Source organism: Virgibacillus salarius (assembly GCF_039521925.1).
Taxonomy (GTDB): Bacteria; Bacillota; Bacilli; order Bacillales; family Amphibacillaceae; genus Virgibacillus; species Virgibacillus salarius.
In genome coordinates this window covers 1-57,671 of sequence record NZ_BAAACY010000020.1, presented here as the reverse complement: position 1 = coordinate 57,671, position 57,671 = coordinate 1, and the positions used below count along the sequence as shown (strand labels likewise).

General features: G+C 37.6%; 44 protein-coding genes and 2 pseudogenes (1 of these 46 running past the window's edge). 13 read left to right on the top strand and 33 right to left on the bottom strand.

All coding sequences use genetic code 11. The annotated features are described in order from the left end of the window. Positions 1–954, bottom strand: partial view of a carbohydrate ABC transporter substrate-binding protein gene (locus ABDZ84_RS03865; RefSeq protein WP_026679851.1) — the 5' portion only. Its footprint begins 396 nt before the window's first position; only the first 954 of its 1,350 coding nucleotides appear in the window; it begins with the start codon at positions 952–954; its stop codon lies beyond the left edge, outside the window. A gap of 168 nt (positions 955–1,122) precedes the next feature. Between ABDZ84_RS03865 and ABDZ84_RS03860 the strand changes: the two genes are divergently transcribed. The 3 genes from ABDZ84_RS03860 to ABDZ84_RS03850 all read left to right on the top strand — a co-directional run bounded on the left by ABDZ84_RS03860 (position 1,123) and on the right by ABDZ84_RS03850 (position 4,051). Continuing rightward, entirely contained in the window at positions 1,123–1,968 is an 846-nt protein-coding gene (locus tag ABDZ84_RS03860; protein WP_026679850.1) for an AraC family transcriptional regulator, read from the top strand. A gap of 137 nt (positions 1,969–2,105) precedes the next feature. Next, the gene (locus ABDZ84_RS03855) at positions 2,106–2,564 is read left to right on the top strand and encodes an SRPBCC family protein (RefSeq protein ID WP_026679849.1); all 459 of its coding nucleotides are present in this window, start codon (positions 2,106–2,108) and stop codon (positions 2,562–2,564) included. Positions 2,565–3,178: 614 nt separating this feature from the next. Beyond that, positions 3,179–4,051: a YitT family protein gene (locus tag ABDZ84_RS03850; protein ID WP_026679848.1), complete on the top strand. Its 873-nt coding sequence runs from the start codon at positions 3,179–3,181 to the stop codon at positions 4,049–4,051. 823 nt (positions 4,052–4,874) lie between these two features. Here the strand turns inward: ABDZ84_RS03850 and ilvA are convergent. From ilvA to ABDZ84_RS03790, 12 genes are all read right to left on the bottom strand, one after another. After that, positions 4,875–5,834: a threonine ammonia-lyase gene (gene ilvA / locus ABDZ84_RS03845; protein WP_121605766.1), complete on the bottom strand. Its 960-nt coding sequence runs from the start codon at positions 5,832–5,834 to the stop codon at positions 4,875–4,877. 75 nt (positions 5,835–5,909) lie between these two features. Continuing rightward, the gene (gene leuD, locus ABDZ84_RS03840) at positions 5,910–6,491 is read right to left on the bottom strand and encodes a 3-isopropylmalate dehydratase small subunit (protein WP_026679846.1); all 582 of its coding nucleotides are present in this window, start codon (positions 6,489–6,491) and stop codon (positions 5,910–5,912) included. A 12-nt stretch (positions 6,492–6,503) separates the two neighbouring features. Next, positions 6,504–7,910 carry a 3-isopropylmalate dehydratase large subunit gene (gene leuC, locus ABDZ84_RS03835; RefSeq protein WP_343780183.1) on the bottom strand — a complete coding sequence of 469 codons (1,407 nt, stop codon included), beginning with the start codon at positions 7,908–7,910 and terminating at the stop codon, positions 6,504–6,506. 17 nt (positions 7,911–7,927) lie between these two features. Further along, positions 7,928–9,034 carry a 3-isopropylmalate dehydrogenase gene (gene leuB / locus ABDZ84_RS03830; protein ID WP_026679844.1) on the bottom strand — a complete coding sequence of 369 codons (1,107 nt, stop codon included), beginning with the start codon at positions 9,032–9,034 and terminating at the stop codon, positions 7,928–7,930. A gap of 27 nt (positions 9,035–9,061) precedes the next feature. Continuing rightward, positions 9,062–10,606, bottom strand: a complete 1,545-nt coding sequence (locus ABDZ84_RS03825) for a 2-isopropylmalate synthase (protein ID WP_026679843.1) — start codon at positions 10,604–10,606, stop codon at positions 9,062–9,064. Beyond that, positions 10,593–11,636: a ketol-acid reductoisomerase gene (gene ilvC, locus ABDZ84_RS03820; RefSeq protein ID WP_026679842.1), complete on the bottom strand. Its 1,044-nt coding sequence runs from the start codon at positions 11,634–11,636 to the stop codon at positions 10,593–10,595. The genes ABDZ84_RS03825 and ilvC overlap by 14 nt, the downstream gene beginning before the upstream one ends. A gap of 18 nt (positions 11,637–11,654) precedes the next feature. Next, entirely contained in the window at positions 11,655–12,173 is a 519-nt protein-coding gene (ilvN, locus tag ABDZ84_RS03815) for an acetolactate synthase small subunit (RefSeq protein ID WP_026679841.1), read from the bottom strand. After that, a complete protein-coding gene (gene ilvB, locus ABDZ84_RS03810) occupies positions 12,170–13,891 on the bottom strand; it encodes an acetolactate synthase large subunit (protein ID WP_026679840.1) in 1,722 nt (573 codons plus the stop codon). Before ilvB ends, ilvN begins: the two co-directional genes overlap by 4 nt. Positions 13,892–15,172: 1,281 nt before the next feature. Then, entirely contained in the window at positions 15,173–16,858 is a 1,686-nt protein-coding gene (ilvD, locus tag ABDZ84_RS03805) for a dihydroxy-acid dehydratase (RefSeq protein ID WP_026679839.1), read from the bottom strand. Positions 16,859–17,324: 466 nt separating this feature from the next. Beyond that, on the bottom strand, positions 17,325–18,155 hold the full coding sequence (locus ABDZ84_RS03800) for an aldo/keto reductase (RefSeq protein WP_026679838.1): 831 nt from the start codon (positions 18,153–18,155) through the stop codon (positions 17,325–17,327). Positions 18,156–18,417: 262 nt separating this feature from the next. Continuing rightward, positions 18,418–18,972, bottom strand: a complete 555-nt coding sequence (locus ABDZ84_RS03795; RefSeq protein WP_281950091.1) for an AAA family ATPase — start codon at positions 18,970–18,972, stop codon at positions 18,418–18,420. 589 nt (positions 18,973–19,561) lie between these two features. Further along, positions 19,562–19,873, bottom strand: a complete 312-nt coding sequence (locus ABDZ84_RS03790) for a hypothetical protein (protein WP_051388436.1) — start codon at positions 19,871–19,873, stop codon at positions 19,562–19,564. Positions 19,874–20,023: 150 nt separating this feature from the next. Here ABDZ84_RS03790 and ABDZ84_RS03785 point away from each other — a divergent pair, with 150 nt between their 5' ends. Together ABDZ84_RS03785 and ABDZ84_RS03780 are read left to right on the top strand one after the other, a co-directional pair. Continuing rightward, positions 20,024–20,173: a hypothetical protein gene (locus ABDZ84_RS03785; protein WP_343780143.1), complete on the top strand. Its 150-nt coding sequence runs from the start codon at positions 20,024–20,026 to the stop codon at positions 20,171–20,173. 15 nt (positions 20,174–20,188) lie between these two features. Next, positions 20,189–20,482: pseudogene (locus ABDZ84_RS03780) on the top strand (ROK family protein); the annotation flags it as partial. On the opposite strand, the gene ABDZ84_RS03775 reads toward ABDZ84_RS03780, so the two are convergent. The 9 genes from ABDZ84_RS03775 to ABDZ84_RS03735 form a co-directional block, all read right to left on the bottom strand. Beyond that, complete coding sequence (locus tag ABDZ84_RS03775; protein ID WP_343780140.1) at positions 20,459–21,319, bottom strand: ROK family protein; 861 nt, start codon at positions 21,317–21,319, stop codon at positions 20,459–20,461. The pseudogene ABDZ84_RS03780 and the gene ABDZ84_RS03775 sit on opposite strands and share 24 nt — an antisense overlap. Positions 21,320–21,351: 32 nt before the next feature. Continuing rightward, complete coding sequence (gene manA / locus ABDZ84_RS03770; RefSeq protein ID WP_034679528.1) at positions 21,352–22,311, bottom strand: mannose-6-phosphate isomerase, class I; 960 nt, start codon at positions 22,309–22,311, stop codon at positions 21,352–21,354. A gap of 376 nt (positions 22,312–22,687) precedes the next feature. Beyond that, entirely contained in the window at positions 22,688–24,637 is a 1,950-nt protein-coding gene (locus ABDZ84_RS03765) for a PTS fructose transporter subunit IIABC (RefSeq protein WP_166530226.1), read from the bottom strand. 225 nt (positions 24,638–24,862) lie between these two features. After that, the gene (locus ABDZ84_RS03760; RefSeq protein ID WP_343780136.1) at positions 24,863–26,782 is read right to left on the bottom strand and encodes a BglG family transcription antiterminator; all 1,920 of its coding nucleotides are present in this window, start codon (positions 26,780–26,782) and stop codon (positions 24,863–24,865) included. 178 nt (positions 26,783–26,960) lie between these two features. After that, entirely contained in the window at positions 26,961–28,889 is a 1,929-nt protein-coding gene (locus ABDZ84_RS03755) for a BglG family transcription antiterminator (protein ID WP_166530224.1), read from the bottom strand. 300 nt (positions 28,890–29,189) lie between these two features. Continuing rightward, on the bottom strand, positions 29,190–30,572 hold the full coding sequence (locus ABDZ84_RS03750) for a glycoside hydrolase family 1 protein (protein WP_166530223.1): 1,383 nt from the start codon (positions 30,570–30,572) through the stop codon (positions 29,190–29,192). A gap of 23 nt (positions 30,573–30,595) precedes the next feature. Then, positions 30,596–30,901, bottom strand: coding sequence for a PTS sugar transporter subunit IIA (locus tag ABDZ84_RS03745; RefSeq protein WP_026682575.1), 306 nt, complete (start codon positions 30,899–30,901; stop codon positions 30,596–30,598). 42 nt (positions 30,902–30,943) lie between these two features. Next, positions 30,944–32,233 (bottom strand): PTS cellobiose transporter subunit IIC, encoded by a 1,290-nt coding sequence (celB, locus tag ABDZ84_RS03740; RefSeq protein ID WP_166530222.1) that lies wholly within the window; start codon positions 32,231–32,233, stop codon positions 30,944–30,946. A 14-nt stretch (positions 32,234–32,247) separates the two neighbouring features. Beyond that, positions 32,248–32,562, bottom strand: coding sequence for a PTS sugar transporter subunit IIB (locus ABDZ84_RS03735; RefSeq protein WP_026682577.1), 315 nt, complete (start codon positions 32,560–32,562; stop codon positions 32,248–32,250). Between the two features lie 309 nt (positions 32,563–32,871). On the opposite strand from ABDZ84_RS03735, the gene ABDZ84_RS21440 reads away from it, so the two are divergent. From ABDZ84_RS21440 to ABDZ84_RS03720, 3 genes are all read left to right on the top strand, one after another. Beyond that, the gene (locus tag ABDZ84_RS21440) at positions 32,872–33,057 is read left to right on the top strand and encodes a DUF6262 family protein (RefSeq protein WP_425542078.1); all 186 of its coding nucleotides are present in this window, start codon (positions 32,872–32,874) and stop codon (positions 33,055–33,057) included. 543 nt (positions 33,058–33,600) lie between these two features. Continuing rightward, positions 33,601–34,614, top strand: coding sequence for an AraC family transcriptional regulator (locus ABDZ84_RS03725; protein ID WP_166530221.1), 1,014 nt, complete (start codon positions 33,601–33,603; stop codon positions 34,612–34,614). 128 nt (positions 34,615–34,742) lie between these two features. Continuing rightward, positions 34,743–35,537 (top strand): SDR family NAD(P)-dependent oxidoreductase, encoded by a 795-nt coding sequence (locus ABDZ84_RS03720; protein WP_121603724.1) that lies wholly within the window; start codon positions 34,743–34,745, stop codon positions 35,535–35,537. 355 nt (positions 35,538–35,892) lie between these two features. Here ABDZ84_RS03720 and ABDZ84_RS03715 read toward each other — a convergent pair. Then, positions 35,893–37,419: pseudogene (locus ABDZ84_RS03715) on the bottom strand (S8 family serine peptidase); the annotation flags it as partial. A gap of 553 nt (positions 37,420–37,972) precedes the next feature. On the opposite strand from ABDZ84_RS03715, the gene ABDZ84_RS03710 reads away from it, so the two are divergent. The 3 genes from ABDZ84_RS03710 (at position 37,973) to ABDZ84_RS03700 (ending at position 41,129) form a co-directional block, all read left to right on the top strand. Then, entirely contained in the window at positions 37,973–39,367 is a 1,395-nt protein-coding gene (locus ABDZ84_RS03710) for an NAD-dependent succinate-semialdehyde dehydrogenase (RefSeq protein WP_343780130.1), read from the top strand. A gap of 425 nt (positions 39,368–39,792) precedes the next feature. After that, entirely contained in the window at positions 39,793–40,872 is a 1,080-nt protein-coding gene (locus tag ABDZ84_RS03705; RefSeq protein ID WP_121603727.1) for an MBL fold metallo-hydrolase, read from the top strand. Beyond that, complete coding sequence (locus ABDZ84_RS03700) at positions 40,869–41,129, top strand: DUF3006 domain-containing protein (RefSeq protein ID WP_026679747.1); 261 nt, start codon at positions 40,869–40,871, stop codon at positions 41,127–41,129. Before ABDZ84_RS03705 ends, ABDZ84_RS03700 begins: the two co-directional genes overlap by 4 nt. Positions 41,130–41,424: 295 nt before the next feature. Here the strand turns inward: ABDZ84_RS03700 and ABDZ84_RS03695 are convergent, their stop codons facing one another. The 10 genes from ABDZ84_RS03695 to ABDZ84_RS03650 all read right to left on the bottom strand — a co-directional run bounded on the left by ABDZ84_RS03695 (position 41,425) and on the right by ABDZ84_RS03650 (position 55,296). After that, complete coding sequence (locus tag ABDZ84_RS03695; protein WP_080668606.1) at positions 41,425–43,278, bottom strand: exo-beta-N-acetylmuramidase NamZ family protein; 1,854 nt, start codon at positions 43,276–43,278, stop codon at positions 41,425–41,427. A gap of 53 nt (positions 43,279–43,331) precedes the next feature. Further along, positions 43,332–44,597: a PTS cellobiose transporter subunit IIC gene (celB, locus tag ABDZ84_RS03690; protein WP_121603728.1), complete on the bottom strand. Its 1,266-nt coding sequence runs from the start codon at positions 44,595–44,597 to the stop codon at positions 43,332–43,334. Between the two features lie 17 nt (positions 44,598–44,614). Continuing rightward, positions 44,615–44,917 carry a PTS sugar transporter subunit IIB gene (locus tag ABDZ84_RS03685; RefSeq protein WP_026679749.1) on the bottom strand — a complete coding sequence of 101 codons (303 nt, stop codon included), beginning with the start codon at positions 44,915–44,917 and terminating at the stop codon, positions 44,615–44,617. Then, positions 44,914–46,233 (bottom strand): 6-phospho-beta-glucosidase, encoded by a 1,320-nt coding sequence (locus tag ABDZ84_RS03680; protein ID WP_026679750.1) that lies wholly within the window; start codon positions 46,231–46,233, stop codon positions 44,914–44,916. Before ABDZ84_RS03680 ends, ABDZ84_RS03685 begins: the two co-directional genes overlap by 4 nt. A 290-nt stretch (positions 46,234–46,523) precedes the next feature. After that, complete coding sequence (ptsG, locus tag ABDZ84_RS03675; RefSeq protein WP_343780124.1) at positions 46,524–48,572, bottom strand: glucose-specific PTS transporter subunit IIBC; 2,049 nt, start codon at positions 48,570–48,572, stop codon at positions 46,524–46,526. A 340-nt stretch (positions 48,573–48,912) separates the two neighbouring features. Further along, positions 48,913–49,755, bottom strand: coding sequence for a glucose PTS transporter transcription antiterminator GlcT (glcT, locus tag ABDZ84_RS03670; RefSeq protein ID WP_026679752.1), 843 nt, complete (start codon positions 49,753–49,755; stop codon positions 48,913–48,915). A gap of 226 nt (positions 49,756–49,981) precedes the next feature. Beyond that, on the bottom strand, positions 49,982–51,076 hold the full coding sequence (locus ABDZ84_RS03665; RefSeq protein WP_026679753.1) for a nitric oxide synthase oxygenase: 1,095 nt from the start codon (positions 51,074–51,076) through the stop codon (positions 49,982–49,984). Between the two features lie 252 nt (positions 51,077–51,328). Further along, the gene (locus ABDZ84_RS03660; protein WP_343780118.1) at positions 51,329–51,544 is read right to left on the bottom strand and encodes a hypothetical protein; all 216 of its coding nucleotides are present in this window, start codon (positions 51,542–51,544) and stop codon (positions 51,329–51,331) included. Positions 51,545–52,753: 1,209 nt separating this feature from the next. Continuing rightward, a complete protein-coding gene (gene menC / locus ABDZ84_RS03655; protein ID WP_026679577.1) occupies positions 52,754–53,860 on the bottom strand; it encodes an o-succinylbenzoate synthase in 1,107 nt (368 codons plus the stop codon). A gap of 17 nt (positions 53,861–53,877) precedes the next feature. Continuing rightward, the gene (locus tag ABDZ84_RS03650; protein WP_026679578.1) at positions 53,878–55,296 is read right to left on the bottom strand and encodes a YfcC family protein; all 1,419 of its coding nucleotides are present in this window, start codon (positions 55,294–55,296) and stop codon (positions 53,878–53,880) included. 118 nt (positions 55,297–55,414) lie between these two features. On the opposite strand from ABDZ84_RS03650, the gene ABDZ84_RS03645 reads away from it, so the two are divergent. Further along, complete coding sequence (locus tag ABDZ84_RS03645) at positions 55,415–56,233, top strand: MurR/RpiR family transcriptional regulator (protein WP_343780114.1); 819 nt, start codon at positions 55,415–55,417, stop codon at positions 56,231–56,233. Between the two features lies 1 nt (position 56,234). Beyond that, the gene (locus ABDZ84_RS03640; RefSeq protein ID WP_152525388.1) at positions 56,235–57,356 is read left to right on the top strand and encodes a M20 peptidase aminoacylase family protein; all 1,122 of its coding nucleotides are present in this window, start codon (positions 56,235–56,237) and stop codon (positions 57,354–57,356) included. Positions 57,357–57,671: the final 315 nt, after the last annotated feature.

Here is a 57,671-nt window from a genome sequence, read left to right as displayed (position 1 = left end):
TGCGGGTATAGATGTCATCCCCCATTGGAAATTTTTTGAACGTGGAGCTTCTTTCATTTCATCTACAACCCAATTACCGTTCGGCATAAATAATGCTTTGTTATCTAGGATGAATTGCTGGTTTTTTGTGAAATCATTCGGATTTGCATTTGCAACAGTGTCCGAATGCGTATACTCTGCTAATTTTTCTATCGTTTGTAATACTTGAGATGCCTCTTCTGTTTCCCAAATTCCGTCCTCATAAGTCATTGCAGCATTGTAAAACTCCGGACCACCTGCAGCATAAAGCATGGAGCCAACTAAAGTATCAAAATACCCTGTTGTAGGATACGTAAACAAAGAGATACCTTCTTTTTTCGCTTTTTCACCTAGCTCCCACATTTCATCCCATGTTTCAGGAACTTTCCAGCCTTTTTCTTCAAATAGTCCAGCATTAAAGAATAATCCAGTTGGACTATAGAACATTGGAGCTAGATAGGTCTCACCATTAGCATATGGATTAGTTGCAAGCGTATCGGTAAATCCATCTAAAAGTTTTTTATTAACTGTCACTTTTTCGGTTGGTATGTTCATATTCAATACATCGCTTATATTTTCTAGACCATTTTCTTTAATTAATGTTTCCGTCAATGCCTCTGGTCTATTGGTAGCCAGTAATAATACGTCTGGATACTCACCTGCCTGCATATTAGGTCGAATTACTTCCTCTAGATTCTTTTCAATTGTTAATTCAATATTAATATTTTTATTAGCTGCCTCATACGATTCAGCAATCTGGTCCCACATTTCAGTTCCATAAGCTGACTCTAAGGCAGCAACATGTAAGGTTGTTTCTTTGCCACCTCCACTCTCCTCTGATTCCTTTGAATTAACATCCTCTCCTCCTGAGCAAGCCGCTAAGATAAGTCCTACAAATAGAAAAGAGATTAATATTATCGATTTCTTGTTTTTCACGATACGTAAACCCCCTTATTTAATAATAATATATCTTTATCGTACCTATATTAAAACGCTTACACAATCAACATCTTGTTGACTTTTTTATAAATATTGCTTTTTAAGCTTTACTCCTATAAAATTAATAATTAATAGAAATTTCAAATAATAGTAAGGGGTGGAGCAATGTCCTACGAAGTTTATAAAGTGAAGGAATTTGCTACAAGAAATGTGCCATTTAAATTACTTTATATCACACATTCAGAATACGACCGAGGCTGGCATAGTACAAAGCACACCCATCACTTTACAGAATTATTTTATATCGTTAAAGGTAAAGGATCATTTCTGCTTTCCAATCATGAAATTCCAGTTAAAGAAAATGATTTAGTAATAATAAATCCAAATGTTGAACATACCGAAAAATCCAATCTGTACGACTCACTTGAATATATTGCTCTAGGAATTGAAGGACTAACCTTTGCTCATGTTAAAGAAAATAGTTCGCAAATGGGCTTATATACTTATCAGGGCGATCGTGAGAATATTCTCTTCTACCTGCATAGTTTACTGAACGAAGTGCAGCAAGGGAATGAAGAGTATGAAGTTATCTGCCAAAATATCATTGAAATCTTGATGGTAAAGCTTCGAAGAGGCAAAATGTTAGAAATTCAAAAAACAGAACCCAAAAATATCAACAAAGCCGCCGCATTTATTATGTACTATATAAATCAGAATTACAGAGAACCAATCACCCTTGATACATTGGCAGAAATCGGGCATATCAATAAATATTATTTGGCACATACATTTAAAAAAGATATGGGAATATCACCAATTGAATATCTAAATCAAGTACGAATACGAGAAGCAAAAATACTATTAGATACAACAGACTATCACATTGGTAATATTGCTGAATTCACCGGCTTCTCTTCTCAATCGTTTTTCACACAAGCATTTAAACGGGCTACAAATCAAACACCATCCGCTTATCGTAGACAGAGGAAAGAAACGTTGGTCGTTAAATAGCAAGCAAAATATCAGGTGATCTGTAATACGAATATTTGGATTCACTAAAATGGAAGCTTTTATTCTAATTAAGGAGTTATTGCATATACTTGAAAGGGTGTATCATCACTTTAGGTTTATGGGGAGGTAATGTTGCTTTGCCAAGCAGTATTTGTGAACGAAAGGTAGATATTCCTATTGAAGAAATATGGGACTTTGTTAACGATATCAATAATTGGGCTAGTCTCGTTCCAGGATATCAGCAACATACGATGATAAATGCTAAACAATCGATTTGGATATGCAAAGGAGATATTGGCTTTATGGAAAAAAGTGTTCGATTATCATTATCCGTCACGGAATGGCAAAGTCCGAATAAAATAGCATTCACTTTAGCTAGTACGAACAACCATGTCAAAGGAAGCGGCTATTTTCAAGCCCATAAACTAGCAGAAAATCAAACGAAAATGACAGGTTCACTCTCTATAACAGCTAAGGGCATTGCTGGTTCAATGATTAACTCTTGCTTAAGACCATTTTTATCCAAAGTAACGGCTGATTTCACAGATAATGTCATCGAACATATTCAGACAAGAAGGTCCGCGGTTATGCAATAATAGTTATTATTCCACTGCTTTTTATCGTGAGCTTGCAGGAGTTTAGATTTACGAACAGGCGATGAAAAAGTATACCCTAATTCTGTCAAAGACTGGGAATCGCTAAAGAACAGTAGAGAAGCAGGAAGCCTTCTCAAAAATGATCTAGACATTTTCTTCGTGCCATGTCTAGCAGAGCGGCCTTCCTCGCCCTGCTGGAAAAGCAATAGGCGAAACTCCCGTAAGAAGCCACGTTTGTTTTAAACGCGTATATCCACTTTTACCAGGGTTGAAAATAATTAAAACTTTGTTAAATATGTAAAGAAATTTCCAACGTGAGAGTACTCCTATAAAGTGAAAGCTTCAATAAGTTTGGGGGTTTTGTTTATCCCCACGGATGGTTAGTACCACAAGGGTATGACCTAAAGGCCTTTGAACCAATTGGACTTTACTGGCAGTTAATCTCCCACTTACCAATAGTACTTTCACTTTCTTGCTTGAATTGGGTGGTATTACCGCCAATTAAAGGTGTGATAAATACTTAACAGACTATTTTCTATGTCAAAGTTCGACAGTATAGATCCTTCATGATAGAATAAATCCGTTACTAGGCTATCAGGAAAGGATCTTTTGTTATGTCAGGAATTACAAAACACATAAATAAAACCGTATTATCTTATGCGCAAATTATTTTTGGAGCTACACTTGTTGCTCTATCCTATAATTTATTTTTGCTACCCTCAAAGTTAGCTGCAGGTGGTATTTCTGGGATTAGCACAATTCTCTTTGAAATGTATTCCTTAAGCCCAGCTTATACGCAGCTTCTAATAAATATCCCTATCTTTATTATCGGCTGGCTAACACTTGGAAAAGATTTCAGTTGGAAGACATTAGTAGGAACATTTTGGGTACCGTTTATAATATGGGCAAGTGCAAATATTCCGTATACGATAACAAACCCAATTCTAGGAGCTATCTATGGAGGAATTATTCTCGGAATAGGTCTAGGCATTGTTTATAAAGGTAATGGTTCTACTGGGGGTACAGCAGCAATTGCTCAAATTGTAAAGAAATTCACAGGCCTATCAAGCGGTTATTCACAACTCATTGTTGACGGTTTTGTTGTTATCTCATCCATTATTGTATTTAACCTAGAATTAACCCTATTTGCGCTCATGTGTATTTACATTACAAGCAAAACGATCGATATTGTGCAGCTACAAACTTCAGCTACCAAACTAATATTAATTATTACGGAAAAAGAGCAACATATTCAGTCACTAATCCGTGACGAAATTGATCGTGGGTTGACAAAGGTTCGTTCAGTTGGAGGGTATTCACATAGCGATAAAACAATGATACTTTGTGTAGCTGAACAACAAGAAGCCTTTCATTTAAAGAAAATTTTACAAAGAGACGAACCGGATTCCTTTGTCATCTTTATTAATGCATCGGAGATTTTAGGTAGAGGCTTTTCTTTGGATAAGTATTATGGTCAAAAGCTTTAACGATACCTTCAATAAAGGAATCATGATAAATCTTCAGGTTGTCAAAACGTCTCGATGGCCAGCTTCTATTTAAATTACAGGGATTACATGTTTCTATCAAAAAAGACATCGTATAAAATGTAACATGTAACGATAAAGTGAAACTTCAATCGGTTGAGGGTTTTGATTATCTCCACGGATGGTTAATACCACAAGAGGATGACCTAAAGGCCTTTGAACCAATCGAACATATACTGGCAGCTATCCTCCTACTACCAACATTCGTTTCACTTTACTGCTTGAAATGGAGGTCTTACTGCCATTTATAGGTGGGATAAAAGAAATTACAGCAAAAGAAACACTTACTTATTGAGCTTAACCACTACATCAATTTTTCGTATAACCCTGAAAAAGCTTGAGGCTAGGACAAAAGAATCTTTAGGAACAAAAGTGCAAGCGCCCGATTTGAAACGTGTGACTGGAGCGAGTCAACGAACATAAAGGAATCATGGTGAGCTTGCGAGCCGATGATGACTTAGATTAGAGCGATTTATGAAGTCGCCTCGTTTCTGGGTGCTTGTGCTGGACGACGCGGCTCAACACGCGTCTATTTATTCACATGGGCAAATTTTATCATTTCCTAGACTAAGATAAAAAACCCAAACCTTATCTGAAATCATTTAGATAAAGTTTGGGTTTTTGTTTTAGAGATAGATAGTTCATTCATCGCTTAGTCAAAATGCTTCGCTTTCCTGCGGGATCTTCAGCTCGTACTTTTGCCGCGGATTTTTTTCGAACAAGGAAAAAATCCCAGAATATATCTACCTCACCCAACGATTTATAATTAAGAATTTACTAATACCGGATGGTGTAAACGATTGGCCAGCTGCTGAATGTTGGCCATTGCACCAATATCCATATTCCCACCACTAACAATTAGCCCACAGTGTCGTGATTTGATTTGATTATTATGGGCAAACAATGCTGCTAATGTTGCTGCTCCCGCTCCTTCCATTAACGTCTTGTTACGCTCAAGCATATAGACAATTGCTGCAGCAATTTCTTCGTCCGAAACAGTCACAAGATCATCAACATACTTCTTAATAAGTGGCAAGGTTCGTTTACCAGGCTTTTTCACAGCAATTCCCTCTGCAATGGTATCCACCGATTTTAAATTTTGTATTCGATCTGAATGAAAACTATCATATATGGCAGCTGCCCCGCTAGCTTGCACCCCAATAATTTTGATATTGCGATTCACATACTTAGCAGCGATTGCTATTCCACTTATTAAGCCTCCACCGCCGACTGGTACAAGAATGGTATCCATTCGATCTTCTTGCCTGAGCATTTCCATGGCGATAGTTCCTTGACCTGCCATTACATCATAATCATCAAAAGGATGAATATAAACCGACCCAGTCTGCATTTGTTTTTTTAATGAAGCTTCATATGCCTCCTGAAAGGTTTCTCCCGTTAGAACCACTTGAGCACCATAGTTGCGTGTTGCATTAACTTTGGCTAAAGGTGTTTTCTCCGCCATGTAAATGGTAGCCTTCGTTCCAAGTTTAGCCGCTGCATACGCAACGCCTTGCGCGTGATTCCCTGCTGACGCAGTAATAACTCCTCTTTTTAATTGTTCCTTTGTCAGTTGCATCAACTTAAACGTAGCTCCTCTAAACTTAAAGGCGCCCGTTTTCTGTTGATTCTCCATCTTGAAATAGACATGTTTACCAACGAAATTATTTGTTGTTTGCGAAGTTAATAGTGGTGTCCGATGCACGATTGGAGTCAGTCGCTGCATGGCGGTGTGAACCTTTTCACCTGTTAAGCAATTCCCAATTCCTTCACTCTCCTTGTATGTTTGCTCGTTGTATGATCAATTATTGCTATTCTCATAGATTTCAATCTTTTCTTCATGCAGAAGCGTTAAGGCGATATCATCCCAACCATTTAATAGTTTCTCCTTATGATATGCGGGTATCTGGAAATGATATTCCTTATTTCCCTCAAATATTTTTTGATCTTCCAAATCTATTGATAACGATAGATTCCCAATGTCTGCTTCTTCAAGCCATTGCTTTACCTGCTCTTCTTCTATCTTAATTAAGATAATTCCGTTCTTTAAAGCATTATTATAAAATATATCTGCAAAGCTTGGAGCGATAATTACTCGAAAACCATAGTCTAGCAATGCCCATGGAGCGTGCTCTCTAGAAGATCCACAACCAAAATTTTCTCCTGCCACTAAAATCGATGCATGTTGATAACGCTCCTTATTAAGACTAAAGTCTTGGCGTTTATTTCCTTCGTCATCAAATCGCCAATGATAGAATAAAAACTGACCGAATCCTGTGCGCTCAATTCGTTTTAAAAACTGCTTTGGAATAATTTGATCAGTATCAATATTTGTTCGATTCAATGGATACACAAGTCCTGTATGGTTTTTGATCGCTTTCAACTTTTTCCCTCCTTACAACGCCACACCTGCATAATTGCGAACGTCTACAAAATGTCCTTCAATAGCTGCTGCCGCTGCCATTTCTGGACTTACAAGATGTGTACGTGCACCATTTCCCTGTCTTCCTTCAAAATTACGATTTGATGTAGAGGCACATCTCCCCTCCGGAGGAACGATATCATCATTCATCGCAAGGCACATGCTACATCCAGCTTCTCGCCATTCAAATCCAGCATCCTGAAAGATTTTATCTAATCCTTCCTGTTCTGCCTGCCTCTTTATGCTAAATGAACCTGGCACAACAATAGCTCTAACATTAGCGTGAATATGTTTTCCTTTAACAATTTCCGCAGCCCTTCGCAAATCACTTAAGCGCGAATTTGTACAAGAACCGATAAATACATGATCAATATGAATAGAGGAAATTGGTTGATTTTCGTTTAATCCCATGTAATGTAGGGCACGTTCAACATCTTGCTTATATTCCACGTCATTCAAATTTGGAGTTGTTCCACTAACCGGTACACACATTCCTGGATTCGTTCCCCAAGTTACCTGCGGCTCCACTTCGTCACCGCGGATTGTTACTGTCTTGTCATAAACCGCTCCATCATCTGTTGCTAAAGCTAACCAGTCCTGAGCTATAGTTGTGAAGGCTTCATCCTTTGGTACATGAACCCTTCCTCGTAAAAATTCAACTGTAGTTTCATCAGGACTGATCAAGCCAGCCCTTGCACCTGCTTCAATTGACATATTACATACTGTCATTCTTCCTTCCATAGAAAGGTTACGAATTGCTTCGCCTGTATACTCCATCACGTATCCAGTACCAAAACGAACACCAAATTTCGCAATAATTGCAAGAATTAAATCCTTTGCTGTTACTCCTGCACCAAGATCACCTTCTACATGCACATTTAACGTTTTTGGACGTTCTTGCCAAATCGTTTGTGTTGCTAAAACATGCTCTACTTCACTTGTTCCAATTCCAAAAGCTAACGCCCCAAAAGCACCGTGTGTAGAAGTATGACTATCACCACAGACAATGGTTTTACCAGGCTGCGTTAGACCTAGTTCAGGTCCAATAACATGGACTATACCTTGATCTGGATGAAACATATCTGCTAATGGAATATTATTTTCCTGACAATTTTCCTTTAATGTTTCCATCTGTTTACGGGATATCTCATCTTTTATTACATCTCGATTTCTCGTCGGTACATTATGATCCATCGTTGCAAAAGTCAAGTCAGGTCTTCGTACCTTTCGTTTGTTTATCCGCAGACCTTCAAAAGCCTGTGGAGAAGTCACTTCATGAATTAAATGCAAGTCGATATAAAGAAGATCTGGTTTTTCTTGCTCTTGATAAACCACATGTTTTTCCCAAATTTTTTCAATAATTGTTTTTGACCGGCCCATCATTTTACACCTCCATCTCAGGCATAGGAATTACAAATACAATTAGAAACACTATTCGTAGACAGGTTTCCAATCACGATATCAGTCATTTCCTTTGTGCTAACTACTATCCCATCCTCAATGGCCAAATCAGCTGTATAATACCCTTGATCTAGACTAGTCTGTACAGCTCTTTCAATTTCATCTGGCTCTTCGTGCATGTCAAACGAATGGCGTAGCATAAGGGCCGCAGATAAAATCATTCCTAATGGGTTGGCAATTCCTTTACCAGCAATGTCTGGCGCTGATCCATGAACTGGCTCATAAAGTCCAATACCATCCGTACGAATACTCGCTGATGGTAGCATCCCTAAAGAACCAGTTAGCACAGAAGCTTCGTCACTAAGAATATCACCAAATAGGTTTTCTGTGACTATCACATCAAATTGATTCGGTTGGGTGATTAATTTCATTGCTGCTGCATCAACTAATAAATGCTCAACCGCGACATCTGGATATTCTTTACGTTTTGCTTCAACGATTTCTCGCCAAAAACGACTTGACTCTAGAACATTGGCTTTATCGACAGATGTCAATTTTTTGTTCCTATGCTGTGCACTTTGAAAAGCTTTATCAATAATCCGTTCCATCTCAGTTCGGTGATAATATAACGTATCTACCACAGCATTCCCTTTTTCGATTCGTCCCTTTGGCTCACCAAAATAAAGTCCACCCGTTAATTCTCGAATGATTAGAATATCACTACCCTTTATTACCTCCTCCTTTAATGGAGAAGCATGAAGTAATGGTAAAAACCCCTTTATAGGTCTTAGATTGGCAAATAAGCCTAGTGCTTTACGTATTCCTAATAGTCCTTTTTCAGGTCGTTGATCTCCAGGTAATGAATCCCACTTTTCACCACCAACAGCTCCTAATAAAATGGCATCCGCTTCCTCACAAGCTTTTACCGTTGTGTCTGGTAATGGTGTCTGAAATTGGTCAATTGCACTACCGCCAATGGCATGCTCTGCAAAAGTAAACTGATGACCGAACTCTGTTGCAATGGTTTGCAAGACGATTTTTGCAGATCCCATTATTTCTTTACCAATTCCATCACCAGGTAACATAACAATATGTCTCTTCATCATTACGCCTCCTTCCTGTTTAAAAATTTATTTTACTACCTCTGCTTTATTGGAATTTTGATGCTGGATGATAAATCGATTGACCGCATTCAAGTATGCTTGCACCGATGCTTCCATTACATCCTGTGCAGAACCTCTGCCGTTAACCGTTTCTCCATTCACAAGTAACTGTACCCGTGATTCTGCTAATGCATCCTTTCCTCCACCTACAGAATTTAGTTGATAATCAATTAATCTCGTATTTTCTTCTGTTAACGTGTCTAATGTTTTATATAAAGCTTCCACACTCCCCTGACCAGTACATGCTGTTTTAACCGTTTTGCCTGTAGGGGTTATTAACTCAACAGCAGCTGTTGGGATATTATTGGAGCCATATTGTAATTGAAATAATTTTAGCTGGTATTTATCGACTGATGCTGTGTCTGTTTGCACTTCTGTGACAATGGTAAAAATATCATCATCCGTGACTTCTTTTTTGTGATCAGTAAGCTGTTTAAATAAATCAAACGCCTTTTTAATATTTTCTTCAGATACATTTATTCCAAGCTCTTTGATTTTATCCTTAAAAGCATGGCGACCAGAATGTTTCCCTAAAAATAGCGTGTTAGCATTAACACCTACGAGCTCAGGTGTAATAATTTCATAGGTGGATGCGTGTTTTAAAACACCATCTTGATGAATACCTGATTCATGTGCGAACGCATTCCTTCCTACAACCGCTTTATTCGCTTGAATATACATTCCCGTTAGCTTAGCAACCATATCACTAGTACGCTTAATCTCTTGTAAATTTAGATTCGTAGCATACGGATAATAGTCTGAGCGAATCTTCAATGCTACAGCAATTTCTTCCAGAGACGCATTTCCTGCTCGCTCACCGATCCCATTAATCGTGCCTTCCACCTGTGTTGCACCATTTTCGACAGCAGCAATTGAGTTAGCAACTGCCATACCGAGGTCATTATGACAGTGACAGGATAATGTTACTCGATCGATATTAGGCACAGAAGAACGGATAAATTGAAACATGCTGCCATATTCTTTCGGTGTCGTATAACCAACTGTATCTGGTAAGTTAATTACGGTTGCTCCCGCATCAATCACCCTTTCGATTATCTGAGCCAAAAAGCTCCAATCTGATCGGGATGCATCCTCAGCTGACCATTCTACTTGTGGAAACTTCTTCCTTGCATAGGAGACCATATTTACCGCTGTTTCAATTACATCATCTGGCGTTTTCTTTAATTTGTATGTCATATGAATTGGTGAAGTAGCAAGAAAGATATGCAGACATGGTTCATCCGCACCTTTTAATGCCTCCCAAGCGATATCAATATCCGACTGCACAGTTCTAGCTAAGCCTGTTACGGACGTATGCTTGATGGTATCGGCAATTGCCTTAACAGCTTGAAAATCTCCTTTGGAAGAGGCGGGAAAACCAGCCTCCATTCGATCTACACCAAATCGTTCTAACTGCTTTGCAATTTCCAGCTTTTCAAGTTGATTTAGATTGACACCCGGTGATTGTTCTCCATCTCTCAATGTCGTATCGAAAATTTTAATTTGTGACATGAACCTTCACATCCTTTTGTTTCTTTTGGTCGGTTTGCAATGGCTGTTTAACAAAAGGCATTAACTCTCGTAACTCCTTCCCTACTTTTTCTATTGGATGCTGATTTTCTTTAGCGTTTATTGCTGTAAATTGTGGACGATTTGCTTGATTCTCCGAGATCCAGCCTTTGGCAAACGCTCCAGATTGTACTTCTGATAAAATTTCTTTCATACGTTGCTTTGTCTCATCATTAATAATTCTTGGTCCAGAAACGAAGTCACCCCATTGTGCAGTATCTGAAATAGAATAACGCATATTTTCTAATCCACCTTCATAAAGAAGATCAACGATAAGCTTCATTTCATGTAAGCATTCAAAATAAGCTACTTCTGGCTGATAACCAGCTTCCGTTAATGTTTCAAACCCTGCTTTTACAAGACTTGTCAGTCCACCACATAACACAGCCTGCTCACCGAAAAGATCTGTTTCTGTTTCTTCTTGGAACGATGTTTCCAAAATCCCTGCTCTCGCTGCTCCAATCCCCTGTGCATAAGCAAGTGCTAATTCAGTGGCTTCCCCTGATACATCTTGAAAAACACCGTATAATGCAGGTACTCCTGCTCCTTCCTCATACGTACGACGTACCAAATGCCCTGGACCCTTTGGTGCTACTAGAAATACATCCACATTAGACGGAGGAACGATTTGATTAAAATGAATATTAAAACCATGCGCGAATGCTATTGCATTACCAGCCTCTAAGTTTTCTTCTATGCTTTCTTTATATACAGCGGTTTGCAACTCATCAGGAAGTAAAATCATGACAACATCAGATTGTTTAACAGCTTCTGCAACAGAAAGTACAGTAAACCCATCTTTTTCAGCCTTAACCTGTGAGTTCCCAGGACGCAAGCCAACGACTACTTCATATCCACTCTCTCGTAGATTAAGAGCGTGAGCATGACCTTGTGACCCATACCCAATTATGGCAATTTTTTTCTCCTTCAAAACCTCTGTTTTTACATCTTTTTCATAAAGCACTTTTGACATTTTCATTTCCTCCTCAAATTAAATAGTAAATGAATTTATTTCAGCAACTTGCGAGGGCTGTTGCCCTCTTAAGAAGGCAGTTACACCAGTTTTTGTTAGTTCCTTAATTCCATATGGTCGAAGCAGTGCGATTAATGCTTCTACCTTATCCGGTCTTCCGGTAACTTGAATTGTTAGACTATCTTTACTTACGTCAATGACGGAAGCACGGAATGGTGTAATAATACCTTGGACCTCCGCGCGGAGTTGACCACTTCCACCAACCTTTATCAGGGCTAATTCTCTAGCAACGATGGCCCTCTCCGTTATATCGGAAACTTTTAATACATCGATTTGTTTATTCAATTGTTTCGTTAGCTGTTCAAGCTTTTGATGGTCTTTTACGTCAACAACAAAGGTCATTTTTGAAATTCCTTCTGTTTCTGAGCTGCCTACAGAAATACTTTCGATATTGAATTGTCGCTTATGAAGCATACCTGTTATTCGATTCAGTACGCCACCTCGATTTTGTACTGTTGCAATGATAATACGCCTCATTTGCTCACCCCAATCATTTCATGAATTCCTTTTCCTGGTGCGATCATAGGATATACACACTCCTGCTGCACTACTCGACAATCTACTAGTACTGGGCCATTAAAAGAGAAAGCCTTTTTTAATACGTCTATGACTTCTGTTTCTTTATCAACACTCATCCCATGAATTCCATAACTCTCAGCAAGCTTTATAAAATCGGGATTCTCCATAAACAATGATTCAGAATACCTTTCCTCATAAAAGCTTTCTTGCCATTGTCTTACCATTCCTAGTGCTTGATTATTTACAATTATTATTTTGATTGGTAATTTCCGCTCTTTTACAACTGCTAATTCCTGAGCAGTCATTTGAAAGCCACCATCACCTACAATAGAAACCACTAATTGATTTGGTTCCCCCAGCTGTGCACCAATCGCGGCAGGGAACCCGAATCCCATCGTGCCAAGTCCTCCAGATGTTACCCAACGATTCGGTTTTTCAAACGAATAATATTGAGCCGCCCACATTTGATGCTGCCCTACATCTGTGGTTACGATGGCTTCTCCTTGAGTTAAACGATGAACCGTTTCTAGCAGCCATTGTGGTGATATTTCTTTATCCGACCGCTCATACCAAAGCGGATAGTCCTGTTTATAACGTGTTAGTTTTACTTTCCAATCTTGATGATCAGGAAAAGTAATTGAACGAAGCAACAATGCCTGCAACGCTTCTTTTGCATCAGCTACCACCGGTATTTCTGTCTGCACATTCTTCCCAATTTCGGCTGGATCGATATCAATATGAGCTATTCTAGCTTTTGGAGCAAAGTGCTCTAAGTTTCCTGTTAAGCGGTCATCGAACCGAGCACCAATATTTATTAATAAGTCACATTCGTACATTCCCATATTTGCTGCATAGGTCCCATGCATCCCACCCATTCCTAAGAACAGTTCATGTGAACCTGGAAACCCTCCTAGCCCAAGTAACGTATTAATAACTGGAAGCTGATACCTTTCCACTAATTCCTTTAATTCCTCTGTAGCTTCAGCAAAGAGGATACCAGCACCGGCTAAAACAAGTGGCCGCTTAGCACGACTCAATGCATCGGCAAGTTTAATAATCTGCAATGGATTTGGCGTTTTATTTGGTTGGTAACCTGGTAGTTCAAATGTTGCCTCATGTACAGCCGATGAAAGCTCTGCCGAAACATCTTTTGGTATGTCGACAACAACAGGGCCAGGCCTACCTGTAGATGCTATATGAAATGCTTCCTTCACAACCTTTGGCAGCTCTGATAGTTCTTTAACTTGATAATTGTACTTCGTAATAGGAGTAGTAATTCCCATTACGTCTGCTTCTTGAAATGCATCTGTACCAATAACATTACTTGCCACTTGACCAGTGAAAATAACAATTGGCAAAGAATCCATCATTGCATCCGTAATTCCAGTTATTAAATTCGTTGCGCCTGGTCCCGATGTAGCTATTACTACCCCTGGCTTACCCGTAACTCGTGCATACCCTTCGGCTGCATGAATCGATCCTTGCTCATGCCGGGAAAGTACATGTTCGAAACTTGCTTCGCTCCGATAGATAGCATCGTAGATAGGTAACACAGCTCCACCAGGATAACCAAAAATCGTATCTACTCCAGCATCGACTAATGCATGAATTAACACATCAGCACCCGTTAATGTTTTTTTTGTACTTCCCACATCATGCTTTGCCTGAACTTTCACTGCTGCATGCCTCCTTTTAATAACTAATTTATAAAGAAATCCTGCCCATCCATACTGGCCAAGGTATTCTTATTGCCTTTTAACCTACTTAAACAAATCTAATAAAGTGAAACTTCAATCAGTAGGGGGTTTGTTTATCATCCACTGATTGTTAGTACACAAGGGTATGACCTGAAGGCCCTTGAACCAATCGGATATTTACTGGCAGTTATTCCCCCTCTTATCCATATTGTCTTCACTTTATTGCTTGAATTGGGGGCTTATTGCCAATTATATGCGGGATAAAAAAAAGACGCCTTGAATCCCCATAACTGCATACATGTTTACAGATTATATGGGGAGAAAAGCGTCTTCTTTTCACGGTACCACCCAGATTCTTAGTACTCTTGCGAATACCAACTCATGGGGACCAATATATTGGCCCCCTTAGATAACAGGTACAGATATTGCACCTGGCCGGCCTATTAAGTAACCCCGTTCAGTCCGGCACTCAGAGATGATGTCAGAATATAGTGTACTTCCAGGCTCGCAGCAACCCTGGATCTCTGTGAATACACAGGTTATATTCCTTTTTTCCCGTCATAGTGTTAACAATATTTTATTTTTGGCTGACCCTTTATTTATCGTGTTTGTTAGGTTTGAATTTTTTATAAGTTAATATTGCCGTTAATAATATACCGTTTTAAACAAAGAGTCAACAGATATTTTAAAGTTTTTTGATATTTTTGATTAGTGAATTTTCTTGTATACGCTTACAAACCTTTCACTTCTGTTTTCTCTGAAATGTTACAAAATGATTACATTCTAATATATTGCATAATATGCCTAAAAATTAACTTTTTATTTTCATAAATCTAAATTAATATATCAGAATGTATTAATTTGCCTTAAATTGCTCTTTTTCCAAATCTATATTAACTAATATATTGATTGGTTATTCACATTTTTACAGAACATCGAATGATTCATATTTGTAGAAGTGTTTTCCATGAGGAAGTCTCGAGGAAAGTGTGTAATATCGTATTCAGGCTGATAGATCAAAAAGCTTGTAGAAAACTAAAGAGCATCTCGATACGCTGGGTTATGACAGAATTTTTAGTTAAAATGAAGAGGGGGGAACGAACAATAATTGTTCCTATCATTGTTCGCTTTTTGCCTCTTAATTACGTTTGTCGAAGCCTCTTTCTGCTGTAAACTTTGTTAGATTTCAAAAAATCTATTGTTTGTCTATACAGGCAAGTGTTTACGCTAAGTCCTATCCACTTTATGCTTCATGTCTTGCTACTCCGTTAAATAGTCCGTTACGGCACCAAGCGAGGAGCAAGAGACATTATGTGCATATTTACCTAACACACCCTTTTTATACAATGGGGGTGCTAACCACTCTTTCTTTCTTGCCTCCAATTCGCTCTCTGTAACCTTAAATGAAATCTCCTTTTTCTCAGAATCTATTGTTACCATATCGCCCTCTGCTAAGAAGGCAATTGGCCCCCCATCTTGCGCTTCTGGTGCGATATGTCCTACCACTAGCCCATGTGTTCCTCCAGAAAATCTCCCATCTGTTAGTAAAGCTACCTTTTCGCCCAAACCTTTTCCTACTAAAATTGCAGAGATTGATAGCATTTCTGGCATGCCGGGGCCACCCTTTGGACCAACGTAACGAATAACAAGTACATCCCCTTCATTAATTTGATTACTCATTACCGCTGCTGTTGCTTCTTTTTCAGTATTAAATACTCTTGCAGGACCACTATGCCGCTTTACTTTCACACCAGATACCTTCGCAACACCACCGCGTGGAGCTAGATTACCTTTTAATACAATTAATGGACCATCTTCACGTTTTGGCTTATTAATAGGCATAATAACATCCTGCCCTTCTGTTAATGAAGGTGTGTCAGCTAAATTCTCAGCAATCGTTTTTCCAGTTACTGTTAAGCAGTCTCCATGGAGATAACCAGCTTCATAAAGTAGCTTCATCACAGCCTGTACACCTCCTACCCGATGAAGATCCTGCATAACATATTTACCACTAGGCTTTAGATCTGCCAAATGAGGAGTTTTTTCTTGAATACGATTAAAATCATCAATTGTTAAATCTACTTCGATAGCATGTGCAATAGCTAATAGATGTAATATCGCATTTGTAGAACCTCCCAAAGCCATCACAACCGTTATAGCATTTTCAAATGCTTTTTTCGTCATAATATCCTTTGGAAATATTTCTTTTTCAAGCAAATGATAGACAGCTTTACCAGCTTCTTTGCAGTCTTTTGCTTTTTCGGCGGATTCGGCAGGATTAGACGAACTACCGGGCAAGCTCATACCAATAGCTTCCATTGCTGAAGCCATTGTATTTGCTGTATACATCCCTCCACACGCACCAGCTCCTGGGCAGGCATGACATTCAATGGAACGCAATTCCGTATCATCAATATCACCATTGTTATGCCTGCCAACACCTTCAAATACTGAAACGATATCAATATCTTTACCATTCACAGAACCGGGAGCAATGGTTCCACCATACACAAAAACTGCTGGTACTCCTGCATTTGCTATGGCAATCATACAACCCGGAATGTTCTTATCACAAGCTCCAATAGCAACCAATCCATCTAAATTCTCTGCGCCAACTACTGTTTCTATTGAATCACCAATCAAATCACGACTTGGCAATGAATATCTCATCCCTTGTGTCCCCATGGAGATTCCATCTGAAACCGTAATTGTATTAAAAATTAAAGGAACACCGCCTGCTTCACGTGCTCCTTTCTTGGCCTGTACAGCCAGATCATCTATATGTATGTTACACGGGGTGACCTCACTCCATGTACTGGCTACACCGATCATTGGCTTTTGAAAATCTTCATCTGATAATCCCACAGCCCTTAGCATAGCACGATTTGGAGCCTTCATTGCTCCCTCACTAAACACGTGGCTTTTAATGCGTAAATCTTTTTCCAATGGATTCCCCACCTTTCTTTCGAATTATTATATGACTAATTATCAAATAGTTCAATGAATTTTTTTAATTATGATGATTCAATGTCGTCATTCAAGTCGTTTTGTGAAAATCCGAAAAACCTGTATGCGAGTGATTATCACAACAGACGGATGCACATCAGTAACAGATTCTTTTTTCTTTTTGCGTACATGGGGATTTATTTTCGATCAGACATATTCTAGATAGGGGAGATAAGATTCTATTGCTTATGGTTGATTAAGTTGGTTGCAAATCTTTTATGTATGAAGCTCCTTTTATTTATAGTGGTTGGAGGACTTTTCTGGATATTATAAATAAATGGTACTGCGCGTTGGAACGGACTATTTCTTTAATTGATCTAACAAGATCGGATTGAGATAGCTTTAATCTATCTAGGAATAATTAAAAAACCTCTTGAAACGATGAATCAAGAGGTTGTTCCTATTATTATGCATCATAGCTATCAGGATTAGAGCCGCTTCGTTCGTTTTTATTTAAACTACTTATTTGCTTCATTTCACCTTCCGTTAACGAAAAATCGAATATTGCCGCATTCTCAATAATTCGCTCTTCTTTTGTAGATTTAGGGATAGTTATAACATCGTTTTGAAGATCCCACCGTAAAATAATCTGAGCCGCACTCTTTCCATATTTTTTACCAATTTCTGTCAATGTCGCATCCTCTATTAGTCCACCTCTTTTTAATGGTGACCATGCTTCAAGTTGAATACTCTTGCTCTTACAGTAATGATGTAATTCTTGTTGTGTTAAGTGTGGATGATATTCCACCTGATCAATTACTGGCTTTACGGTACTTCCTCTCATCAAATCTTCCAAATGATGCTGATGAAAATTACTTACACCAATTGCACGAACCCTACCATCTTTGTAGAGCTTTTCCATTGCCCTCCATGTTTCTTTATATAATCCTTTCACTGGCCAATGAATGAGATACAGATCAAGGTATTCCAATCCTAATTTTTCCATACTATCTTCAAAAGCCTGCATTGTACGCTCATAACCTTGTTGGTCATTCCAAACCTTTGTCGTAATAAATAGTTCATTACGAGCTACTCCAGATTCTCTAATTGCTTCACCAACACCAGTCTCATTGTCATAAAACGAAGCTGTGTCTATACTTCTATAACCATGTTTTATTGCAATCTTAACAGCTTCTTTAACCGTTCGTCCATCTTGCACTTTATATACACCTAATCCAAACCCAGGCATTTCCACACCATTATTTAACGTTACTCTATCTTGTAAGTGCTTTATCATCATTATTCCCCCATCCTTTTACTCATCTATCATACCGTATACAATGGGATAAAGTGAAACTTCAATCCGTGGGGAGTTTGTTTATCCCACGAATTGGTAGTACCACAAAGGTATAACCTAAAGGCCCTAGAACCAATCGGATATTTACTGGCAGTTGATCCCCACTCCCCAATAATAAGTTCTCTTTATTGCTTGAAGTGGGATCTTACTGCCAGTTATATACGGGATAAATAATTGGTAAAAAACGGAATTACATTTATCATTACAATCCATTTTCATCTAATAAAGTCGAATGATCTATCTGTTTTTTTATTACTTGTGCAACCTTATCTATTGCAGTATGCTCTGTATCTATATAAATTGAAAAATCATTCTCCTGAAAAGACTCTATACACTTTTTCGTTTGCCGAAAACACCAGTTACCTTCAGCCTCTCCTCTTTTTCTTAACCGATTAAAAATTGTTTCTTCTTTAGCTGTTAAACAAAAATGTATAGTCTGCTCGTCAATCATTTTAAATCCGTTAAAGATATATCGAAAATATTCAGGCTCTCTTATTGTCATTGGTACAACAAGCGTTTTCTGATAAGTAGCAACGAGTAGCTTAGCAGTTTCAACTGTTAACACCTTCCACAAATGAAATTCTTGAAAATCCCCCGTTGTAGATTCAACTTGCTTGATGTTTTGCCGAAGAATATTCCGCAGCATAAACCCGACTTCTTCGGGATCAAAAATCATACTATTGTCCATTATCTTAATTAGTTCATTTGCTACACACGTTTTTCCAACTCCAAATGCTCCATTTATCATTAGTATCATTTTAATAACCCTTCCAACAACTTATTTCCCAGTACGAGAGAGAGGCAATCATGAAAATAGATAGTGTTTGTCCTTTCCCTACTAATAAATATAACATTTTCATAAAGTGAAACTTCAATCCGTGGGGAGTTTGTTTATCCCACGAATTGGTAGTACCACAAAGGTATAACCTAAAGGCCCTAGAACCAATCGGATATTTACTGGCAGTTGATCCCCACCCCCCAATAATAAGTTCTCTTTATTGCTTGAAGTGGGATCTTACTGCCAGTTATATGCGGGATAAATAATATTAAAGAGGCTTAGACAAAATAATGTAGAAACAGCAGAAAAACGAACGATAATTACTTGAAATTAATTATCGTTCGTTTTTAAAGCCTAGGGAATTATAAAATTTGATTCTGTGGATAAATAGGTGCGTGTTGAGCTGCGTCCAGATCCAACGCCCAGAAACGAAGAACTTCACGAATCGTCCTATGATAAGTAATCATCAGCTGGCAAGCTCACGTGATTCCGATAATACTCCTATTGATAAAAAAGATTATTCGTATTTTGTAAAGTAGCTGTGTTTTGTCTCCGCCTCCGTCACTGTTTAATCGTGTTTTTCACTGTGAACTGTTCCCTCATGAATTGTTTCAGATTTAGCATGATCATGCACATCACAATAATATACAATGGTTTTCAACTTCTGATATATCTCACATGTCCGTTTGTGGCGCATAAAATTTTTCCAATACTTATATTCATGTGTACCTGTTTTTATGAATGACGTTTCTGTATGATATTCTTGCCAGTTATGTTCTGTATGTTTGTCAATTACATCAGGTGCAGCGTTTACCTCTGTCAATTGTACAAACAGCATTAGAAACATTATAAAACAAATGCCTATAGCCCTGTTCCTCATAACATTTCACCACTTTTGTTAGAATAATTTTCCTTTCTTTTTAAGATGGACATATACGGGAAATTTATACCCAATTAAAACCCAACGTACATCTCAACAGACATACGGAGAAATAAAAATTTATTAGGAGAACGTTGGAAGGGCTCTCCTATGAATAAAAATCATATTTATTGTATTACAATTGGTACAGGAATCGGTGGAGCTTATTACCATCACGAACTAATGGACGGATATTATCAACAAGCCAATTCAGTTGGCTATTTATTATATGATCCGGTCACGAAAACCAATTTTGAATAGAGGGCGGCTACTTCTGCGCTTCGTTCAATGGTTAAACAAGTATTTGGAGAAGCAACTACACCAGAGAATATTTTTCAACGTGCAAAATCTGGAGAGCAAGCATGTATTTCTATGATCAATGATTGGGCAAAGCAAATAGCTGCGGGTCTGGCACAAATAATTTTACTATTTGATCCTAAATGTTTACTTATAGGGGGCGGTTTATCACAGCAAGGTGACTACCTGCTTAATTACGTTAAAACTTCTTACCTTCTTGTTCGTCATAACGATAAGCGTTTAAGGTTATTATCTCCCTTTTTCAATTGCTAATGCAATTGCACCTTTAACCCCTTGTTCATCTTTTAATTTAGGTGAAGCTATAAATTGTTCGATATCACCAACGTCTATGTAATTATTCATAAGATTGGTAAAAGCTTTACGAATTAGTTGATATAAACGTTCCTGCTTCATAACTCCTCCACCAATAATCACTCGTTGTGGGGAAAGTATTAAAGAATAATTCATAATTGCTTGAGCCAGATAACTGGCCTCTATTTCCCAGACATCTATACGATTTGAAAGCAAATGACCTTTTTGACCATACCTTTTTTCAATTGCTGGTCCCGACGCCAATCCTTCTAAACAGGCACCATGAGAAGGACAAACTCCCTGAAAGTCATCGTCTACATGTTTTTGTACCAGAATATGTCCCATTTCCGGATGGCTTTTCCCTTTATACGTTTTTCCATTATTTACGAAACCAGCACCTATCCCTGTCCCTACAGTAATATATAAACAGCTGCTCACGTCCTTTCCAGCCCCATACATATATTCACCTAATGCAGCTGCATTTACATCTGTATCCAGATGGACAGGAATCGAAAAGTGCTTTGTCAAATGCTCTAGTAGCTGAAATTCCTTCCACCTTAGTTTAGGCGTATTCAGTATCGTACCATAGGTAGAACTTGTTGCATCTAAATCGACTGGACCAAAGCTACCTACACCTAAAGAACTAATGTTGTAGGAAGAAAAAAAGTCATAAACATGCTGTAACGTTTCTTTCGGATCACTTGTAGGAAATGTTACTTTATCCAATACTTTTCCAGATTCATTTCCTACCGCACAGACAAACTTTGTCCCCCCTGCTTCAATCGCTCCAACCAACATAACCTCTCTCCCCCTTAACTGAATCAGTCTTATTACGTATGCGAAACGATTAACTGAGCATTTCCATTTAGTTTAACATTCTCTATTCCAAAAGGTATGATAAAGTGATCGCCTTTTACGATTTCAAATGAATTGTCATCAACAGTTAGCGTAGCAGTCCCACCAATCACACTACACTGAAGAAAGTCCTTATCCATTTGTTTAGTTACTTGCCCAACTAATTCCCAGTGATAAACAGTAAAGTACTGTTCACTAACTAGCTCTTTAATCGTCAGATCAGCTATTTTTTCTACCTGCTGTTTTAACTCAGGCTCATAATGAGGAACGGTCGTAACTTGTTTCGCTTGTGTAAGATGCAGTTCTCTTGTATTCCCGCTCTCATCTCTCCGATCATAATCGTACACGCGATATGTTATATCAGAGCTCTGTTGGGTTTCAAGAATCACAATTCCCTTACCAATCGCATGAATGGTTCCACTAGGTACATAGATAAAATCCCCTGCTGCTACTTTTTTGCTTTTTAAGAGACTATCCCATGCACCATTATCAACGCTAGCTTCAAAATCTTCTCTAGTGTCTGCATGGTGTCCTAAAATGATTTCAGAATTTGGCTCCGCCTGTAATACATACCAGCATTCCGTTTTACCATAAGGATGCGCTTCAACAGACCGTGCGTATGCATCATTAGGATGTACTTGAACAGATAAATCTTTCGCTGCGTCTAATATTTTTACCAATAGCGGATATGCTTCCTTATTCATAGGATCTTTATGAAATAACTCACCATGTTCTTGCCAAGCTTCCGCCAAAGTCTTTCCTTTTAAAGGACCATTCATAATTCTACTTGGTCCGTTAGGGTGAGCAGATATTCCCCAAGCCTCCCCTGTCTTATTGGTAGGGATATTATAGTTATATAGATCACGTAATTTTTCCCCACCCCAAATACGTTCCTGAAAAACAGGCTTTAAAAATAAGGGTTCTCTATATTGCACAATTATTCCTCCTAGAAGCTATTAATAGCTATCATTATAGCAAACTTAGAAGTAGCTTCGTTAATAATTTTCAATAGAATTTAATGAATAGTAAGAACGAGTTGTAACAGGTTACCCAAAACTGCGATTCAGCCTCCTAGTTGGCGAAAAACTCAGGTGTCCCACATATTCAAATTCATTCCTGTACCCTAACGAATAGTATGAGACACCCTTATAAAGTGAAACATCAATTAGTGGGGGTTTGTTTTTCCCCTACTAATTGTTAGTAACACAAAAGTATGACCTAAAAGCCTTGGAACTAATCGGACATTTGACTTGCAGTCGATCCCCTAAATGAGGGTCTTACTGCCAGTTAATTGAAGGATAAATACATACTTTATTGAATTTCATCTAGTAGCTGATATGCCTCTTCTTTATTTGCTACATCTAAAAGCTGTTTTCTGAATTGGTCGTCCATAAGCTTACGTGAAAGCATTTGTAGTATTTTCAAATGCTCGTCTCCTGCATTCTTTTCAGGGACCGCAATCATAAAAATTATTTTTGCAGCAGTATGATCTAAACTATTCCAATCAACACCATCATGTTTTATTCCAAATGCTACAGCAGGTTTATTAACAGCTGAAGATTTCCCATGTGGGATCGCAATGTTCATACCCATACCAGTTGTTCCTTCTTTCTCTCTAGCAATAACAGCCTGTCTATATATCTCTTTGTCGCTTAGAATACCATCTCTATCCATTTTGTTAATCAATTCATCAATAACTTCATCTCTTGTTGCTCCTTTAAGGTCCGTATCCACTAGATCAACGGTTACAATATCGGTTAACTTACGTATATATAATTTTTTATCTTGTTCATTTCTAGTGTTCAGAGAACTTATTTGATCATTCACTGCTTCGGTTTGTTTGTTAGATTGGCTATCGAGTGTAGAACTAACTACATCCTTTTTTAGTAGATTAACTAAAATAGCTGTAACTAATGTACCAATAACGGCAGCTAAGAAGAACATTAGTACATTATCAACCGCCCCTAACACAGCTACAATCGGACCACCGTGGGCTACACGATCACCTACATTACCTAACATTGCTAGCATAGATCCTGTCATCGATCCGACCACGATACTAGGTATAACACGTAATGGATCTTGGGCAGCAAATGGTATAGCTCCCTCTGTTATACCGAATAATCCCATTGTAAAGCTTGCCTTTCCTGCTTGTTGCTCAGCAGGTTGATACTTTCTTTTATTAATAAAAGTAGCTAGTCCCATTCCAAGAGGTGGTATACAAATGGCTACCGCAATTGGTCCCATGATTTCATAATTTCCTTCTGCAATCATTGCAGAACCGAATAAAAATGCCACTTTATTAAAAGGTCCCCCCATATCAACTGCAATCATCGCACCAAGAATTAGCGCTAATAAAATGGAGCTGGCACCTTGCATGCCCTCAAGCCATGCTGTTAACGATTCAAACACCTGTGAAACCGGCGCACCAATGACATACACAAATAATAAGCCAACAATTAACGTTGCTAAAATTGGAATAAATATAATTGGCATAACAGGTTGAAGAGCTTGCGGCACTTTAATTTTTTTAATAGCTAGCGTAATATAACCAGCAAGAAAACCAGCGATGATCCCACCAATAAATCCAGCACCCGCTTCACTGCCATAAAAACTACCATTTGCAGCAATGAAACCTCCAATAATACCTGGTGCCAAGCCTGGACGATCTGCAATACTAACCGCAATAAAACCAGCTAATATCGGAACCATAAAACTAAAGGAGGCAGCACCAATATCTTCAATCTTTTTCCAGAATGAATCTTCTGGTATTACGATTCCTCCAGGTGTTTGTTCACCGCCAAGTGTTAAAGCAATAGCTATGAGTAATCCACCTACAACAATAAACGGAATCATGTAAGATACGCCACTCATTAAGTGCTTATAGATAGGATTCTCTTTTTCCTTTCGCTTCTTTTTAACGCCTTCAGCAGAAGCTAATTGTGCTTGATAAACGGAAACATCCCCTGTTTGAATTCGTTTAATTAATTGTTCCGGATTTCTAATACCTTCTTGGACTCCTGTTGCAATAAGCTTTTTACCAATAAATCTATCTTTGGAAACCTCCTTATCACTGGCGATGATAACTCCATCAGCCTCCTCAATATCTTTTTCGGTAAGTGCATTTTCTACACCAATGGACCCTTGAGTTTCAACTTTAATAGTAACACCGAGTGCTTCACCTGCTTTTTGTAAATTCTCAGCGGCCATATACGTATGGGCAATACCTACTGGACATGCAGTTACAGCAACTATCTTCATAATATATCCTCCTGTATCTGAAAAGATTCGTAATCGCTTTCTTGAATATAGTATATATCAGATAAACAAAGGATAAATGTCTCTTTTCTTCCACAACTACGGTAAGATTGTATTTTATCCCACATATAGCTAGTAGTAAAACCCTCACTGATTAAAATTTCATTAGGGAAATCATCCTGATCTTTTACTGTTTAAAGTAGGCATAATAGCTTAACTAGATTACATCTAATTGTAACTTTTTATATTCGTGATAAAGGACTGCTTATCTGGTGCTTTCATTAATGCATTAAACGTAATCGGATCTTGAGAAATAGAAGATATTTGATTAATAATTGTTTTTATAGGATTGGATTTATCATTGGCTATAGCAAGCATAAAAACAATTGATACCCTTTCGCTTCCCCATTCTATTGGTGTATCAAGAACGGCCACCGCTATGGAGGTTTTTCGCACTAGACTAGGATCTCCATGTGGGATAGCCACACCACCCCCAATAGATGTAGCAGATTTTTTCTCACGTAATAGGGCATGATGAACATATTCTTGCTTAATATTACCTTTAGCTAATAATTGGTTGCCAAGCATTTCTACAACTTGGTAACGATGCTCTGCTTTAACATTTATGAATAAGAGTTCTTCACTCATTAAATCAGCTAGAAAAGAACCTGACGAATTCGAACTATCACTTATCGTACCTTGTTTAAAGAATTGAGCCAATTTATCTTGATCCTCCTGTTCAAGTAAAGGAGAAATAATAATGGTTGGAATACTACTATTACTTAGTGCTGTCGTAGAAATAATCAAGTTAACCTCATGAAGCTGAATGAAACGAGGTACTTCTGATTTACCTATTGCACCAACGATTTGAATATCCTTATATTGTTGTTCTATTTTCACTTGCAACAAATGAGACATTCCTACACCCATATGACATACAATTAATACCTTTGGAACCTTCCTCCTCTTCTTTTGGATTCTTTCAAGCGAAGCTTGGAAATGAAGAACAAGGTAAGCAACTTCATCTTCTGGAAGATTCATATAAAATTGTCTCTTTACATTTTCTATTGCTAACGTCACCATACTAAACATATATGGATACATCTTTTTAATATTACCTAACAAAGGATTTGTGATTGGAAATCCATATTTAAGTCGATGAATGACTGCATCTAGATGAATAGCTAAGCCATTCAATAATTGCTCATCTTCTTCAAAGGATATCATCGTTAACCGTTTAATCTTACTGGTTATTGCAGAAGCTACCTGTACAGTTTTCGGATGCTGTTTATTCAAAGGAGTTGATTGATCTTCCCTTTTTTTACAACTACGTACATGCCATGTAAAGTAAATAATTTCTGCTTTAGAAATAGATATACAAAACTTCAATTCCAATTCTTCTAAAAACTTTTCAGAGGCTTTATATTCTCTTGTTTTAAAAAATGCTTCGTCAGGAGTATTTGAAATAACGATAGATGCATGTTGTTTTGTTCGTTTCACCAATATAAGTGCATGCATCAAAAGACCGTCCAACGCACTATCTGCAAAAGGGATGCCACTTGATAGCCTCATATTGTCCAACGCATTATTTATAGTAGAAATTTCAAATGGTAAAAATAAATCAAATAGGTAATTTCTTGTGTTATCAACGATAAATTCTTGTAAATGTGCTAAAGCAATACGTTTATTAATCTCTTCACCTTCTATAATATGCCCTAGTTTCTGCCTAGAAGTTAATAAAAGATCAAAGTTCTTTATCCACTCAGCTATTCGTTTCATGTCAGCTTTAATAGCTGCTTTATGAATGTGATGTTCATCTGCCAATGTTTGTAATGTAACTGGTCGTTTACTCTCCAATAAGCGATAGGCAATTTTCATTGCTCGCTCATCTTCAGATATTGTCTCCGCAAATAGTTCCTGGAATAATTTTTTTCGTTCGACATTATTTATGTCTAGATAGACGCCTGTACCAGGCTTACGAACTATTGAGGCGGATGAGAAAGTCCTTACATAATCTTCAATCTGTTTAAGATCATTACGCACTGTCTTCTCTGAACATTGAACATGTGTTGCAAGATCCTGTATAAGAAATGGCTTACTATCATTTGATAATAATATCTCAATTAGCTCTCTCTGTCTGTTATTCATTGCAGCACCAACTTCTTACAAAGCTTGTCCGTTAACCAAAACAAACTGGAGAAGCTTTGTTGTATTTTACTGATTTGCTAGAAATTTGATACGATCTTTATTCGTAGCAAAACAGCTATATACAACTAGAATAGCAAAAGGAAGGACTTTTTTCCTTATTCACATCGTTCTTACTTTTTTAACGTAAGGCAGACATGAATGAATCAAAGGTCGATGCCTTGATTAATTGGTGTATCATTGTTTCCGAGTTTACCATTCTCCCCAACAGATCATACATATGTTGCAAGTCTTCCTGACTATCTTTCTTGACATTTAAAAGGCAGACAAATTGGACAGGTTTATTTCCCCAGGTAATTGCTTTTTTCAAAGTACAAACAGTTAAGAACGTTTTATTTGTTTGTGGAGTTATCGGATGTGGAATGGCTACTAGGTTGCCGAACGAAGTAGGAGCTATTGCTTCTCTGACATATAGATTATCTAGATAGCTCTTATTTACATGTCCTAACTGAAGTAGCTTTTGATGTAAAAAATGCAATACTTCCTTCTTTGTTTCAAAATCTTTCTGTAAGAATATGAGATTTTCTTGAAAATAACCAGATATATTTCGTTGATTACCAATGAATTGCCCAATTTTTTTCATATCATTATTTCCAAGAATAGCATTTACTTCGATAACTGGAACTGATAAATTCTCTATAATAGGAACTGAACTAATAATCAAGTCAACGTTGTTTAAATTATAAGCTTTTAATTTATACAATTCTGTAATACCTACTACATCAAGACTCTGTCTGAATTGTGTTTTTACTCGATAGTAGATCAATTGTGCAGTCCCAAACCCAGAAGCACAGACAATTAAACATCGTTTAGGTCCGGAATTTAAGTTCCTTCTTTCGATAGCTGCACCAATATGCAAGGCAATATAGCCAATTTCATTTTCATCAATTTTGGTATCTGTTATTTTTTCAATCATTAAACCACCAAGAATAGCCGTTTCAAATGCTAATGGATACTTCTTTTTAATGTCCTCCAATAATGGATTTCTAATATTCATACCATATTTATAGCGATTAATTGCAGGTTTTAAATGCAAGCTTAGTGCAATAATTAGTTCCTTATCATGCTCAATACCTAAGCGATACTCTTCCTCAATTTTAGCTAACATTTTTTTACTAATAGCCAAAATAGTATCGTCAATCATTTGTTCGTTAAGCACGTCTACTTTTGTAGGCTGCGAAAGCATTTTCGTTCCCAATAAATGAATAGCAATATAAGCGGTCTCCTCCTTTGGGAAAACAACGTTAAAATGTTCTTCTACATCCTTTACAATTTTTAAAGCTACTTGATATTCACTCTGCTTTTCTATTTGGCTACGTTCACTTGGTTGTAAATTAACATGATTTCCACTACGAATTCTTTTGTAAGCGATCGCAATATGAATGAGAAGGTTATTAATAGCAATATCTGACATACTAATTTGATGTTGACTAATTTGCTGCATAATAATTGCTGATATGGCATGGAAATCTGTTGGCATCAAACTAGAAGATAAGCCTTTCATCCCATTTTCGGTACAATCACTACTTCGATCAACAACATATTCTGCCATACAAAAACGTAATTTAAGCTCGTCTCCTCTAAGCTCAAGTCCGTAATTAGGTCTGGAATGTAATTGAATAGAGTAATGATTTAAGATGGACTTTACCTGTTTTAAATCATTTTGAACAGTCGATTTACTCACGTACAATTCGTCAGCCAATTGCTCGATCTTTACATAATCATCACTAACTAATAGCTTTCGAATAATATAAGCTTCTCTTTCTTCAGGCGATTGAGGTTGTAGATAATCCTTTGACAATTCTGGATATGCAATATGGTGAAGAAATTGGCGAAATTTCTTTTCCTGAAAAACAACCAATTTATAACCTTTTCCCATAAGGGTTTGGATTTGTGCACCATGATTCATAACCAACGCATCTAGCTTTTTTATATCCTCCCTCGTTGTTCTAGATGTAACGTTATTTATATCAGCCAAAAATTCACCTGTAACAGGTGCATCTATAGTCATTAACTTTTTTAAAATTACTCTCATTCTCGAGGTAAGCATACCCATTTGCTCCTTACTCGGATCGATGTAATAAAGTGAAACCTCAATCAGTGGGAGTTTTGTTTATCCCCCACAGGATGGTTAGTACCACAAGGGTATGACCTAAAGTCCTCTAAACCAATCGGACATTACTGGCAGTCGCTCCCCACTTATCCATATTGGTTTCACTTTTTCACTTGAAGTTTGGGGCTTACTGCCAGTTATATGAGGGATAAAGGGCGTTCTGACTCGTTCAAAATCAAAACTCCTTAATCGATATTTTCATTAAAATCATTATCGGATAGCTAGCAGCTTTGCTGTCTAAAAACCATTATTTTCTGCTACATGCTTTATCCAATGCGCACTTTTCTTCGGTGTTCGTTTCATTGTCTTTAGGTCTACAGCAAAAAAACCATAGCGATTTTTATAAGCATTCATCCACGACCAATTATCCATGAAAGCCCATAAATGATAGCCTTTTACATTACAATTTTCTTGTATAGCCTGATGCACCCATTTCAAATGCTCTTTTATAAATTCTATTCGATAATCATCCTGAATTTCTCTATTTCTTAGAAATCGTTCTTCATTCTGAACTCCCATGCCATTTTCCGAAATAAAAGATTCAATATTTCCATAGTTATCTTTTAAATTTTTCAAAATATCATAGATTCCTTTTTCATATATCTCCCACCCACGATACTTATTCATTTTTCTACCTGGCATTTCATAGCTATCAAAATACATATCGGGCATAAACGGAGCATACGGGTTTGGTAAATACTCTTTTGCTTTCACACGACGAGGCTGATAATAATTCACACCGAGAATATCAACCTTGTTCTCCCTTAATAATTCTTTATCTCCGACTTCTGTATTCGGTAATAGTCCATGTTCATTTAAAATCTCTATTAGCTCGCTCGGATACTCCCCAAGGACCGCCGGATCCAAGAAGCTACGATTGAAAAATAAGTCTGCTATTCTAGAAGCTCTTAAATCAGCTGGATTATTACTTCTAGGATAGGACGGTGTTAGATTTAAAATGATTCCAATTTTACTTCCATTGTCATTGTATGTACGAAATGCTTCTACTGCCTTTGCATGTGCAATCATTGTGTGATAAGCAACTTGAGTGGCCTTTTTAGCATCAACGATATTCGGATAATGAAAATCATACAAGTATCCACCTTCAACTGGAACAATTGGTTCATTAAATGTAAACCATTTTGTCACACGGTCGCCGAATAATTGAAAACAAGTCTTCGCATAGTCTACATATTTCTCAACTACTTCTCTACTTTCCCATCCGCCTTGCTGTTGCAGATCAAAAGGCATATCAAAGTGAAACAGATTTACAAACGGCTCAATGTCTTGAGCAATCAATTCATCAATTACATGATTGTAAAAGTCTGCCGCTTTTTGGTTTACTTCACCATAAGGCATAAACCTTGACCATGATATAGATAAACGAAAGGTATTATGACCAATTTCTTTCATTAATTTTATATCTTCTTTATATGTGTGATAAAAATTAGAGGTAGTATCAGGGCCAATTTCATCAAAAAATCGGTTTGGCTCCTTCTCATACCAATGATCCCAGATGTTTTTCGCTTTACCATCTTCTTTCGCAGCACCTTCTATTTGTGTTGCTGACGTTGCACTTCCCCACCAAAAATCTTCAGGAAACTGAAAGTTGATTGTCACCGCTAGTTCCTCCTCTTAACTTACTATTTATTTCTGTATATTTCGATAATCTCTATCGCAAGGTCCCTTACTGTCATTGATGTCATTAAATGATCTTGTGAATGAATAAGCATGACATTAATAACATTTTCTTCACCCTTTGCTTCCTGTTGTAATAGCTGGGTTTGGTATTCATGCGCCTTTCCTAGTTCTTCTCCAGCCTGTTCAACTAGTTCATCGGCTAATGTAAAATTACCGATCTTTGCCTCTTGAATGGCTTCCATTACGTTTGATTTTCCATTACCGGCGTGCAATATTATTTGAAATGCAATATTTGTTGTTTGATCCACGCTTTTCACCTCTTAAGACTGCTTAAAATACTGTTATTATGATTAGCTTTTCTTTACCTTCGTTTCTTTTTCATAGTAACTCTTGTCCATAATCTTTAAGAATGGCCACCAAATCGCAATTACTATAACTAAATTTACTGCCTGTAGTACCCCTCCTTGCCATGCATTACCTGTTGCTAAAAATCCATTTAAAATAACTGGTGTTGTCCATGGGACAATTACCCCAGCAGGTGGCGGAACTAATCCAGTCGACATAGCAAAATATGTAATAATGGTAACTACAACTGGAGCAACAAGCCATGGAATAATAATTAATGGATTCATGATAATCGGTAAGCCAAAGATAATAGGCTCGTTTACATTAAATACCCCGGCAGGTGCACCAAGCTTACCTAATTCCTTCAATTGTCTACTTCTACCAATTAGAAATATTAGAATGATAACAGCTAACGTCATGCCTGATCCTCCCATACCAACAAGGAAAGAGTCGACAAATTGCTTCGTCACAATGTTTGGTAATTCAGTCCCCGCCTGAAACGCTGATAAATTTTGATCATTTAATGCATACCAGATTGGATCAAATACTGAATTCACAATGATTTGGCCATGTAATCCAAAGAACCAGAAAACCTGAATCAACAGTACCGCAACAATAGTTGCTGGCAATCCACTACCAAGTTCAGTTAATGGTTGTTGGATTATAGTATAAATAAAATTCTGTACTGTCTCAAAATTGGTGTAACTAAATAGAATGCGGACTATTAAAAAAATGGATAATGTTAGGGTAATCGGAATTAATGCACTAAATGATTTTGACACTGCCCCCGGAACCCCAGCTGGCATTTTAATTGTCCAATCTTTTTGTACGAAGAAACGATATAACTCAGCTGAAATAAATGCAGTAAAGATACCAAGAAACATTCCTTGGGCTCCTAGACTTGCTGTAGGAATAACTCCAGATACTCCTTCTAATACCTGTGGCGTTAATATCAAGAAAGCTGCTAGTGCAACTACACCGCCATAAATAGCCTCCCCTTCGTAATGCTCTGTTAACTTATAACCAATCCCAACGATTACAAATAATCCCATTATGCTTAAGGTGGCAGCTGAAGCTGGTCCTAATGCATTTTGGTATGCCTTATAGGCTTCCTCACTAATCATACTATCGAGGAAGGGAAAATTTGCAATAACAACAAATATAGAACCAAAAATAATAAGTGGTAACGCAACCATAAATCCGTCACGTAAAGCGGATAAGTAACGGTTATTGTTTAACTTATCAGCAATCGGTAATAAGAAGTTCTCCAACATTTCCATAAACTTCCCATTCATCTAAATCTCCTCCTTTAACTATTTTCATTAAGCAATTCCAATGCCTTATTTAACACTGCTTCTCCGTCGATTCTTCCATAAGCAATTGGATCAATTACATCAATCGGTACATTCCATTCACTCGCCGCTTTAGAAAGTTTCTTTTTTAAAAAACGCATTTGTGGACCGATAAGTAGTACATCCGCTTTTTCCATTTCCTGCGTTATCTTATCTTGTGCCACAGCCCATATCTGAACCTCCATTTCCGTTTCAGATGCTATTTCTTCCATTTTTGCTACTAATAAACTCGTAGACATACCAGCTGAACATGCTAGAACAATATTTTTCATGGAAAATCCCTCCTATGTTGATGTTTGTTAACTTATCTATAAGTTTATACGAATACAAACAGCAACTACACCTATACTTTTTCCGTCATGAAACGGAAATAATTAATCGCTTACATGTGATTACATAGCACCTCACCAGCTGTTTACCTCCCTTCATATAAGAATAACCTCCGTGTTTTCACGAATTTTGGAACGATATTACGTTATGAAATGGTTTTATGGACGTCTTGATCGCTTAAGAAGAGAACTAGAACGAAAAGGAAAAAGCGGTGCTTAAACATGGGTGATTATGATCGCATGGAACATTGAATACACGTAAAAAAGGGGGGTGAAGCGATTCAAAGACTCATCCGAGCCAATGAAAATGTTAATTTCAATAGTATTGCAGAGGAAGCAGGTGTAGCAAAAGCAACATTGTACAACAATCCTGAAATTCGTGAGAAAATTGGATTATTAAGGAAGCGGAACTCGCAAATGCCAACACCAAACAATTAAAACGAGTAATGAATGGAAGCAATAAAAATGCCATTATAGATTCACTAAACGGAAAATCGAGAAACTAGAAGATGATAACCAACAACTACAAAAGCAGTTAAATGTAGCTTATGGGAAGGTGTAAGTTCTACTTTTTTAAAACTATTTAGGTTGAAGTAACGATACCAACAAAACATTCTCATACTATTTCGCAAACAGGCCAGATTGTAAATGATAGACATATTGAATACTGGATAAATTAATTTAATGCTAAGATCAATTTAAGCCCAAGATTATAGTGAGTGACTTTCTGATTGGGTAGGTACAAATAACAAAAACACTAAAACATATTTAAACCGCTTAGGTAAATAGGATTATTTAGATGCCTTTTAATGGTACCTATTACTAACGGATTTATTCGACGTAGTTGGCTAGTAAAATGTCACCCTTTGCTAGTTACAATGCTAGATTGAATAGGTATTATAATATCTGTCCCGTTAACTAGGCAGAACACAATCACAAGCAAAACTAGTGAATGTTTAGATAGCTAAAGGAGGACCCATTATGAAGTCTTATACTCGTATTAAAATCCCGGCAGGATTTTGGGCAGGCATACATCAATTAGGGATTGCCCCCCACGACGTGGCTCGAAAAGCACGACTACCGCTCACCATTATTACTGACCCAGTTGTCACTACCGATCAATATTTCGCGATTTGGCAGGCTTATTCGGATCTCATTGATGACACTGCCAAAGGAATTATCAAGCTTATGACCGTCTTTGAAACAGCGCATTATCCACCCACAGTATTAGCGACTTACCATGCTCGTGACTACCGTGACGCTCTAAAACGAATGGCACGGTACAAACAGATGTGTCCCCCTGAAAGCTTACATATCACCGAGGGAGGTGAGAAATGTACAATTGAACTAGATTGGTTGTATACCGAGCAACCAGGTCCACCGATGCTAGTTGGAATCACTCTGGCATTTCTTTTGGAGCTTGGACGTCGGGGCACAGGCCAACCGTTGATGGCGAAATTTGTCGAATTTACGCACTCAATGGGCGACCTACAGGCACTTGAAGCTTACTTCGGCTGCCATATCCGGATTGGTGCAAATTGTAACAGGTTGACGCTACATCGAAGAGATCTAGACCTCCCTTTTGTCTCGTACAACGAAGAGTTGCTGGAGATTCTGACACCCGTATTAGACAAATCGTTGGATGAGCAGCAACGCAGTCGCTCAATCACCGAAATGGTCAAGTGGATTATGAAACGTAACCTAACAGGAGGGCGCCCTGACATTCAGACTGTCGCAAGCGAGTTTGGGATGAGCGATCGTACCTTGCAGCGACGTCTTACTGACGAAGGCACGAACTTCAAGCATCTTTTGACACAAGTCCGACATGAGTTAGCTCGAGAGTACCTCGCAGATCCCTCGTTCGATATTAAAGAAGTAGCCTTCATGATTGGATATGAAGACCAGAACTCGTTTTACCGCGCCTTCCGCATTTGGGAAGGTGATACTCCCTTAAATTGGCGTACTGAACAATTAGGTACAAACTCAAGAAATTAACTTTGTCTTAAAAGTAAATTTTTTAACACTATATTAAAAAAGAATAACCTAATTATTACCCCAAAGTGTAGAAGCGCGTTTATTTTAACTTATTATCATAAAAGATAAATGAAATGGAGAAATGTATTATGGATATGGGATTAAACAATAAAACAGCTTTAGTTACAGGATCAACGAAAGGTATAGGTAAAGCAATTGCCATTGAACTTGCCAAAGAAGGTGTCAATGTGCTAATTAATGGACGAAATTATGAAGAGGTAGAACGAATCGTAAATGAAATTAAATCGAATTTCCCGGCTACCTCTCCTCAAAATGCTACAGCCGATATTGTCGATATTCTACAAAGAGAAGCCTTATTTAAAAAATACCCCACTATTGATATTTTAGTTAACAATATGGGTATTTATGAGATTATGCAATATGAGGACATTGACGATGAAGCATGGGAAAAATACTTCCGTACTAATGTTCTTGCTGCAAATGGATTATCTAAGTTTTTTTTACCTAAAATGTTAAAAAACGATTATGGTCGCATTATTTTTATTGCTAGTGAAGAAGCAATTATGCCTTCAGGACAAATGCCTCAGTATTGTATGACAAAATCCATGCTATTATCATTGTCAAAAAGCTTATCTAAATTAACAGTAGGAGCAGAAGTTACAGTTAATACAATCATGCCAGGACCAACACTCTCTGAAAATGTTCATCAAATAATTGAGGGTATATACTCTCATGCTGATATGACTTTTTCAGAAAAAGAGAAAGAATTTATGACTACAAACCTACCTCAATCTGAAATACAACGATTTATCAAGCCAATTGAAATAGGTAGACTAACTACATTTTTGTGTAGTCCTTATGCATCCGCATTTAAAGGTTCTCCAATCCGCATGGATGGGGGAATGGTACCGACTATTTTTTAGTATTTTTCTATTTCAAATATTGTATATAAGTTTAACAAACGTAAAAGAATAGGATGCTCTAATACTATAGAAGGGCGCGATTGAAACAAAAGGAGGCTGAGGCCGCGACCGCGGAAAGCAAGTATATTTTCACGGTGCGGCGATGATACTCCTATTGATAACATGATTATTCGTATGTTGAGTAAAGAAGTTGTGTTTCGTCCCAGCCTCCTTATTTTATAAATTTTTCTATTTAGGTTTTGATAATCGTGGAACTGTTGAGACAGCTATTTCGATCGAATGGTTCCTAATTTTGGGCTAATTATCTCATTAGTGCTGTTCGATGATCATTTAAGAAAAACATTGATTTTTGCATTCCTAAGCTCGGAATTATCGAAGAAACAGCGTCATATGCGTTCACTAATCCATAACCATATCCATTATTCGGTGAATTTGGAAATTCGTTATCAGTTAATGGTGTGGCAGTAGCTAGTAGAGCTTCTTCTATTTCATTAACAGTTAAGCTACTATCAGCTTGTTTCATCAAAGCCACAACTGCTGAAACAGCAGGACCTGCCATTGATGTACCATTCCACCCGCCTTCATAACCATTGCCTGGAACACTAGAACGAATATTTACACCTGGTGCTGAAATATCGGGTTTAATTTCATCATAAGGGGACGGACCTTGTAATGAAAAGCTTCCTAGCGAATCATTAGAATCGGTTGCACCAGTAGCAAATGACTCTGGATAGTTTGCTGGTACCGCAATCGACTCTGGACCACCTGGATTATAGATCGACGTATTCCCTGCAGAGAATTCCGGGAATATTTCTGCTGCTCTCCAATTTCTTACAACGTCTCGATACCATTCATTAAGACCCGGACCACCTCCCCACGAATTATTTACAACATCGGGCGCCATATCAACGCGTGAATTTCCTTGTGCATCTGTAGGAGCTAAAATCCACTCCGCTGCTTCGAGAAGATCAGTATCGGTACCTCCAGTTGCTGAAAAGGCTTTTACAGCGATCCAATTTGCTCCTGGAGCAACACCTACTTGGTTTGAGCCATCTGGCTCACTACCTACCATTGTTCCAGTAACGTGTGTGCCATGACCTTGATCATCATAAGGAGCCGATTCCCCTGCTGTCGCATCAAACCAATTAAAGTCATGATTCACTTCTCCGGAAGTATTATCATAGCCTCGATATTTTTCTTGTAGCGCTGGATGATCCCATTGAACACCTGTATCTATACTAGCAACGGTTACACCTGATCCATCAAATCCCATATCCCATACTGTGGGGGCTCCAACACGTTCAACATTCCATTCGACATTCGCGATTTTTGAAGCAGGTGCTTCTGCATCTTTTGTAATTGTAGTAAACAATTGTCTTCTTTCATTTGGCAGTATCTTTTCTACCTCCGTAAAAGCTGCAAGCTTATTGGCAACTTTCTTCGTTGCTGTGACAGCCATTCCGTTTACAATATGATACGACTTAAATGTGTCTACATTTCCTTTTTCGACTTCTGCTTCAAGGAACTTCCTAACTTTCTGCTGAGAATTTAAGGATGTTTCCTTTAATTCTGTTAAAACGGCAGTTCGTTGGGTTAATTCAGCCTTCTTTGCAGATAACTGCGCTTTCTGACTAGAGGCTTTCGCCCGTTCAGCTATTTTCATAGTATCTGCTTTTTCTTTAAATTTGACTAGGAAGGTTAACTTATCATCGCCCTTAAACTCTTTAATCAACCGCTTACTGACTTTTTCTTTTACCATTTGGTTCGACATACCGTTCGACTCTGCATTCGTTACTCCAGGTACAATTAATGAAAATGTCAATAGTACTGTTGCGGCAAAGCTAAATGCTGTTCTCATTTGACGTCTACGTTTAGCTTTCATGACCATTCCTCCCATCAATTTTTGACACATTTCCAATGCAGATAAGAATCAAATCCATATAGAACACTTTGCCTCCTTTTTTCACTCATTTCGTTCTTATCTGACTATGGTGCTTTTCTGTCGTATCTAGGTTGTTACTCAATTATAGAAGATGAAAAAGGGAGAAATATGTCAAACAACGTCGAAAAAAATTCTCATTTTGAAGATTGATAGATTAGTCATAAATTTTCTTAAAATATTTCTAGGTATTTTTAAATAGATTTGCATCATAGATATCCAAATAAAGCTAGCATACTATTTGATTTTAACGTAATTACAAGTTTATATCTAAATAATAATAATTTTCTATTTTTTAAGAAAAATGATAAAATAAACCTATACATCCTTCTTCATTTACCATTTCACTTTCTTAGCGAAAGAAAATAAAGACTTTGTAAGTAAATGTATAGGATTTATTATTTTAATTTATAGTTCATATGTTTTTATCGATGAATAACTAGGGAATATAATAAATATAATAAAACGTTATATTAATGAGCAAAGGAGTTTTATAATGGCTAAATCGATTATTGTTACAAACCCAGCTACTGGAGAAACTATTAAAGAAATTAAGAAACATAGCAAAGAAGAAATTCAAGTAGCGCTTAAAAAAGGACATGACTATTTCCCAAAATGGTCAAAGGTTAATGCCCATAAAAGAGCCGAATTATTAAATACGTGGGCGAAAAAAATTCGTGATGCCAAAGATGACATTGCCGAGCTGATGACACTTGAAAATGGAAAACCATTAAAAGAATCCTCTGGTGAAGTAGAATATGCTGCAAGCTATATTGATTGGTACGCAGAAGAAGCAAAGCGAATATATGGTAGGACCATTCCAGCAAATACGGAGTCCAAACGCATTATTATTAGTAAACAACCCGTTGGTTTAGTCGCCGCGATCACTCCTTGGAATTTTCCAGCAGCCATGATGACTCGTAAAGCTGCGCCAGCACTTGCTGCAGGTTGTACATTCATTGTTAAGCCAGCCTCTGAAACACCATTGACTGGCATACGAATTATTGAATTAGCTCATGAAGCTGGCATCCCAGAAGAAGCAATTCAATACGTTTCTGGTTCTGGTAGTATAATTGGTGACCTATTTACCAACAGCGACTATGTACGAAAAATAACATTTACTGGATCTACATCTGTTGGAAAAGAATTAATAAAAAACAGTGCCGATACAGTAAAGCATGTAACGATGGAGCTTGGTGGACATGCACCATTGATTGTAGCCAAGGATGCTGATATCGAGCTAGCAGCCAAACAAACAGTAGCTACGAAATTCCGTAATGCTGGTCAGACCTGTGTTTGTGCAAACAGAATCATTGTTCATGAAGATGTCGTTGACAAATTCGCTGAAAAGTTTGTTGCAGAAGTAAAGCAGCTTCAAGTAGGAAATGGATTACATGAAGGTGTTGATATCGGCCCAATCATTAATCAAGGTGGCTATGAAAAAATCATTTCTCACATTACTGATGCCAAAGAAAAGGGTGCACAAGTACTGTTAGGAGATCAATTTGATGCAAATGACGACAAAGGATACTACTTTGTTCATCCAACTGTACTTAAAAATGTAACTGAAGAAATGGATATTATGCACGAAGAAACATTTGGTCCTGTTGCTCCAATAACCACGTTTACAGAAATAGATGAAGCTGTAGCGATGGCGAATCACACACCGTTTGGTCTTGCTGCCTACTTCTTTACTAATGACTATCGCACTGGCACATATCTTCATGAACATTTAGACTATGGAATTATTGGCTGGAATGATGGTGGACCATCAGCGGCACATGCCCCATTTGGTGGAATGAAAGAGAGTGGACTAGGACGTGAAGGCGGCTTAGAAGGAATCGAACCTTATTTAGAAACTAAATACCTGTCTATTGGAAACTTAAATTAAAGCTTTCGCTTGAACAGCGCTTATCAATTATGTTGCTCCATCTGTAAAGCATCTCTAGATACTAGCTGATTCTCATTATATGTAAGGCTCTCTCACTTAGCAGCAGTTGCTAAACGGAAGAGAGCCTTTGCTTATCTGATACACGTAAACAAGATAACGAAGGAATCATCCAAAGACTGAGAACCAACTGCAAATCTCTCTGATTATTTGTTGTATCTATATTGATAACCCTTTTTAGATCGTGGAGATAACTTCCTCGCTCTAATAGCCTTGTGACATCAGAACAATTATGATGACTGTTTAATTTAGTCACTTCACCCCCCTATTTTCACTCAGAATATTTAGTTATTATAGCCGCTATTCTTTCCTTTTCCTTTCGATACCAACTTATAATACTATTAAGGTAAAGAAGGGGGACATGTTACATGAAGCGTCATTGGCTGTTTTTGATTATCATTGGATTATTTTGCTTCGTAACGGCTTGTGGTAAATCACCCACACAATCAGATAGTGTTGCACACTCAACGTCTTCAAATGGGCAACTGGATGTTCATTACATAGATGCTGGCCAAGCAGATGCGACGCTATTTCGCTATTCAGAGGATCAACAAACCTATACGATTTTATATGACACTGGTGATTGGAAAAGTAATGATGTAAACGAATATTTAGCGTCCCAAGCTATTAATAACATTGATTTAATCATTATTAGTCATCCAGATGCTGATCATATTGGACAATTAGCAGAAATCCTTCAAACATACGAAACACAGGAAGTATGGATGAGTGGTAATGAAAGCTCTTCTCAAACCTTTCAAAAAGCTTTAGAAGCAGTAATTGATAGTGGCGCTAACTATGAAGAACCTCGAGTAGGAGAGCAGTTTGTAATCGGGCCATTGGAAATCGACATCCTCTATCCTAAAGAAATCACAGGTGAAGCAAATAAAGAGTCTCTTTCCGTTCGATTATCATATGATCAAATGCGTTTTTTGTTTACAGGGGATGCAGGTAAAGCAGAGGAAAGAGAAATGCTTACGATGAATGATTCGATCGATGCGGATTTTCTCCAGCTTGGACACCACGGTTCCAATACATCTACCGCAGCTGAATTTGTAGAAGCAGTTAATCCACAAGTAGCTATTTATAGTGCAGGAAAGGATAATAATTATGGACACCCACATAAAGAAACAATAAAAAAAATCAAAAATGCTGGAATTGACTTATATGGTACAGATAATGATGGTACCATTATCATAACTACAAATGGAACAGAATATCAAATTTCTACGGAAAAAGGGAAAGATGAATGTATTGCCATTAACCAAGCTTCACATGATGACTTACAAAATATTATTCATATTGGCTCAGAGCGGGCAACTGCATTAATTGACTTACGACCGTATCAATCACTAAATGATTTGACAAAGATAAAAGGTATCAGTACTGCAACATTAGATGATATAAAAAAACAAGGATTAGCCTGTATGAAAGGAGCCGACAAATGAAAGGTGTCTTAGATCGCTTTGAAGATAATGAAAAAGCAGTCATCTTAGTGGAAGATAAACAAAAGGAAATTCTTATCGCTAAAAACCTGCTTCCAAAGGGAAGTGAAGTAGATACCTGTTTTGACATTACTGCTAAAGATGGAAAATATCAATTAGAAATAGACAAGGAATGTACAAAACACCAAGCAGAGAAGATATCAGAGCGCTTGGGAAAACTTCGCCAACAAAGGTCAGATAGTAAATTTAGAAAGAAATAGCGACCACAAAAACAGGGATTTAATTATCCCTGTTTTTACATGCCAATATGTTATTTGTAGCAGTATTTTATGAATCAAAACAGAAGTATCTGCTACTCTATCTATAAAGTGAAACTTTAGTAGGGATTTTGTTTATCCTCCACTGATTGTTCGTACCCCAAGGATATGACCTAACGGCCTTGGAACCAATCGGACATTTACTGGCAGTCGATCTCCTACTTATCCATATTGGTTTCACTTTATTCCTTGAAGTGGGAATCTTACTGCCAGTTATATGCATGATAGATATGCACGGCTAATTTTCTCCATCATGCTGCAAATCTAATACGATTCGCGAAGCATATGTTGGTGTTTCTACGTTTACAGCCGTTTGTTTTACATGCAATTCTGCTGAAAAGTTTTCTCCCTCTATTTGATAATCGATGCGCTCGATCACTGGACTATTCCCAATTAAAATGCTCCCTCCTCCCTTTTCTAACTCTCCAGCTATTTCTCCATAGGGGATAGAAAATAACAGGCGGTGATCTTCTTCTTCAACAGCATAATTGCTGACTGTCTTATTTAAATCAAACACAACACGTGTATAGGAATCATGTACTCCAAAGCGAATATTTTGAACTAAAATTGCTGATATATCTATAGAACGTTCTGCTTTTTGCTTTTGGTAGATTGCAATAATTTTACCAACACCATCTTTTAGCGCATGAAATTGGCTATCCTCAACATACCCTAATCCATCTGTAACTTTCCAGTTAATATCATCCGAATTTATTTCTAATTTTTCTCCATTCTTATCAAAGCCTTGTAACGATAAAGGAATGCTTTGTCCAATTGCCGCGGATAAATCTAACGGTAAGATACCAAGTACTGTTTTCCCTTTATAAGGCTTTGCACCCTTCGGATAGGGTCCATAAAGTAAGTAGTGATTTCGTACCTCAAGCTTCCATTTCATTAATTTCCTTTGCCAACTATCTATAATTTTCTCTATCGATTCATTATTTCGAATCATCGCTGGCACTTCTGGGTCACCAATAAGATTGGCGTATTTATCTGTCATCATAAATTGATCTGGGTCTTGATCACGCATCGCATCAAGAAGCTGTAATCCTAAATTTACTAAATCTATTTTCTGCCGATCAATTATGTGTACCTGTACACCACCAATGCGCTCCCCTTCATATTTACCAAACATTGGTGTGAAGTAAGCAGAACGAAAACGGACGCCATCTATGTTTCTATCATTCATTTCTTCTGCTAATTGATTCCCATTAATCCAGGGTGCACCTACAAGCTCAAATGGCTTTGTTGTTCCTAGACCAGTTGTTAATGTTGTATCATCCAATAGTTCTGTTCCTGCATATAAATAAGCTGTTTCTTGCGCTGGAATATTAGGAGAAGGTTGAATCCATGGTAACTGTGTGTCTTCAAAATGCATGAAGCGCTTCCAACCTTTCATTTTCGCTACTTTTAACGATACTCCCAAACTATATTCATGATTCCACATTGTTGCTAGTTCACCAACAGTCAGGCCGTGACGTACAGGCAAAAGAAATCTTCCCATAAAACTAACCGTGTCCGCTGAACGAAGAGGTCCCTCTACTCGTTCGCCACCAATTGGATTTGGCCGATCCAGAACAATAATCTCTTTCCCCTGTTCTGCGGCCGCTTCCATTGCAAAACCAAGTGTATAAATATAGGTATATACATTAGAACCGATATCTTGGATATCAAATAACAATACATCAATATCTTCAAGCATTTCTTCTGTCGGCTTCCATGTTGGTCCATACAGGCTGTAAACAGGTAAACCCGTCTTTTCATCTACATACGACTCAACATATTCACCCGCTTCACGGTTACCACGAATACCGTGTTCAGGACCAAAAAGTGCAGTTAGATTTACATCTGGATGTTCATACAATAAGTCAATTGAACTTTTTAAATTTCGATCAACGCCTGTTGGGTTTGTAATTAGACCTACTCGTTTTCCAGCTAACCAATTCAAATGTTCTTCTAATAAGACTTCAATACCTGGCTTTACTATTCGCTTTTCTTTACGACTCGCTTCTTTATCTGCATGAACGGTTTGCTGTTGAAATATGACAGCAAGCAATGCAATTGTCGATAAACATAATACCTTGATTTTCACCAAAACACTCCCATTTCATGAGTAATTTTTCAACCATGTAACAATACCTTGCACTATGTATCATCTGATCTAATTGATTCCTCTTCCTTTACAAGCTGGCGATCATACATTTTGAAAAACGGATAATAAATGACCATCGCTACAATAATATTTACAATCATCAATAGACCACCTCGGAAATCCCCCGTTGTTAAAACGCCTGAGAACGGGGGTGGTGTTGTCCATGGTATGATCACATATGGCTTCCCTACCAAACCAATTGACATAGAAAAATAGGTTAGGATTCCAACTGCAAGTGGTGCAAGAATAAAGGGGATAACAAGGATCGGATTCATCACGACTGGAGCACCAAAAATAACTGGTTCACTAATATTAAAGGCACTTGCCCATACTGACCCTCTTCCCAAGCTTTTTAAATGCTTGGATCGCGCGCGCCAAATAAAGAGCAGCGTCAGGGCTAAGGCCATACCAGATCCACCAACAGCCCACCAAATTGCCATAAACGGCTGGCCAACAATATGAGGCAATGCCTCACCAGCTTGATGTGCCGCAACATTTTCTTCCGTTAAGCTGTACCAAATTGGTGCCATTACACTGGCAACGACGGAGATACCATGGATGCCAAACGACCATAGTAAATGAATAAGAATAATCGCTATAATAGCTCCCCAAAAGCTTCCTCCTAATTGCTGTATAGGCTCTCTTAATACAGCACCTACGACCCCATGCAAGGACAGGTCCCAAGCGATTTTTAAAAACAAATCGACTCCCCAAACAATAGCAATAATAGCTGCACCTGGAATTAATGCTGTGAATGCCCGCCAAACAGACGGCGGGACTCCATCTGGCATACGGATGACAATATTTTTTTTCGTAAAAAAACGATACACTTCAACCGTAAATATAGCTAATAAAATTGCAATAAACAGCCCTTCACTGCCCATTAAATTTAGAGGAATATTCCCTTCTTCTGTTAGAGGTGTTGCTACAAAGAATGCTGCAACACTGAGCACACCTGCAGATAGACCGTCCAGGTTATAGCTTCTTGCTAAATGATAAGCAATCGCAAATACAGCAATCAATCCTAATAGCCCAAATGTTGCGTTTACAGGTATACTTAGAGTTGGTGTAAATGGCTTCATAAATTCTGTCCAGGATTTAACAGGCGGTGAAGAAATAATTAAAAAGATACTCCCAATGATTAGTAACGGCATCGTAGCAATAATTCCATCGCGAATTGCCCGTAAATGTCGCTGCTCAGCTAGTTTTCCAGCAACCGGCATAAAGTAATGCTCCATAAACGCTTGAAATCTCCTCATATACTCTCCCCTCCATTCTAGCGTAATAACTCCAAGGCTTGATTCAATACCTTATCTCCATCCATACTCCCATATGCTTTCATATCAATTACTGCAAGTGGTACCCCAACAGCTTTTGCTTTTGCTGATAGTTCTCTTTGTTTATATCGAATTTGTGGTCCAAGTAAGATAAGATCCGAGGTTTCAAGCTGCCCCTCTAAGTCATTAACCGAATGTGCTTCAATTTGGATGCTCACCGATCTTGCTTTAGCCGCTTTTTTCATTCTCTCTACGAGCATACTTGTACTCATCCCTAATGCACATAACAGCGTAACTTTCATACATGATCGCCTCCGAAATATAGAATTGGCTGGAAATAGGCTTCATTTGCAATTAACATATCTTGTAATAATTCATGTGCTTTCTTTGCAGATGGAATTAACGGATGAATTGTCAATGCTTGTAAAGCAGTTCCTATTTTTCTTGTTACGGCAGCCTCCACGGTTAACTCTTCATATGCCTTAACAACTTGCAATAATCCCCTTATTTGTGGAGAAACATTTCCTGTTTGAATTGGTGTAATTTGCTGATTTTCAACTATGCAATTTACTTCAATGCAGACATCATTAGGTAAACAAGAAATGGCTCCATTATTTCTAACGTTTACTGTGTGAATTTGCTTATTATCTAAATGAATTGAGGTAAGGAGGTTTACAGCCGCCTCCGAATAATAGGCACCTCCACGTTGTTCTAATGCATCAGGTTTTTCCATAGTAGATGGATCTTCATAAATCGTAAATAGCTCTTTTTCGACTTGTTGGACTTGATCAGCTCTTGTGTAGCCTTTCTTGTAATTCTTTAACTGCTCAGCTAAAATTTGGTCTGTCTGATAATAGTATTTATGATAGCCGCAAGGGATGGCTCCGAGTGATTGAAGAAATATGGGATCCCATTCAAGTCCTGGAATATTCTTTGCTTCATAACTCGCAGATACACCAGCTAACACATCGTTTAATCTTGATTTTCCTTTAATATAGAAATCGGTTATCCAATTTAAATGGTTGATACCGACAAACTGGATACTTACATCCTTCATCGGAACTTGATAGTCCTTAGCAAATTTTTTATAGAAGTTTATTGGATTATTACAAAGCCCAACGACTTTAACATTGCTATGCTTCAAAATAGCTTCTGTTATAATACCTGCCGGATTAGTAAAATTGAGCAGCCATGCCTCTGGAGCTAGTTCTTCTATGTCTTCACAAATATCCAGCATTACCGGAATCGTACGCAATGCCTTCATAAAGCCGCCAGCTCCGGTTGTCTCCTGACCAATAACCCCGTACTTGAGCGATAAATATTCATCTGATCTGCGCATGTCCAATTGCCCCACTCTAATTTGTGTAATCACATAATTAGCATCTTTTAGAGCTTCACGACGATCTAATGTTTCAACGATCTTGATAGAGCAATCAGCTTGTGCTATCATTCGTTTTGCTAAGCCTGCGATAATCATTAACTTTTCTCTTCCTTCTAAAATATCTACAAGCCAAATTTCTGAAACGGGCAATACATCGTAATTATTAATGATTCCTTCTATTAATTCCGGTGTATAAGAAGATCCTCCCCCAATGATGACAATTTTTAACGATTTCATATAATACTTCCTCTCTGTAGTAAAAGTCCTTGGTAAAGTTTATTAACGAGGGAAGTGATTTAGTAGAAGTTTCGATATTTGTTAGAGGATTGTGCGAATTGAGCAACAGCATGAAGTACGTTATCATTTTTATCATACCGTGTGCTTTTATTACAGGATTTGCGGATATGCTCATACTTGGAGCGCTCGTAATCGATTCTGACGTCGCAATCGGGAGGTAGTAAATAGAAAAATGGGCAAAATCATTCGTCGATGACTTTACCCACCACTAAACGTAGTATGTTTTTCTCTTATAGCTTCATTATATCTGTTTCTTCCTTCACTACATTTCCTGATTTTTGTAGGGTCACTTGCTCCCCTTCACTTAAATTTGTAAATACTATCGGAGTAATGATAGGCAATCCTTTACTTTGAATGAAAGAAAGATCTGCTTTTAAAATAGGTTGGCCTGCTTGAACAGCGTCACCTTCTGTAACAAGTGCTTCAAAGCCATCTCCCTTTAAATTTACTGTATCAATACCTACATGAATGAGTATTTCCTTTCCTCCTTCAGACATCATTCCAATTGCATGCTTGGTCGGAAAAACATTTACAATTTTTCCGTTCACTGGAGCAACGACGATCCCATCTTTTGGCATAATAGCAAAGCCATCTCCCATCATTTTTCCAGAAAACACTTGGTCTGGCACTTCTGTAATTGGTAGAAGCTCACCAGTCATCGGAGAAACAATTGATTCATCCTTCAGCTCATTTTGCATGGCAGCCGGATTCACTTCTTCTATTTGCTGTTTTATTTCAGCTTCTTGATTAACCTCTTCTTCCCGAGGTATTTTTCCTGAAATAATATCTTGCATTTGCCCCTTTATCGTTTCCGAACGTGGGCCAAAAATGGCTTGAATATTATTTCCAATCTCTAGTACTCCAGAAGCTCCTAGTTTTTTCAATTGCTCCTTGTCTACTTCATTGATTGAATTAACCGAGACACGCAAACGAGTAATGCAAGCATCCAGATGCGAAATGTTCTTTTCTCCACCCATTGCTGCTAATACATCATATGCAAACTCACCTGTTCTACCTTCCTTAGTTGCCGCCTCTTCTCCATCTTCCTCACGTCCTGGTGTCATTAGGTTAAATTTCTTAATGAAGAAACGGAAAATGACGTAATAGATAACTGCAAAGATCAATCCAAGTATAATCGTAATCCACCATGGTTCTTGACCTGGCAAAATTCCAAATAACGCGAAATCAATCGCCCCGCCGGAAAATGTATAACCGATATTCACACTAAATATGGTCATTAATACGAAGGATAGCCCATCTAATACGGCGTGTAAAAAGAATAGTAATGGTGATACAAACATAAATGAAAATTCAAGTGGTTCTGTTATACCTGTTAAGAATGACGTTAATGCTGCTGATCCTAATAAGCCTGCTACGAGCTTTTTCTTCTCTGGACGAGCAGCATGATACATCGCCAAAGCTGCAGCTGGCAAACCAAACATCATTATTGGAAATTCACCAGCCATGAAATTACCCGCTGTAATTTCTACACCATCTTTTAATTGGGCAAAAAATATCGTCATATCACCCCGCACCAAGTTTCCAGCCTCTGTGGTATAAGAACCGAATTCATACCAGAAAGGTGCATGGAAAATATGATGTAGGCCAAACGGAATAAGTAAACGCTTTATAAAACCGAAAAAGAATACAGCGAGATAGGTTCCTTCTTCAATTAACCAATACGACGCGTCGTTCATTGCTTCTTGGACAGGTGGCCAGATGAACAGCAAAACAAACCCTGCTACAAATGACATAGCCGCGGTCGCAATCGGTACAAATCGCTTACCAGCAAAGAATCCTAAAAATGAAGGCATTTCAATATCATGATAGCGATTATAACAAAATGCGGCGATTAAACCGACAATAATTCCACCAAAAACACCAGTTTGCAATGTCGATATTCCTAAAACAGATGCGAAACTAGGGTCAGATTCAAGCATATCTGGGGTTACACCAATCCAAGACCCCATTACTTGATTCAGTACTAAATAACCAACAAGTGCAGCAAGTCCAGCAGCTCCATCACTTGCTAAACCTATTGCAACACCAATTGCAAAAATTAACGGTAAGTTATCAAAAATAATTCCACCAGCATCTTCCATCACTGTAGCAACGAGCTGTATCCAATCTGCTCCTAAAAATGGCAGATATTCAAGCATTGTTTCCTGCTGTGCTGCATTACCAAAACCTAAAAGCAGACCTGCTGCTGGTAATAATGCAACTGGAAGCATGAGTGCCTTACCAACTTTTTGTAATACACCGAAAGCCTTTTTAAACATGTTTATTCCTCCCTCTCTTCAATAAATACATAAAAAGTACAACATCCTATCTGCCAACTTAAACCACCATATCCTAGTAGTTACTTTATCTTTGCTTGTCCTCTAATACATCAACCATGTTGTGGTCTTCTTTCCATCCAAAATGAAGCTATAGGTATGAGAAGTATAAGTTGAAGCTAGATTATACAAACGTAAATTTTGTACTTTCCTGTTTTGAAAAAACCAACAAAAAAAGCATGAGCAGAGATCACCAATAAGGAGATAAGGAAAAACAATTCCTTACCCTCTTATTAGTAATCTTTCCACTCATGCCTGATCGTATCAGTAACACGTAAAAGTTTTATTCATATTTTTGATATAAGCGTTGCAAATGCATCGTTAAATACACAGCTTCCGCTTCATATACTGGTTTTTTCATTGTTTGCTGCATAATTTTAACAAGCTTCCAAGCAAGATTATAGCATGTAGGGTACTCTTTTTTCAATAGAGAAGCAATTTTTTCAGGCTCTTCGATGGCCTCACCTTTTAAAACTCTCTCAATTGTATAGCGAATATGCCTTACAAGCCTAATATATTCTATACCTTCACGATCTATCGTAATCTTTAATTGATCTTCTATCATATCAATTAACTGGGTTACTAATTGCGAATATTTATTAACCTCGGATAGGTTCTTATCTGAAATGGCACTATGCACATGTAATGCAATAAAACCTATTTCACCTGCTGGCAAATTAATTTGGAGACGGTGATTAATAAATTCAACTATTTCGGAAGCAATTTCATATTCAAAAGGATAAAGTACTTTCGTTTCAGAAAGAAACGGATTTTTAATTTCTAATCCCTTCTTCAACCGATTTACTGCAAAAAGAATATGATCAGTTAGCGCAACATGTACAGCTTCATTCAGCATCTCATTCGCCCTATTCCGAATCATACCGATCGCTTGGATAATCGATTGCAGCAGATTCTCATCGATGTTTGGGAGCAGTTTTTTATATTGCTCCTGCTCTTTTTCATTTCGCAGGACAAATAACTTTTCAACTGCTTTTGCATCAATCTTTTGTTTCTTTTTATGGTGAAAACCGATACCATTTCCAATTAACACTACTTCTGATTGACGCTGGTCTAAGGCAATTAATACATTATTATTAAGAACTTTTTTCACGGTAAATGTATTCAAAGTTGTCCGTCCCCTTAAATCGGTATTTTTGCAGTGTGTTTGATTATAACATGTTTCATCTTTAGGAAAAACTATCTAGCAGGGGTATAAAAGATTATGAATGAAGTTTCCAATAAAAGGGTAGTAAATAACGATGTTAATTGGATCACACGTTAAAGTTTATGAATCATTAGCAAGGAAAAAAAAGCATCCAAATTCTAGCTGATAATCCGGATGCCTTTTACACTTATTCCCAAAACCTGTCTTGGTAAAAATAGTTAGGTTTCTTTGTTGTATTATCGTATGGTTTATGAAAAATATGTGTAGTTGCAGGTGACAGTGGAGGAATAAGCCATGCCCATTTACCAGTCACGCTTCTTCCATGTTTAGCTTCTTGCTTCTCAAATATTTCAAATTGCTTCGCCGCTGTATGATGATCGACAATCGAAACACCTGCTTTTTTATAGGACGAAAGAATAGCAGCATTTAATTCTACCAGTGCACGATCTTTCCATAATGTACTTAAGTGCTTTGTATTTAACCCCAATTGACTTGCAACAAGCGGAAGAAAATTATAACGATCTTCATCTGCAAAATTTCTTGCACCAATTTCAGTACCCATATACCAACCATTGAAAGGTGAAGCCACATAGCTTAAACCACCGATCTCCAAACGCATATCAGAAATAATAGGAACTGCATACCATTTAACTTCTCTTCCAGCAAAGATGTCAATGGTTGGATGCTGGATAGGTACCTCAATAACTACATCATCTGGGATTTCCTGCCACTTTGGAGGTTGATCGTTCACTTGAACTACCAATGGTAACAAATCAAAATGTGTACCTTTCCCTTCCCAGCCTAGCTTTTGGCATACCTTGGTAAACTCTATTGAAGCAGGATCTCCAACAATTCCTTCATCCGTTTCATAGCCTGCATACCGCAGCAGCTGATGATTCCAAATCTTTACTGGACTAGCTCCGGATTGAATCACCTCGGGTTGAAAAATGGTAATCATTGGTTTAACTTTACCACCGTTCGTTGCTTTCTTTATATGGTCAATAAGATAAGCAAACACTTCTTCATTTGTTGTTGCCTTTCTTGCATCAATGACGTCCATTCGTTCCCAAAATAAGCGGCCAATACAACGATTGGAATTACGCCAAGCCAATTTAGCACCGTACATAAGCTCGTCATAAGTATGTTGGTACGTACCATACACATCTATTTCTCGTTTTACCGCCTCACACCTGTTTTTAAAATCGGTAAATGCTGTCTCTAATTCCTGATGATACTGTGTAAGATAAGCCTCTGCTTCTTCCCAAAGTTTTAGTTTATTCATTTCCGTATGCCTCCGACTTTTGTCTCTATTCAGTCTACCAAATCTCTATCTATTTTGTGTGACAAAGTAGGAACAATCCATTTAAAATGTGTATCATTTCTAATGTAAGCAAAACCTTTTCTCCATATATCTTTTAAGGGAAACAAGCGAAAGATTAATTTGACATGATATGAGAGGAAATTAAAAAAACGGAGCAAAATTCGCTCAGTCCTTATCACCAAATGCTCAGATTTACGCTTCCTCTAGTAGCTATTATGGAATAATAGCTACTGCTTGCTTGACCACCACTCCGGCTGCCCACTTCCCTTTCCGTGGGGTTTGTCCTTCAGCTAACTTTTTTAGCAAAACCCGCTCAAAAAAGTGGATATTCAGGTCAAACATTTCCCACAGGAGTTGAAGTGGCCGGCCTTCGCTATTATCAGGCTCTACAACGCTAGCATGAAGTAACACAGCTGCTTTTATACTCACGGATAGCGATTTTCACTTTACCCATTGTAAAAAAAGTCAACCTATTTCTTATGACAAGAATTGGTGCACCTTCTCATAGCGGAGACGAATTACGTAGACTCCTGCGGGATTAGCGCGAGCCGAAAATCCACTTTGCAACGTGTTCTTTCTTGCAAAGTTAGTTGAGGCCGTGCCCGTGGAAAGCGAAGTAATTAGTCGGAGCATTGCCAATATACATCAAACATTTCAAAATAACTACTTCGCTTAACGCAGTCATTGCACTGATTTTATACTTTCTTAACTTAGAACAAAAGCGCAAGCACCCGATTAGAAACGTAGCGTCTGAAGCGAGTCAACGGAGATAGAGGAGTCACGGTGAGTTTGAGTTTCTGGGCGCTAGAGCTGGACGTGGCTCAACACTCCCGTATTTGTCCACATGGGCTAATTTTTTAATTTCCTAAACTATGAAAAAAAGTAGCTAGGAAAGCTGATAGAGAGGATTCTTTGCAAATAACAGAAAGAAAATTTGAATTCCATATCAAAAGGAACCGGAAAAGACGACAGCAGGACCTTTCCCGATAATAATAAAGGAATCCTTAATGGACTTTTCTTAATCCTTAGGTAAAAAAATTTTTAGTCTTCTTTTTGATAATTTAGTTCAATTATAATTTCGTTTTTATTGATTGAGAAATTCACATTCCAACTTGGATATATTTGAAATTCTTGATTTTCTTCTACTTCCAAAATAGCATGTATTTCTTCGTAATCGTTTGAAATGAATGCTATTTTTTTGTATCATTATTAATGAAAAACATTAATTTCAAAATTTATATTATTCATTTGCTTACCTCTTTCTAGTTTGAGATTAACATAAAGCGCTAAGGCATTCAGGAAAAAAACATAGACTGGGACAAAACACCTTCTTTACTCAAAATACGAATAATCATGTTATCAATAGGAGTATCATCGCCGCACCGTGAAATTATACGCGCTTTCCGGGCACGGCCTCAGCTAACTTGGTAAAGAAAAACACGTTACCAAGTGGATCTTCGGACTCGTGCTGTTCCCGCCGGAGTCTCGCTTATTTCAGGTGCTAAATGAATGATTCTGATCAAAAAACGACAAGATAATTAATTTAAACTAATTATCTTGTCGTTTTTTATTGTTTCTTCATTCTTTTGTCTCAGTCTCTTTTTTATTCTACAGGGTTTGTACCCCTTTTTTGTAAATCTAGCTAAAAACCTTTTTTGCTACCGTATGCTTTTTCACTTCATTTCGATCCACTTCATAACCAATTCCTATAGCGTCCTGAACAGTCAAGACACCATTTTTTGCTACAACTTCTGGTTGGATAATATCCTTTTCCCAATACCTAGATGATGATGCTGTATCTCCAGGAAGTGTAAAATTAGCTAATGCTGCAACCGCTATATTATGCGCACGTCCGACACCTGATTCCAGCATTCCACCGCACCACAATGGGATTCCTGCATTTTCACATAAATCATGAATTCGTTTCGATGCTGTTAATCCACCTACACGACCTATTTTTAAATTAATTATTTTACAGCTGCCTAATTCAATTGCTTGGCGAGCATCCTCAAACGAATGGATACTTTCATCCAAACAAATTGGTGTATTAATTTGTTTTTGTAATTTTGCATGGTCAATTAGATCGCCAGCTGTTAGTGGCTGCTCAATCATCATTAAATTAAATTCATCCAGTGCTTTTAATAGGTTGATATCGTCTAACGTATATGCAGAGTTTGCATCTACCATTAATGGGATATTAGGGAAATGTTTTCTTACCTCTCGCAAAACCTCTATATCTTTTCCTGGTTTAATCTTTATTTTAATTCGCTTATAGCCTTCATCCACTTTCTCTTGAATTGCTTGAATTAGTTTTTCATAACTATCTTCAATCCCCAAACTAATTCCAACTTCAATACGTTTCTTCGTGCCTCCAAGACTTGTAGCTAATGATTCACCACATTGCTTCGCATATAAATCCCATACTGCCCCTTCTAACGCAGACTTGGCCATATGATTACGCTTATACGGCTTAAACAATTCTTGAAGATCATCCGGATGAGTAATTTCTTGATTAACAACAAGCGGAATAAGAAACTTCTCTAGCATATACCAACTTTGTAATGTGAATTCCTCGCTATATAAGGGCCGTTCAGATGTAACCCCTTCTCCCCAGCCTGATATTCCATCATCGCCTTTTACTTCAACCAACAAAAATTCTCTATTCTGCTCCGTTCCAAAACTAGTGGTAAATGGATTTTTCATTTGCATTTGCATCTTATATAAAACTACTTCATTTATTCTCATCTAAAATTCACTCCTTTTTATATTGGTCCCCATCCAATCATAACAGCTATGGTTAAATAAACAATTCCAATAACACACCAAATGACTACTAAAGGTAACACAAATTTAATCCATTTCACCCACGATACACCTGCAATTGCCAAGTTAGCCATTAAGATACCAGAAATTGGGGTGATCACATTTGAAAATCCATCCCCCATTTTATAAGCTTGAACAGCTACTTGTCGGGGTATTTCCATAATATCTGCAAGTGGCGTCATAATCGGCATAACAATAACGGCCTGTCCACTTCCAGATGATACGATAATATTAAAAAGAAAATTCGCGAAGAACATGACAATAGCACCGATGACGCTCGTAAATGGTTCCATAACTGTTGCCATTCCTTGAACAATAGTGTCTAAAATTTGTCCATTCTCTAGAATTACTACAATTGATCTTGCCATTCCAATAATTAATGCTCCGTATACCAGTCCTTTACAACCATTAAAAAACTGTACTACCAATTCATTTGGGTTAATTCTGGCAATAATTGCTGTACCAATCGCTATAATAATAAACATAGCGGCCATCTGATTCAACGACCAGGCATACTGAAACACTCCAAAAATATATATTCCAATCCCCAATGCGAGCCATAATAAAACCAATTTATGTATACCTGTTAATTTAGATGGGGCAGCATCTACACTTTTTTCATCATATTTTGGAAAGCGGTTTCCGCCAAGTACACTCTGCATTGGGTCTTTTTTGACACGACTAGCATACCACCATATATAACCTATTGTCGAAGCAAGTACCGTTAAATAAATTAGCACCCGAAAACCAATACCAGAAAACAATGGTACTTGGGCAATCTGCTGGGCCATTCCAGTAGTTAATGGATCAAGAAAAGCGGTATTAAACCCTGCATATGCTCCAAGATAGATAATGGAGACACCGACTACGGCATCCAACTTCATAGAACGGGCTAAAATAATCCCTATTGGGATAAACGCAATAACTGCATTTACGATAATACCTAAAGCACCAAAAATAGAAAATAGACTACATACAATAATAATTAATAGATATTCCTTATCCTTTGTCTGATTAATCGTCTTCATAATTAACGCATCAATCGCACCTGTGTATTCAATTACCGCAAAAGCTCCGCCAATAATAAGCACAAGAAAAATTAACCCCGCTGAATCGATCATACCCTGTTGGATTGCTGTAAATATTTGAATAAATGATGCTGGTTGTTGTTCGCTTTGTTGATAGCTATCAGGTATTACAGTTGTAATATCATTGACAGTCTCTCTGTCAAATGTACCTGCTGGTATAAGGTATGTCGCTACAGCTGCAATAATTAAGATTGCAAATAAAATAACATACGCATCTGGAAGTCCTAGCTTTCTCTTTGTGCTTTTTAACTTATTAGTAGATTTTTTCATTATTTCCCTCCTTTTTAATTTTCAAAATATTATCAACTTGCATTGTATTATAATAAAGGATATAATTTATTGCAATATAAAATATTGGAAAAACTTTAAAAAAAGAAGGTGAATTCTTTTGACGGCTAGTTATGTAAGAAAAACAGAATTAGAATTTTCGAACCTTACAAAGGGTCTAAAGAAAGTCGCCGATGCTTTACTCTCTGATCCTATGGTATTTGCCATTCACCCAGCCAAAAGAGTAGGAGAAATAATTAGTGTTAGTGAAACAATGGTTATTCGCTTCTGTCATTCGATTGGTTATAGTGGTTATAGTTCTCTGCAAAAGGATGTAAGAAAACACTTATTAGAGGTCAAACAACAATCCGATGAAAAACTACAGGAAATGAGCAACTATTATGTCGAAAGTATGCTAAAGGACATAAGCATACTGCAAAATAATATGGAGAAGATTGCCATTGATGACATGGAAAAGATTATCGAAGCGATTATTAATAGCGAAAAAGTTGTCGTTGCTGGTTACCACCACTCCTTTACATTTGCGCATTGGTTTTACTTTAATTTAAATTATATTTTAGGAAATGCCGACCTATATAGACCGGAGACGGATGCTGGTTTGCTTGATCTATTACCTGTTAAATCTTGTATCATTGTTTTCTCATTTTACAGATATGCCATTGATACCATACGCCTAGCAGAAGAAGCAAAGGAGAAAGGTATTAAAGTCATTGCAATAACCGATTCTAGAGTTTCACCGGTTGTGGAACATGCAGATATAACCATTCTTATTTCAGTTAGTCAAAATACGTTATTCAGTAAAGGACCTGTTACCATAGCAATTGTTAACGCTTTATTATTTGAAGTCGTGGAACGTGTAGAAAAGAGAGGGAAAATTAAATCAACTTATAAATACTTTATAAAGGATGGAGAAGATTAACATGAAAGACTTAGAAAAACAGGTTAAAGATACATTTAACTATTTACATCAACATGCAGAAATAAGCTGGGAAGAGGTGGAAACAACAAAGTATATTGCTAATATCTTAAAAGAAAATGGGTGCAATGTTAACACATTCGTAGATCATACTGGGGTAGTAGGTGAATATGGAAACTTTAAAGATAATTTGCCGATTGTAGCTGTTCGTGCAGATATTGATGCTCTTTGGCAAGAAGTTGACGGCAGCTTCCAAGCCAATCATTCATGTGGACATGATGCCCACATGGCAATGGTATTAGGTTTACTATGGAAGCTACAGCAGTCACCTGAGCTGCATAAACAAATTGCAATAAGATTTATCTTTCAACCTGCTGAGGAAAAAGGTGCTGGAGCATTGAAGATGGTAGAAAAAGGTGCTGTTGATAATGTTGAATATCTATTTGGTGTTCATCTTCGCCCTCAGCAAGAATGTAAAATGGGAAATGCTACCCCAGTAATCGTTCATGGAGCAACAAAGATGTACAGTGCAGAAATAAGAGGACATGATGCCCATGGAGCAAGGCCACATTTAAATATTAATGCGATTGAGGTCGGTGCACAAATTGTTAATCTTTTAAGTAAAATTCATTTGGACCCAAGAGTTCCCCATTCTGTTAAAATGACAAATTTCCAAGCAGGTGGAAAGAGTTCAAATATAATTCCAGGGAATGCTTCATTTTCACTGGATATGCGGGCGCAATCAAATGAAATTATGGATGAACTTGACAATAAAGTACTAAATATTTTTGAAGCAATGAAAAATTTATATGATGTAGAAATTAAATTAACAAGTACAGAAGGTATTGCAGCTGCAAGAACAAATGAACAGGCTACTTCTATTATGAGAGAAGCAATCAAAAAAGTACTCGGTACTGAAAACGTAGATCCACCACTAGTAACACCAGGCGGAGATGATTTCCACTTTTATACAATAAAAAGACCAGAGCTAAAAGCGACGATGCTTGGCTTAGGCTGTGATTTATCCCCTGGTCTTCATCACCCTTATATGACCTTTAATAAGGATGCGTTAATGAATGGGGTTCACATCTTGTTTGAAGCGATCAAGAAAGTATATCAGCATTAAACCTTAAGGCTGGGACAAAACACAACTTCTTTACTTAAAATACGAATAATCATGTTATCAATAGGAGTATCATCGCCGCACCGTGAAAACATACGCGCTTTCCGCGGGCACGGCCACAGCTAACTCGGTAAAGAAAAACACGTTGCCAAGTGGATCTTCGGTCTCGTGCTGTTCCCGCCGGAGTCTCGCTTATTTCAGGTGCTAAATGAATGATTCTGTGCAAAAAACGAACATTTCAACTAATCAGGTACCGACCCCCTGAAGTTAGAGTAAAAAATCTAATTTCAGGGGGGGTTTTTGTGGCTAAATATAGTG

Excerpts from the sequence above, each read along its gene's own strand:
- ABDZ84_RS03860 (WP_026679850.1), top strand. The coding sequence starts at position 1,123 with ATGTCCTACGAAGTTTATAAAGTGAAGGAATTTGCTACAAGAAATGTG.
- ABDZ84_RS03850 (WP_026679848.1), top strand. The coding sequence starts at position 3,179 with ATGTCAGGAATTACAAAACACATAAATAAAACCGTATTATCTTATGCG.
- ilvA (WP_121605766.1), bottom strand. The coding sequence starts at position 5,834 with ATGCAGCGACTGACTCCAATCGTGCATCGGACACCACTATTAACTTCG.
- leuC (WP_343780183.1), bottom strand. The coding sequence starts at position 7,910 with ATGGGCCGGTCAAAAACAATTATTGAAAAAATTTGGGAAAAACATGTG.
- leuB (WP_026679844.1), bottom strand. The coding sequence starts at position 9,034 with ATGAAGAGACATATTGTTATGTTACCTGGTGATGGAATTGGTAAAGAA.
- ABDZ84_RS03825 (WP_026679843.1), bottom strand. The coding sequence starts at position 10,606 with ATGTCACAAATTAAAATTTTCGATACGACATTGAGAGATGGAGAACAA.
- ilvC (WP_026679842.1), bottom strand. The coding sequence starts at position 11,636 with ATGTCAAAAGTGCTTTATGAAAAAGATGTAAAAACAGAGGTTTTGAAG.
- ilvN (WP_026679841.1), bottom strand. The coding sequence starts at position 12,173 with ATGAGGCGTATTATCATTGCAACAGTACAAAATCGAGGTGGCGTACTG.
- ABDZ84_RS03800 (WP_026679838.1), bottom strand. The coding sequence starts at position 18,155 with ATGATAAAGCACTTACAAGATAGAGTAACGTTAAATAATGGTGTGGAA.
- ABDZ84_RS03795 (WP_281950091.1), bottom strand. The coding sequence starts at position 18,972 with ATGATACTAATGATAAATGGAGCATTTGGAGTTGGAAAAACGTGTGTA.
- ABDZ84_RS03790 (WP_051388436.1), bottom strand. The coding sequence starts at position 19,873 with ATGAGGAACAGGGCTATAGGCATTTGTTTTATAATGTTTCTAATGCTG.
- ABDZ84_RS03785 (WP_343780143.1), top strand. The coding sequence starts at position 20,024 with ATGAATAAAAATCATATTTATTGTATTACAATTGGTACAGGAATCGGT.
- ABDZ84_RS03775 (WP_343780140.1), bottom strand. The coding sequence starts at position 21,319 with ATGTTGGTTGGAGCGATTGAAGCAGGGGGGACAAAGTTTGTCTGTGCG.
- ABDZ84_RS03765 (WP_166530226.1), bottom strand. The coding sequence starts at position 24,637 with ATGAAGATAGTTGCTGTAACTGCATGTCCAGTAGGTATTGCCCATACG.
- ABDZ84_RS03760 (WP_343780136.1), bottom strand. The coding sequence starts at position 26,782 with ATGAATAACAGACAGAGAGAGCTAATTGAGATATTATTATCAAATGAT.
- ABDZ84_RS03755 (WP_166530224.1), bottom strand. The coding sequence starts at position 28,889 with ATGCTTACCTCGAGAATGAGAGTAATTTTAAAAAAGTTAATGACTATA.
- celB (WP_166530222.1), bottom strand. The coding sequence starts at position 32,233 with ATGAATGGGAAGTTTATGGAAATGTTGGAGAACTTCTTATTACCGATT.
- ABDZ84_RS03735 (WP_026682577.1), bottom strand. The coding sequence starts at position 32,562 with ATGAAAAATATTGTTCTAGCATGTTCAGCTGGTATGTCTACGAGTTTA.
- ABDZ84_RS03725 (WP_166530221.1), top strand. The coding sequence starts at position 33,601 with ATGAAGTCTTATACTCGTATTAAAATCCCGGCAGGATTTTGGGCAGGC.
- ABDZ84_RS03720 (WP_121603724.1), top strand. The coding sequence starts at position 34,743 with ATGGATATGGGATTAAACAATAAAACAGCTTTAGTTACAGGATCAACG.
- ABDZ84_RS03710 (WP_343780130.1), top strand. The coding sequence starts at position 37,973 with ATGGCTAAATCGATTATTGTTACAAACCCAGCTACTGGAGAAACTATT.
- ABDZ84_RS03705 (WP_121603727.1), top strand. The coding sequence starts at position 39,793 with ATGAAGCGTCATTGGCTGTTTTTGATTATCATTGGATTATTTTGCTTC.
- ABDZ84_RS03700 (WP_026679747.1), top strand. The coding sequence starts at position 40,869 with ATGAAAGGTGTCTTAGATCGCTTTGAAGATAATGAAAAAGCAGTCATC.
- celB (WP_121603728.1), bottom strand. The coding sequence starts at position 44,597 with ATGAGGAGATTTCAAGCGTTTATGGAGCATTACTTTATGCCGGTTGCT.
- ABDZ84_RS03685 (WP_026679749.1), bottom strand. The coding sequence starts at position 44,917 with ATGAAAGTTACGCTGTTATGTGCATTAGGGATGAGTACAAGTATGCTC.
- ABDZ84_RS03680 (WP_026679750.1), bottom strand. The coding sequence starts at position 46,233 with ATGAAATCGTTAAAAATTGTCATCATTGGGGGAGGATCTTCTTATACA.
- ptsG (WP_343780124.1), bottom strand. The coding sequence starts at position 48,572 with ATGTTTAAAAAGGCTTTCGGTGTATTACAAAAAGTTGGTAAGGCACTC.
- ABDZ84_RS03665 (WP_026679753.1), bottom strand. The coding sequence starts at position 51,076 with ATGAATAAACTAAAACTTTGGGAAGAAGCAGAGGCTTATCTTACACAG.
- menC (WP_026679577.1), bottom strand. The coding sequence starts at position 53,860 with ATGAGAATAAATGAAGTAGTTTTATATAAGATGCAAATGCAAATGAAA.
- ABDZ84_RS03650 (WP_026679578.1), bottom strand. The coding sequence starts at position 55,296 with ATGAAAAAATCTACTAATAAGTTAAAAAGCACAAAGAGAAAGCTAGGA.
- ABDZ84_RS03640 (WP_152525388.1), top strand. The coding sequence starts at position 56,235 with ATGAAAGACTTAGAAAAACAGGTTAAAGATACATTTAACTATTTACAT.